The following is a 57,671-nucleotide window of genomic DNA, read 5'->3' on the forward strand; positions in this document are numbered from 1 at the left end:
CGAACCGGCCCGCGCTGCGAGCAGCGGCGAGGCATAAATATGGCTGATGCCGAGCCGGGCGAAGTACGGCACCAATGGCACCGCGTGTTCGAGGGTAAAACCTTTATGAAATTGCAGGCGCAATGTCGCACGCAGGGGCTGGATGAGCGTTTGGTTCATTGGTCACGCTCGGCAGCCTGCAGGCGCGCGCAAGCGAGCAGTTCCAGACGTCGCGCCGCATCCGCGCCATCGAGCAGCGCTTCACTGGTGCCGGGCAAACGCCGTGACCAGTTCGGATGGGTGTCGATGGTGCCGGGCAGATTCGCCTGTTCATTGATGCCCAGCGCATCTTCCAGCGGCAACAGCACCAACGGCGCGCGGGTGTGGCCGAGGAAACGCACAGCGGCATCGACCACTTGATCGGCCTCGTGGGATTCCTCGCGAAAGTTTTGCGGGTCCTGGCTCAACGCGTTGCGCAGGCCTTCGCGCTCACGCTGGCGGTGATGCCGCCATTCGATTTCACCGTTGGCATCGACAAAACCCAAGCGTGCGTTCCAGTCGATATCACGGCCATGCCACCAGCCGTTGAGCGTCGGCAGATCGTGGGTGCTGGTGGTTGCCAAGGCGTTGTCCGGCCAGTCGAGAATCGGTTTGAAAAAGGTGTTGTCCTGCTCGAACAGCAGCACGCGCATGCCGAGCATGGAACGGGCGATGAGCTTTTCACGCAGGCCATCGGGCACCGTGCCGAGGTCTTCACCGAGGACGATGGCCTGGTGGCGATGGGATTCGAGGGTCAGCAATCGCAGCAAGTCATCGACCGGGTAATACAGGTACGCGCCATCGGCCGGCGCCGCGCCGTTGGGGATCACCCACAAGCGTTGCAGGCCCATCACATGGTCAATGCGCAAGCCGCCGGCATGGGCGAAGTTGGCGCGCAGCATGTCGATGAAGGCACGAAAGCCATTGCGAATCAGACCTTCCGGCGAGAATGCGGAAATGCCCCAGCCCTGGCCCGAGCGATTGAGAATGTCCGGCGGCGCACCCACGGTCAGCGACGCGAGCAATTCATCCTGGAAACTCCAGGCCTGGCTCCCGGCGCCATCGGCACCCACCGCCAGATCGGCGATCAGGCCAATGCCCATGCCGGCGCTGCGTGCAGCGGTTTGCGCGCGCTCCAGGCAACGGTGGATCAGCCATTGGCAAAAAGCGAAGTAGCCGATGCGTTCGGCATATTCCTCGGCAAACGCTTCGAGCGCTGCGCCGCGTGGGTCGTGCCAGTGTTCCGGCCATTGCCGCCAGTCGAGGTTTTCACCACGGGCGGCGCGCATTTCCTGAATCGCTTCGAAACGGCAGTGGTTTTCCAGTGCTTCGCCACCGGCATGGCGGAAACCGCCGAAGTCCGGGTGCAGCGGGTGGTCACCGGCGATGAAACCTTCGTACAACGCTTGCAAGAGTTTTTGCTTGGCGTCGGCGGCGCTTGGCCAGTCGATCAGGGTCAGGTCTTCCAGTTGCGCAAACTGCTCGGCCAGGCCGGTTGCGTCGATCGCATCGCGCAAAGCGCGCTCACCGAGAATCGCGCCGGGGGCGGCGTACAGGGGATTGAGGAACAGACGACTGGACGGCGAATAAGGACTGTAGCGCCCGGTATCGGCGCTGAACATGGCGTGCAATGGGCTGATTGCCAGCGCATCGGCGCCGCGTTCACCGGCCACGCGGACCAGATCTTCCAACGCTTGGGTGTCACCGAAGCCGCCGTCGCCGGGGCGGCGCAGCGAATACAGTTGCGCACTCAGACCCCAAACACGCGGAATCGGATTATCCACCGCATCGCCGACACTGAAGCAACGCTCAGGCGCCACGGCCAAGGTGAAGTATTGATCGCCGATGTGCACCTGTTGATAGCCGACCGGAATCAGTCCCGGCAGTACCGCTTCAGAGTCCAGTTTCAGGTCCAGCCGCGAGCCGTCTTCAAGGTGGATTTCGCACGGGGTTTGCGGGGCGAAATACCGACCCAGATCAAGGCCGACGCCGACATCGCTGGTCAGCAGCGGCGGCAAGTGCCGGTCTTGTTGGGCAGCTTGCAGTTCCAGCAGGCTGGCGTCGATTTCCTGCGCGGTGCTGGCGGGGTGGCCGAGTCCGATCAGAACATTGCGCAGCACCGCCGGGGCGACTTTTTGCGGGCGGCCGTTGGCGTCGATCCAGTCGACGGCAAGGCCGGCGCGGCTTGCAAGTATTTCCAGTTGCGCATCGCTCATAGGCGCTCTCCATCCAGAGGTTGCAAAGGGGTTGCGGCCGTGAGGCTGACAAGCGCGCAATACGCGGGCAGTTCGCCCGATTCCGATAGATCGACGCTGGATGGCTGTTGAAACAACCACACGGCCTCGGTCTGTGGAGGGTTGACCACTGGCGTGTCGCTGAGGTTCAGGTCAATTCGCAGCTCGCTGCCATTGCCCAGACGCCAGCGCGCACTGACCGCGCCATAACCGAGCATATGGGCGCCGAGCGCTTGCGTGCCGGACAGATGTGGAATGATGTATTGATGGCGAAATTGCAGCAGCTTCTGGTACAGCGTGAGGGTTTCCTGCTGTTTCACGCTGCCATTGCCGATCAACCTGGGCTGTGAGGCGTGAAAGGTTTTTTCGGCGTTCGGGTCGGGAATCTGCTCGCGTTTGTGCGGATCGGTGAAGGCACTGAACGCGGCGAATTCATTGCGGCGGCCCTCGCGCACCAACTTGGCCAGTTCACCGTGATGACTGGTGAAAAACAGGAACGGCTGCTCGGCGGCGAACTCATCGCCCATGAACATCAGCGGAATCATCGGCGACAGCAGTAACAACACGGTCGCTGCCTGCACGGCACGCGGATCGGCCAGGTGATGCAGGCGCTCGCCGAACGCACGGTTGCCGATCTGATCGTGGTTTTGCAGGAACAGCACGAACGCCGTGGAGGGCAGGTGTTCGCTGGGTTCGCCGCGTGGTTCGCCATGGCGGGTGATGTGGCCCTGGAAAACAAAACCCTGACTGAGGCAGCGCACCAATTGTTCGGTGGGTTGTGCGGCGTAGTCGGCGTAGTACGCATCGGTTTCGCCAGTGAGCAGGACGTGCAGGGCGTTATGGCCGTCGTCGTTCCACTGCGCGTCGTAGTCGTATTCCAGCAGGCTCGACTGGTTGAGTTCGTTTTCCACGGTCAGCCAGACATGCCGACTGGGATCGATCTGCGCGCGGATGCGTCGGGCCATTTCGCTGAGAAAATCCGGATCCTCAATGGCATGCACGGCGTCGAGGCGCAGGCCGTCGAAACGGTATTCGAGCAGCCACATCAGCGCGTTTTCGATGAAGAACTCGCGCACTTCGCTGCGACGAAAATCGATCGCCGCGCCCCACGGCGTGTGCTTGTCTTCGCGAAAAAAGCCTTTGGCGTAACGGTGCAGGTAATTGCCGTCCGGCCCGAAGTGGTTGTAGACCACGTCGAGAATTACTGCCAGACCATGGCCGTGGGCGCTGTCGATCAGGTGTTTGAGTTGTTCCGGCGTACCGTAGGAGGCTTGCGGGGCGAAGGGCAAAACACCGTCGTAGCCCCAATTGCGCTCGCCGGGAAACTGCGCCAGCGGCATCAGTTCGATGGCGGTGACGCCCAGGCCTGCAAGGCGCGCCAGATGTTGTTCGACTTCCGCGAAACCACCGAGCGCACCGACGTGAAACTCGTAGATCACTGCTTCGCTCCATGGCCGACCGTGCCAGGCCGTGTGTCGCCATTGATAAGCCAGAGGATCGACCACCACACTCTGGCGGTCGAGGTCGCCATCCTGGGCTCTGGAGGCCGGGTCAGGCACCTCCAGTTCGCCGTCGATGTTGTAGCGGTAGCGGGTGCCCGCCGGACAGCGGGCCTTGATCACAAACCAGCCCTCTGCCTGAGGCAGCATCGGCAGCGACTGGCCGTTTTCAAGTTCGACACTCACGTAAAACGCATCCGGCGCCCATAGCGCAAATTGCGTGTGTTCGGCGTCCAGCATGATCGCGCCGTGGGGCCAGGTTTCAGTAGACCGTAACGGCATCGTGGTGAACCTCCCTGGTTATTTGTGGTGAGCTTTACCCAGCGCCTTGGCGACCAGTTGTTCGTAGAGTTCGGCGTACGGTTCAACCGCTTTGCACCAGTTGAACGGCGCAGCCATTGCGCGGCAACGCATGGCGTTGAGCAGTTCGGGGAAGGCGAATACCTTGAACGCGCGGCTCAGGGCCTCTTGATAGCTTTCAGCGGTGGACTCATCGAAGAGGAAACCGGTGACGCCGTTTTCAATGGTGTCGGCCAGACCGCCGGTATTGCGCGCCACCGGCAGCGAGCCGAAGCGCTGGGCGTACATCTGACTCAAACCGCAAGGCTCGTAACGCGAAGGCATCAGCAGGAAATCGCTGCCGGCGAACATGCGCCGGGCGTCGGTTTCATTGAAGCCGATGCGCACACCGATCTGCCCAGGAAAGCGCAGCGCCAGTTCGCGCATGGCTTGTTCTTCTTCCGGTTCGCCGCGACCGATGATTGCGATCTGGCCTCCGTTCTGCACGATGTATTCGGATACCGCTATCGTCAGGTCCAGACCTTTCTGGTAGACCAGTCGCGACACCACAGCGAACAGCGGTCCGGTGGAATCGTTGAGGCCGAACAGCTCACGCACGTGCGCGGCGTTGATCGCTTTGCCTTCCCAGTCGCCAATTGCAAACGGTGCAAACAGGTGCGGATCGGTCGCAGCGTCCCAGCTCTCATCGATGCCGTTGGGGATGCCGCTGAGCAAACCTTGCTGGGTCTTGGCGGCGAGAAAACCGTCGAGGCCACAGCCGAAATCCGGGGTGGTGATTTCCTGCGCATAAGTGGCGCTGACCGTGGTGATATGGCTCGAATACGCCATGCCGGCCTTGAGGAACGACATCTTGCCGTAGAACTCCATGCCTTCCTGTTGCAGGGCATGGGCTGGAATCCCCAGCTCCGGGCAGGAGCCGAGGCTGGTCACGCCTTGATAGGCGAGGTTGTGAATGGTGAACAGGGTGGGCGTACGCTGCCCGCGCCAGTGCATATAGGCAGGCGCGAGACCGGCCGGCCAGTCATGGGCGTGCACCAGATCCGGGCACCAGTGAATTTGCGCGAGGTTGGCGGCGATGTCGGCGGCGGCCAGACCGAGGCGGGCGAAACGAATGTGGTTATCCGGCCAGTCGCGGCCGTTGTTGGCGCCGTAGGGCGAACCTTCGCGCTCGTAGAGTTCGGGGCAGATCAGTACATAGATGACCAGACCGTCCGGCATGTCCATGCGCCCGATCTTGCATGGTGGCAGCGCTGCGTGGCCACCCAGTTCGCCGATGATATGGATCGGGTTTTCGCTGTGCATCACCTGCGGGTAACCGGGGATCAACACGCGCACGTCGTGCAGATGGGCCATGGCCCGGGGCAGTGCAGCGGAGACGTCACCCAGACCACCGGTCTTGACCAGATCGGCGATTTCCGAGGTGACGAACAACACTTTTTTCTTGTTGGGGTTCTGGCTCGCTACCGGAGTCAGCGTTTTTGTGCCGGGGATGTTGATCTGTCGGCTGCCAGGAACACTGATGGTGCTCGATTCACCAACCGCCTGCTGAGCACGCTCTCCCTGAATTTCCAATGCCGCACTGATCATATGAATCTCCCGTCTCGTTGATCTGATTCTTGTCTTGAACAAGCGATGTCCATGGCCAAGTCCTGTGGCCGGGCGCAAACGCGCCACGCATCGGTGAGCAAACGCTACCCAACACGCGCAAGCAGAATGGGTGAACGGGCCGTTGCAAGGATTGCACCAGTCGCTATGGCCCTGTCTTTCAGATGACCAGCCGCCGCGCGCAAAAGTTTCGACTTTTTTTTCGCGATGTGACCGGTCGGTTTTACCCCGCGAAAGTCAGTCTAGGCCAGATCCTAGAGCGGGGCGGAGCAAATGGGTAAATTGTTCGACAATCGGTTGGCAGGCCACGCCGACCGTGCTTTTGAGGGGGAACGCACCGACGAAGTGCAGGTTTTTCTGCGAGGGAGGGCTAAAGCGGTGACTGATCGGTCACGATTCTGTGCTAGCGAAAAGTGCGGTTGCACTGTTGTGGTGCGGGCAGTTAGTTGATCGGCTGACCACAGACAACACCTGTAGGAGCTGCCGAAGGCTGCGATCTTTTGATTTTGCATTTAAAAGCGAAGATCAAAAGATCGCAGCCTTCGGCAGCTCCTACAGTGGGGGTTAATTTAACGCACGGATTGGATGACCAGCCACCCAAGCCTGAATATCCTCGATCATCTGCGAAAAGAACTGCTCATAGTTCTGCCGGCTGACATACCCGACATGCGGCGTCGCCAGTACATTGTCCAGCGTTCGAAACGGGTGCATCGCGGGCAGCGGTTCCTGTTCGAACACGTCCAGCGCCGCCCCGGCGATCTGCTGTTTCTGCAACGCCTTGATCAGCGCCGCCTCATCGACAATCGGCCCGCGGGCGGTGTTGACCAGCAGGGCCGTCGGCTTCATCCAGCCCAGTGCCTGCGCATCGACCAGCCCGCGACTGCGCTCGCTGAGCACCAGATGCACCGATAACACATCGGACTGTTCGAACAATGCCTGTTTGCTCACGTACGTCACGCCAGCCTGTTCAGCGCGTTCGGCGGTGAGGTTTTCGCTCCAGGCAATCACCCGCATGCCGAACACCTGGCCAAACTGCGCGACGCGCTGGCCGATGCTGCCAAGACCCAAAATCCCGAGGGTCTTGCCATGCAGATCGCCGCCCAGCCCTTGCTGCCAGTGACCGTCGCGCAGGGCATTGGCTTCGTTCACCAGATTGCGCGTGGCCGCCATGATCAGCGCCCAGGTCAATTCCGGCGCGGCATGCTTGTAACTGTCGGTGCCGCAAACCTTGATCCCCAGCCTGGCGGCCGCTTGCATATCCAGCGCTGCGTTGCGCATGCCGCCGGTGACCAGCAACTTCAGATGAGGCAAACGCTTGAGCAAATCCTCATCGAAGCGCGTGCGCTCGCGCATCACGCAGATCACCTGATAGCGGCCCAGTCGCTCGGCCAGTGTGGCATTGTCCGCCGGGTAATCGTGCTCGAACGTCACCTCACCGAGGCTATCGAGCACCGACCAGTCGACCACGTCGCGGGCCACGTCCTGCCAGTCATCGATCACTGCAATCTGCACCGCCATCAGCCTTACCTCATCAACGAACGGGATTGGTTGTATTCAGCCAGCCGAGCAAGGCCTTGTGGAACTGTGCCGGTTCTTCCATTTGTGGCGCGTGGCCCATGCCGGGAAATTCCACCAGCGTCGACTGCGGGATCAGCTTGGCCACTTGTTTGCCGAGTACGTCGTAATGGCCGATTTTCGCTTTCACCTCAGGCGGCGCGAGGTCTTTGCCGATGGCCGTGGTGTCGGAGGTGCCGATCAGCAGCAGGGTCGGCATCTTCAGGTCCTTGAACTCGTAATACACCGGCTGGGTGAAAATCATGTCGTAGATCAGCGCTGAGTTCCACGCGACCTGAGTCTTGCCCGGGCCTTTGCTCAGCCCGGCGAGCATGTCTACCCAACGGTCGAATTCCGGTTTCCAGCGGCCGTCGTAGTAAGTGGTGCGTTCGTAATCACGGATGCCTTGGGCGCTGACTTTCAGCTCACGCTGATACCACTGATCCACGGTGCGATACGGCACGCCGAGGGCTTTCCAGTCTTCCAGGCCGATCGGGTTGACCAGCGCCAGTTGCTCGACCTGCTCGGGGAACAGCAAGGCATAACGCGTGGCGAGCATGCCGCCGGTGGAATGACCGAGCAGCGTGGCTTTTTGAATGCCCAGCGCTTTGAGCAACTGCTGAGTGTTGGTCGCCAGTTGCTGAAAGCTGTATTGATAGTTGTCGGGTTTGCTGGAGGTGCAAAAGCCGATCTGGTCCGGTGCGACCACCCGGTAACCGGCCTCGCTCAAGGCCTTGATCGAACTGTCCCAGGTGGCTGCGCAAAAGTTCTTGCCGTGCATCAGCACCACAGTGCGGCCGTTGGCCTTGCCGTGAGCGGCGACGTCCATGTAACCCATCTGCAGGGATTTGCCCTGTGACTGAAAGGCAAAGTGTTTAAGGGTGTAGGGATAATCGAAGCCTTGCAGTTCCGGGCCATAGGCCGGGCCTTCCGGCGTCGCTTCGCTTGACGTCGCAGCCTGCGCCGACAGGGGCAGGGCGGCGCAGAGGAGCAGTGAGGGAAGCCAACGGGAAAACATGACAGACATAAGGTCAAACTCCGTTTGAAATCGGCCGATGCTGGAACGAGCGGATTACGCCGACGTTAAACACAGGCAATGCCCGCGCCCGAACGTTCAACCCAGCCACCCCAGCGTCAGCAGGGCCAGCACGCCGTAACGTGCACCTTTGGCCAGGGTGACGATCAACAGAAAGCGCCCGAGTGGTTCGCGCATGACACCGGCAATCAGTGTCAGGGGGTCGCCAATGATCGGCAACCAGCTCAGCAGCAACGACCAGTGACCGTAGCGCTCATAGTGTTTGCGCGCCCTCGCCATGTGCGCGGCGCTGACCGGAAACCACCGCCGATCCTGAAAGCGCTCGATCCCGCGCCCCAGCCACCAGTTGACCAGCGAGCCGAGTACATTGCCCAGTGTCGCCACCGCCAGCAGCCCCCACAGCCAGTAACGCTCGCTGACGATCAGGCCGACCAGTAACGCCTCGGATTGCAGCGGCAACAAGGTCGCCGCGCCGAAAGCGGCGAGAAACAGGCCGCCGTACGCCGCGATGATCAATGGGCCGGGTAATCCGCCACGACCACGTCAGCTCCGTCCTTCTTCAGGCCGATAACCTGATAAGCATCACTCATGCCGTCCATTTCCATGCCCGGCGAGCCCATTGGCATGCCCGGTGCGGCGACGCCGAGCAGATCGTCACGCTTGCTCAGGGCCAGAACCTGTTCCGCGGGCACATGGCCTTCGACGAATTTGCCGTTGATGATCGCGGTGTGGCACGAGGCCAGACGCGGCGGTACGCCATGTTGCTGCTTGAAGCTGCTCATGTCGTTTTCGACGTGATCTTCGACTTTGAAGCCATTGGCTTCGAGGTGGCTGATCCATTTTTTGCAGCAGCCGCAATTGGCATCGCGATGGACTTCGATCGGAATCAGGTCGGCGGCCTGGGCCATTGCGGAGATGAACAGGGCGCTCAGGGCGAGCAGACGCAGGTGGGTTCGCATAACGGATTCTCGGCTCGGGTGACAATCGGAAAGCACGCATTTTGACCGGTTTTTGCCGCCGGGCATCAACGCAATGTTTCCAGTTGTTGCAAAACGCAGCACCAACCTGTGGGAGCGAGCCTGCTCGCGAATGCGGTAGTTCAAACACTGAAGCGGGGACTGAAAGATCGCTTTCGCGAGCAGGCTCGCTCCCATAAGGGTTATCTGTTGGGCAGAGAACCCTTATGGGAGCTTCGATCAGCGCACTTTGAAACGCCCCATGATCGCGCTCACCCGGCTGTTGGCTTCAAGCAACTGGTGAGTGTTGAGTTCGCTGGCTTTGCCACTCTGCACCAGCTCATCGACCATGTGGCGGATCTGCACCATGCTGCGGTTGATTTCTTCGGTCACGGCGCTTTGCTGCTCGGCGGCGGTGGCGATCTGGGTGCTGAGGCTGTTGATGTGGCTGACCGAACCGGCCATTTCATCCAGACCGGAGTTGACCCGTGCGGTCGCGTCGGCGGCGGACTGACAACTGGCCTGGGTGTTTTCCATGGCGCTGACCGACGAGCTAACGCCCTGAGTCAGACGCGTCAACATCTCGTTGATTTCCGAGGTGCTGGCCTGGGTGCGCGCGGCGAGGGCACGCACTTCATCGGCAACCACGGCAAAACCACGGCCCTGTTCACCGGCGCGTGCCGCTTCGATGGCCGCGTTGAGCGCCAACAGGTTGGTCTGCCCGGCAATCGCGCCGATCACCCCGAGAATTTCGGTGATGCGCTGGGCGTCCTGCTGCATGTTTTCAACTTTGTGTGTCGCACTGGCCACTTCATCGATCAACGCGACCACGCTGTTGGTCGCTTCGCCCACCACCACCCGCGAACGGTCGGCGTTTTCATTGGCGCGCTGGGTAAACGCGGCGGTTTCGGCGGCGTTCTGCGCAACGCTTTCTGCCGTCGAACTCATTTCGGTGATGGCGGTAACGGTCTGATCAGTTTCCGAAGCATGACGCAACAGAATCTGGCTGGTGTGTGCCGAGGTGCGTTGCAGGTTATCCAGGCTGGAGGCCATGGCGCCGGTAGCCTGGGTGACTTCACCGATCATGTTTTGCAGGTAGGCAATAAAGGTGTTCACCGAGTGACCGATGGCGCCAAGTTCATCTTCGGCGCGAATGGTGATGCGCCGGGTCAGGTCAGCATCGCCGCTGGACAGCAAATCGATGTTGGCTTTCAAGGCTTTCATGCGTTGCACCAACTGACGAATCGCGTAGACCTGCAACAGCACCAGCAGGATCACCAGTGGAATCTGCAACAGGCTCAAGGTGCTGAGGACGTCATCACGCTGGGCGGTGAGCATTTTCGTCGGCAGCGCCGTGGCGAGGAACCACGGCGTGCCTTCAATCGGCCGCATGAAGAACGTGCTGGCTTCGCCGTTGTTATCGAACTCGATGCGCTGCGCCTGATCGCGGCTTTGCAGCCCGGCTTTGACCTGGCTGGCGAAAGTCGACGTGCCGGCCAGTTCGCTGATGTTCTTCAGCACGATCGGGCCACTGATGCGCGAGCTGTTACTGATGATCTTGCCGTCGGCTTCAACGATCAGCATCTCGGCGTGGAGGTCTTTTTCCTTGCGCGCCACCAGATCGTTAAAGAAGCCGAGGGTGACGTCAATGGTCGACACGCCCCACGCATTGCCGTTTTTCTGGATGGCCATGGCGCAGTTGGTGCGCGGCTCGGCGCTGGCGTCGTCTTTATACGCCGCCGCCCAGGCGCATTGACCGCGTGGTGTGGCCATGCCGCCCTTGTACCAGCTCTGGTCGTAATAGTTGGGCGCCGCGTCGCTGTTCCAGAACGTGTTGACGGCGAGTTTGCCCGAGGCATCGCGGTGCCAGAACGTACTGAATTTGTTGCGCCCGGCTTCACGTTGCCCCGGCAGAGGCCAGATCCCGCCGCCGAATACTTTGAGCTCGCCGTATTGATCGACCAGACCTGGCAGCACCGCGTCGATGGCGGCGCTGTCGAGCAGCGGGATGGTCTGGGTGATGCTGCGCTGTTGCGCCTGCACTTTGTTCAACTCGCCCTGAATCTGCTCGGCGACTTCGGCGATGCGGTTGAGTACCACCTGTTCTTCGGTGTGACGCAACTTGGGGGCGACCAGTTGGCTGATGCCGACCACGGTCAACACCGACAACAGCAGGATGAACAGAACCAGAAACAGCGTGTAGCGAGCCTGAATAGTGCGGAATGCGGGCATGGAGACCGGTCCTTGAGCAGCGTTTCTTATTAGGGGGCGGGGATAGAACAGTGCGGGTATCTACAGCGTATCGTCGTGGTGCCTGGAAGCTTTAGGTACTCGCGTCCTAAAAAATATGCGTACCGATGACTGGTCAGTACCAAGGCCGATACATAGCGGCTGATCAGTGCCTATTAGCGCTCGAAAAAGCAAATTTCATTGCATTGCCATGACAGCTTCGGGGCAGTCGTTACGGGGTAATTGGCTTTTGTATCGAGAATGTACAAGAATTGTAAAAATGTGCAGAAATAGGTTGGTGCCATCAATTCGCCCGCCGATACTCGCGTCCATTATTGCCGTTCAATACGGATACTTTTTATGTTCATTTCACAGGGAGTCTTTTCATGACGATCGGTATTGTCGGCGGCTGGGAGAGCAAAGCAGGCGTTATGGTTCGTAACACCGGCGCGAAAAAACAAGTGGCCCAGAGCATCAAAGTGCAGCAGATGCTGACCAAGGTCGGTACCAATCCCACCGCGCTGAATACCGCTGAAATGGACAAGCAGGGCATGCGCAAGGCCATCAAGGGCTTTGATCCTGCGAATGTTTCGGTAAAGCAATTGGGAAATCTGAGCGAGATGCTGCGCAGCCGCGGCCTGATCTCCGAGATCACGTCGTTTACCTTGAAGAACGCCGGTGACAAGTTCGACCGTTTTGGCGTGACCAAAGATATCGATGCCAAATTCAACGCCCTGGAGTATTTCGCGACCCAGCTCGACGCCATTCAGAACAATGGTCTCAATGGCAACGCTTACGGCCAGAGTCTGATTCCCGAGTTCAAGAAAGCGATCTATGTCCTGCAGAACCTCAAGACCTACGGTGAAGGCAACGCTGCGAAACCGGTCGATGAAGGTGTCAAAGCCAAAGCTTGAGGCTGACCGTTTAGCCCGCTCAACGTTTGAACGGGCTGGTTGATGTGCAAGAACCCGGCAACGCCTCGCTTCAGCGTGCTGCGACGCGTTGTTGAGCCTGATCATGCAGTCGTTGCAGGTGTGGGCAGCGCAGCTCCAGCGATCGCGCGCGATAGCCTCGATGAAACAAAGCCAACCATCCAGCGCCCCGTTCATTCGGGGCAATCCCGGTGAAGACGAAGCCCATTGCCGACAGGCTATCCACGGCATTGGCGAAGCCTGTTGCCAGCCTTAGCCTGATCGAGATCATCCAGTGTTCGGGCAGTCGTCGTAGCTGTTGAAGCAAGCCGGCGTCGAGTTTTTTCAGCACCACGTCATAACGTCCTGAGCATTGTTCAACCTGCATCGGCTCTCCCACCCAACGCGCTTCTTTGTCTTGTGTTCCGTATACGCCGCACAAGTGGGCCATGAAATCGTGACAGCTTTGCGGCCAGGACAATGCCGGGAGCGGGCGGCGATAGCCTTCCACAGGGGTGTAGCCGATGACGATGGACTCCGGCAGTGGCTCGCCAAACGGTGAGGGTACGTAGTCAAGCAACAACCCGGTGCTGCAAAAACCGAGTCGGTCAGCCATGCGTTGGGTGTAGAGATGCTGCGTCACCTGTTTGATGGTCACGCCGTGGCAACCAAGTGCCTGAGCATGGATCAACAGCCGCATGCCCAACTGCGTCGCGATGTTCTGCCCGCGTGTTGACGGATGGACCACGCTCAACGCCAGTTCCGCCGTAGGCGATCCCGCGTTTCTGCACAACGTGGCGTGGCCGAGGATTTTTTTCCCGGATTCCGCCACCAGCGAATGCCAGCGACCCTCGCCATGGTTCTGATTGATCATCAATGGCAAATACACGTGCGGCTGCACGTAGTGGTCACCATAGATTTCCCGAAACAGATGGCTGATGGCCCTGGCGTCGGAACGGCGATAACTGCGCAGCGTCAAGTTGTCCATGGACGTTGCTCCGGTCCGGGCGTGGCGTAGACACGCAGATCGACGACGCGTTGGCGCTTGCCGGAACGCGGATGGCGAGCGAGTTCATCGGGTGTGCAATGGGTAATCTGCAACTCGATCAAGCGCTCAGCGCAGAGTTGCATGATCAGCGGGTATTGCTCGATCAGTGCACGCTGCAAGGTCGTGTTGGCGTCAGCGGTCTCGGCCGTCAGCGTGTCGGGTAGCCATTTCAGGCATACGATATCGACGTTGGCCGATTGGCTGATGACCAGTTGCCAGTCGTCGCTGGCGGTGATGCGTGCGACGATTGCGGCAATGTCTTCGATCAACAGAGTCAGGCTGCTCACGCGCACCCGCTGACTGCTGGCGCTGCGGCCCATCAAGGCGAACTTGCGCATCGACGCGGTAGCCGGCTCTCGCCAGCAAGCGAGATCACCCACGGGGTAGCGGATCAGCGGCATCAGTCGGCGGGTGAGGTTGGTGATCAGCAGTCGCCCGGTTCGGTCGCATTCTTCGATCACTTCACCGGTGTGTTCATCGACGATTTCCAGCACGCTGTGGCTGGCCAGCATCCGATGCTCGCCGAGTGCGCAATCGCGGCTTGCGGCACCGATGAAACCGGCGTCGACACTGGCGTAACCGATCGAGGCAATCCGCGCGTTGGGAAACACCCGGTGCAACGCCTGCAATTGTCCGGTGAACAGGCTTTCTCCGCCGTAAAGGATTGTCTCGACTTCGCCCAGGGTTCGCGCCTGACGCTCCAGCACGCCGGCGAATGTCAGCAATTGTGCGGGTACGCCCGCCAGCACATTGATCCGGTGTTGGCGGATCGAGTCGGCCAGCACCGCAGGGTCGACGTCGCCGGTAAACGGGTATTCGGTAACACCCGCCGGTTCGTGCGCCAGGGCGTCGTGGATAAAAATGAAACTGGCGTACAGGTCGCCGACGAAAAACAGGTTCGCCACCCGGTCGCCGGGATTGAGTTGACCGGCGAGATGGCTGCCGAAGTCCCGCACAAGTGTCTGCCATTCTTCGCGGGTAAATACTGAAAGTTTACCGGCGCTGGTTGTTCCACCGGTCTTGAATACCAGGGCGCGTTCGACCGTTGAGGTCAGTACCGGCCATTGTTCCAGGTTTTCGCTACTTGCCCAGTATTGTTGTGGATCAATTACCGGAAGTTCATCCAGGGTGTTTGTCTGCGGCGCAACGTTTTGCAAATGTCTGGCGTAATACGCTGAATGTTCGCGGGCAAAAGCGAAAAACTTGCCAAGTTCTGTTGTTGTATTCATGGTGCTCTCGTTAATTATTTTGGCCATGGCTGACGATCGCTGTTAACGGCGCGAATCGATTACTGGCGGTATCTTTCCGCTGTGTTTGTTTCTGTCGAAATGTTGCGGCTCACAGGTTTGCGCCTGCACGGTGAGAAGCCCGGTGCGCACGAGTGTCGCCAGCGTCGCGTAGCCCTCGAGTCGGCAGAGAATGTCTGCGGGTTCGCCCGGGCTGTGAATCAGCAGGCGCTCGAGGCCATCGGGGGCGTGATCGAGGTGTAACTGAAACGGCGCCTGCAAGTGCCGGGCGAGTTCGTTCAGACAGATGAAATCGCTGCCGATGCGCAGCAGCCGGCCGTGTCGTTGCAGCAATTCGAAACGCGGCGAACTCAGCCCGCACGGGCAGTCGCCGGGCAGCCAGCGGCCGGTGTCGCCGACTTCATAGCGCTGCACCTGTTGGCCTTCACGTGCTTTGGAGGTGAACAGCAAACGGCCGACTTCATCGCCAATGACCGGCTTGTCCTGCTCCAGTGCGACGATTTCCAGCTGCTGGATAGCGTCCATCAGATGAAACACGCCGTCGCCGGTGGCGGCGCAGGCATGCCCGAATGGCCCCGCATCGACACTGCCGTACACCGCCGAACGGATGCTGGCGACGCCGCAGCGATGCAGTAATTCGCGGCACTGATCGCTGATGTGCTCTCCGCCGAGGAAAACCTTTTCAATCACCCCATAACGACTCAGACGCGGCCCCTCGTTGAGGAACAATCGATGCAGGGTGCTGGGCATGCCGATCAGCACGGTCACGCGCTGCTCGATGATCACTTGCGCAATATCGCGGTAATCATCGTCGGCCGGCGCGCCCATGGGCAGGTGCGTCGCACCCAGCAACTCCAGGACTTTGGCAAAACTGAAGAAGCCGCCGTACAAGCCGCCACTGAAGAACAGGTTCATCACCTTGTCGCGGCGCGGATCAAGGCCCGCCGCGAACAACCCATCGGCCGTCGCGCGCATTTGCCGTTGAAAATCGCGGTAACTGAAGCCCGACAGCGCCGGTGTGCCGCTGCTGCCGCCGGAGCGGAAAAACAGCTGCGCCGCCGCTGTCGTCGGTTGCCCGATAAACGCTGCTTTGTCGGTGATCGGCAGACCTGTCAGTGTCAGTGCGCAAGGTGGCTCGTCGAGGTTCATGTGGGTGGGCAACTGCGTTGGCGCGAGGCTGACCGACACGCGGCGGCTCAGGCGTTGCAGTGCGTAAACGCCGTCGTGGGGCTCGCCGTCGTAGCCGTCATGGATCGCATTGATCGGCGTAATTCGGCTGACGCCCGCTGCAATCAATGTGCGTGCGAGTTCATTGATCTGCGCCTCACCGCAGACCAGCGCGCAACTCTGTAACACGTTGCGCCAAGGCAGCAGCGTTTGCGTCAGTCGCGCCCGTGGCAGTGGTTTGAGCAGCAATGTGCGAAACAGCGGCGAAGGCGCAAGCAACCGATCATGGCTCCAGATCAGCCGCCAGCCCGTCGCGCTCCAGACCTGCCCGGTGCTGCCGGAAAAGCTTTGGCCCAGACGCGCCATCAGGGTATGGCTGGTGATCTCGCTGGCTTCCTGAACCGTCGGAGTCAGCGCCGGCCATTGCCCGACGCGACGCTCGAATGCCTCGGCCAGTGCGCTGCCGATGCCTTGCACAACGGCGGGATCGTCGCTGTCGACCAGCAACCATTGCGGGCTGGAGCAAGCCTGTTGGTCCAGTCGGCAGACTTCATCGACAATCGCGTCCAGTGCTGGCGGCGAGGCCGCGTCTGGCGTCAGGTAGGCGAAACTGATGCGGTGCCCCCAGTCGATCCAGCGGCATCCGGGTGGCAACTGTTGGCGGATGGCTTGCAGCGCGGTTTCGCCTCCCCACGCCGATACGCCATTGGCCATTTTGCACAAGCGGCCGATCTGCTCCGTGGCTACGGGTAACACCGCGACGTAATGGCATAGTTGACCGCTGGGGTCGCATTGCACCAATGCGTGCAGCAGGCGCGCGGTCAGGCCTTGGTCGCTGCGGCTGGGGCGTAGCCAGCTGAGGTTACCGGCCAACAGGCTTTCGAGCATGGCGCAGCAGGCCAGCAGCGGCGCGTTGGCCGGGGTGATGTGAACCACCAGGCCCAAGGGGCTCCAGCGCTCAAAGCGCGATTGCTGATAATCAACACGCCGCAGTGAATCGGCCTGATCACCCAGTTCGCGTTCAAGTTTGGTTTGCAGGGCGTGAGGCTGACAGAAGTCAATGAGCGCCAGGCGTTGTTCGTCATCCAGCGGCAGTTCGGCGCTGTGCAGATGCCGCGCAAAGTTGCCTGCGGCGGTCAGAACGACGGCGCTATCCAGCGGTGTGCTGAGGTGGTGCGGCAAGGTCTGATGCAGTTGCGCCAATGCGTTGTCGAGGTCAATTTCAGCGAAAAGCTCTCCGTTAAGCAGGTACATGTCAGTGCCTCCCCAATAATTCGGAGGCGGCCATCGCGCAACTCCTGCCGGCGGTGGTACCCGCACGGCCATGCAGTTCGAACCAGTCGCTGGCGAGGCCACAGCCGCAACTTGAGCCCGGGTGCAGCGTCGCCAGATCGCTCATCACCACCGCATGCGCCGGGCTGGACGAAATGTAGGGCGAGACGAATCCCAGCAAGCCTTGCTGGCCGTAGGGCTGGATGGAAAAATCCTGCGCATTGCGCACGTACGCCTTGGCGTAAACCGGCACATGAAAATGATGCCGGTCACATTCGATGTACGGCACGGCGTGCTCGACTGCACCGTAACCGTCGCGGCACCGCGAGGTTTCGATGCCCAGTTGCCGGGCGATGCGTCCATACAATTGCTGTTTGGGGATTTCCTCGCTGGCTCGGGTTTTCCAGCCACCGCCAAAAAATGCCAGCGAACCTGCCGGCAGTTTCAGCTCAGGCACGCCGGTGGCCTGCATGTGTTGCAGGGTCTGCCAAAGGAACGCCGGGAAACCGAAAATGCGCACGGGCAGGCCTTCTGCGGCGAACGATTGCAGGGCCGTGATGACGCCGAACACATCGAATTGATGGCCGTCGCCGTTACTGCGTAACGCGTAGGCGACGCGGTTGACGGGAGCAAAGCGGCACAGGAACTGATCGGTATACGACGTTCCCAAGGTGATCGCACCTTGCGGTTCGTAGCTCAGCAGCAGGTAATTGCAAGGCGTATCTGGTGAGTACCAGCCGTAATGACTGAAGATCCGCTCGACCATGAACTGAGCGCCCGCGAGGCTGCGCGGGTCATAGCGCATACGGCTTTTCTGGCCGCTGGTGCCGGACGATGTCAGTTCCAGGGCGCGCTCTCCGGTCGGACTGAGCAGCAATTGCTGTTTGAAGAAGTTCGCCAGAATCGGCGGCAGACGGGCCCAGTCATCAAGACTGTCCAGGTCCTGTTCGTCGAGGCCGTTGGCGTTCAGCCAATGGGCGTAGCCGGGGGTGTGCCGGCAATGAAACCGACTGATCTCGGTCATGGCCTGATCGAACAGGCCCACCGGCACGGAATCCGGGCAATAGGGGTGTGGCAACGCGCAAAGCGCATCGCTGGCGGGGAAGTGATGCATTCAATATTCCTTTACTGAGCAGAGGCGGAGTCGGGAGGGGTGCGTTGCAACAAACCCTGCAACAGAGGGAGACACATTAAGCCGCTGAAAGCGGCGCAAAGCGCGAAAAGCTCGAGCCTTGCGCCACCGCCGATGGCAGCAATCAGCAAGCCGCCGAGGCCCATCACGGCAATCGAAATCATCCCGACCAGTGCCGATACCAGACCTTTGCTGTCATCACTGGCAAACAGCGCCAACCGATACAGCGCGGCATTGCTCATACCCAATCCGACTGCGTACAACGCCAGGCTGGCGACCACCGGACCGAGTCCGGCGCCAGCCAGTGCGCAGACGATCAGGGCCAGAAGCCCCAGGCAAAAAGGCCAGAGCGCCAAGCGGATCAGTTGCGGCAAGGCGTGAGTGATCAGCAACCGGTCAAGGATCAGATTGCCGACAATCACCGCAGAGAAAATCGGGATTTGCCAGACGCCATATTCAAGCGGCGTCAGCCCGAGCAACTCGATCAGCAGCAATGGCGCCAGGCCGATCCAGGCGATCAGCGGCAGGCTCATCAGCCCCAGCGCCAAACTGGCGGCGAGGAATCGGCGATTGCCGAACAGGGCGCGATAACGCTTGCAAGTCTGGCGCAAGGAGAAACGCACGGCCGGTTGCTTGTGTCCGTCTCGACGGGCGACGCCGACGGTTTCCGGCATCCAGGCAAAAAGCCCCAGCCAGACCATCGACGCGGCCAGACCCAGCCCCAGAAACAATTCGCGCCAAGACAACCATTGCAGCAGCAGAATGCCCAGTAGCGGCCCCATCAAGGGTGAAAGCAGGGCGATATTGCCGAGCAGAGCCATCAAACGCACCGCATCCGCTTCACAGAACACTTCCTGAAGGGCCGGATAACTGACCGCCACAACAAAACCCAGGCCCATGCCCTGCAGCAGTCGCAGTAGATTGAAGGCTTCAATGCTTTCGGTGCTGTAGGCCCCCGCGCAGGCGACCGCAAATAACGCGCAGCCGATCAACAATACCCGCCTTCGCCCCCATTGATCGGACAGCGGCCCAATCAGCCATTGCAGGCAGACACCGCCAAGCAGATAAAGATTGAAAGCGTTCGGTACATGCCGCACATCGGCATCAAGTTCGGTGGTAACGCTTAACATCGCAGGCATGATCAAGTCGCTGGCCATATACGTCAGAAGTTCAAACGCGCTGATCACCAAACAAAATCCGAGCGCTTTTTGCGGCCGGATCTGTATAAGAGTTCTCTGCATAAACGTTCCTGTTAGTGAGTGAAAGGAAGTTGCCAGAGATTAGTTGCAGATGTGCGTCCAGCCTATTGTTTTGCTGCGACATTAGATTTCAAATGCTTGCAACTTATTTAGTGATTTGATTTAGCGCGGCGCACAAGTTAGAGCGATTTATAGAAGCATTTGGCAAAAACAGAAAAGCCCGCAACGGGGCGGGCTTTGTTTGAAGTTAATCGGACTTGTTGATTTCCTGCCACGGTCTGTTCATTGGCAAGCGGGCAGGGCGAACAATCCTGTTCTAGCGATGTTGGTAATAACCAGGGCCACCCTGGTAGTAACGGTGGTGATCGTCATGCCAGCCGCCGTGGGGGAAGATGATGCAGCCACTCAGGGTCAGCAGGGCAAGAATGGGAATCAGCCAGGTGATTCGACGCAGCATTTTGAAAATTCCTCATGGTTACGCCGTCATGAAGCCAAAACTCTTCATCGGCTGTAACATGAGACCCCGATTGCAGCGGCGCATCCCCGTAGAACGGTAAGTGCATGGCATGCAAACGGATACAAACCGGATACATTTCAAAGTTTCAGGAAGCCGCAATGACCCACAAGCAACGCTTGATTTATTCGATTCTGATCGCCGTGTCGGTCCTGGCCATCATGCTCGGCCTGTCCTGGCTGCAAAATGCCGGCATGATTTCGGAGAAGACGTTTCAGTTCGTCGCCATCGGTGTGGCGGTGATCGTGGTGGTGATCAACGGCGTGATGCGCCGCAAGGTCAAGCCTTGACGGCGATGGCTGCACGCTTCAATCGTGGTTGAGGACAGCTGCGGCCTGTGGATGCAGGCTGTAGCTCTTATCTTCATTGAAGGTGATCACGCCTTCGGCGCACAGGCGCTTGAGCACCTCACGCACACTGAGGAAGGACAGCGGAATATCCAGGTCTAGCAATTGGCTGTGGACACCGCGCACGCCGAGGCGCCGCTCGCTTTGTGCGGCGACCAGCAAGGCGTCGATGACTTTCAGGCGAATCAGGCTGGTGCGCAGCCCGAAACTTTTCAGCAGCAAGCGGATGCGTTCGTTACCGTGACGCTCGACGCGTTGCCCGAAATCGCTCGCGTGAGGGCTCATGGAAACTCCTTTGGGTGCCTGGCTACCGTCCGTTGGTAGTTGCGAGTTGTACATGCGATTACTCCTTTTCAGAGTCTGATCGGGGTGGTTTTTTTGCGCTCTCTAGAACAAGACGTATCAGCACGACAAATCATGAAAGAAAAAATGTAGAAATTTTGTCGGGGATTTGTCTTTTCCTTGTGATTGCGGGTTGGCCTTGGCGGCCTTTGGGCCGACCAGGTTCTTTGGGTTTTGGGTGTATATCCGTTTTTTTGGGTGTTGCGGCTGGCGGTTTCGCTCTTACAGCGACTCACTTTTCCAGACGCCGAAAAGTAAGCAAAAGGCTGGGCCCCGGCGTTCGGCCCACTCGCTGGGGCTCGGGGTTCCTTCGCTCCGGGATCGATCCGGGCGCAGCGCCTACGGTTTGCTTCGCTGCACCTCCTCTCGCTGTGTTTGGCTTCGCCAAACGGTCGCTGCGCTCCCACCCCCGGATCAATCCCTCCACTCAGCCTGCCGAAGGGGCCAGCACGGCAAGATCAAGAGCTGCAGCCGAGCTAACGCTCATCCTGTGGAGTGGTGAGGGGCGGGGTGTGGTTGGGTTTGGTCACCTCAGATCAGTTCCTTCTCCCTCCGGGAGAGGGCCAGGGTGAGGGGCTTTTGATCTGCTTCTGGATTTGAGTTCGGCTCGGCATTTCACGTGGGCGTAACTCTGGCAATCACCTCGGTCAGTTCCTTCTCCCTCCGCGAGAGGGCTAGGGTGAGGGGCTTTTGATCTGCGTCTGAATTTCAGTCCAGCTCGGTATTTCAAGTCGGCGTAACTCTGGCAATCACCTCGGTCAGTTCCTTCTCCCTCCGCGAGAGGGCTAGGGTGAGGGGCTTTTGATCTGCGTCTGAATTTCAGTCCAGCTCGGTATTTCAAGTCGGCGTAACTCTGGCAATCACCTCGGACAGTTCCCTCTCCCTCCGGGAGAGGGCTAGGGTGAGGGGCTTTTGATCTGCGTCTGAATTTCAGTCCAGCTCGGTATTTCAAGTCGGCGTAACTCTGGCAATCACCTCGGTCAGTTCCCTCTCCCTCCGGGGAGAGGACTAGGGTGAGGGGCTTTTGATCTGCTTCTGGATTTGAGTTCGGCTCGGTATTTCACGTCGGCATGAATCTGGCAATCACCTCGGTCAGTTCCCTCTCCCTCCGGGAGAGGGCTAGGGTGAGGGGCTTTTGATCTGCTTCTGAATTTGAGTTCGGCTCGGTATTTCACGTCGGCGTAACTCTGGCAATCACCTCGGTCAGTTCCTTCTCCCTCCGCGAGAGGGCTAGGGTGAGGGGCTTTTGATCTGCGTCTGAATTTCAGTCCAGCTCGGTATTTCAAGTCTGCGTAACTCTCGCAATCACCTCGGACAGTTCCCTCTCCCTCCGGGAGAGGGCTAGGGTGAGGGGCTTTTGATCTGCTTCTGAATTTGAGTTCGGCTCGGTATTTCACGTCGGCGTAAGTCTGGCAATCACCTCGGTCAGTTCCTTCTCCCTCCGCGAGAGGGCTAGGGTGAGGGGCTTTTGATCTGCTTCTGAATTTGAGTTCGGCTCGGTATTTCACGTCGGCGTAACTCTGGCAATCACCTCGGTCAGTTCCTTCTCCCTCCGGGGAGAGGGCTAGGGTGAGGGGCTTTTGATTCTGCTTCGGGGATTACGTGGAGAGCCTAAATTTTTTCCTCTGACTTCGTTTCTTGGACAGGCTCATTGCGCGTGGACGCGTGGGTGTTTCCAGAGCGGATCCGTGCCAGCGCCGGGTTCGCTCTTTGGCATGTCGATCAGGAGCGAGCGTGATAATTTCCAGACAGTTAATGGGACTGACCTTGGCCGGCGTGGCTTTCGGGCTGAGTTGTTCGGCCTATGCGTTCAGCCCGGCCACGGATGTCAGCGCCGATATTCGCCGTACCGCTTTTGGTGTGCCGCATATTCGTGCGCAGGACGAGCGAGGGCTTGGTTTCGGCATCGGGTATGCCTATGCGCAGGACAACCTCTGTCTGCTGGCCAATGAGATCGTGACGGTCAATGGTCAGCGTTCACGCTACTTCGGCCCGGACCAGTTCACCGTCGAGCAGCGTGAAAACCGTGTCAGCGATGTGTTCTTTACCTGGCTCAACACACCGGAAGCGGTCAAGGCGTTCTGGCAGGCGCAACCTGCGCAGGTGCGTGATCTGGTCGAAGGCTATGCTGCGGGCTACAACCGCTATCTGGGCGAGCGTCGTCAGCAAGGCTTGCCGCCACAGTGTCAGGGCGAGTGGGTGCATGAGATTGCACCGCAAGATCTGGTGAAGCTGACCCGCCGTCTGCTGGTCGAGGGTGGTGTCGGGCAGTTTGCCGAGGCGCTGGCTGGGGCTACGCCGCCGCAGGCGAGCGCGGTGATCGAACACGATGTGCAGGCCTATCAGTTGGCCGATGCGCGTCAGCAGCGCTTCGCTCTGGACCGTGGCAGTAACGCTGTCGCGGTGGGTGGCGAGCGCTCGTTCAACGGGCGCGGGATGTTGCTCGCCAACCCGCATTTCCCGTGGGTCGGTGGCATGCGCTTCTATCAAATGCATCTGACCATCCCCGGCAAGCTCGACGTCATGGGCGCTGCCTTGCCAGGCTTGCCGATGATCAATATCGGCTTCAATCAGCATCTGGCGTGGACGCACACGGTCGATTCGTCGAAACACTTCACTTTGTATCGTCTGCAACTCGATCCAAAGGATTCCACACGCTATATGCTCGATGGCCAATCCTTGCCGCTGAACAAGCAGGCCGTGACCGTGCAGGTCAAACAGGCCGACGGCCAGGTGGTGCCGGTTTCGCGTGATGTCTACAGCTCGCAGTTTGGCCCGATCGTGCAGTGGCCGGGCAAGCTCGACTGGGACAATCAGTTCGCCTACAGCCTGCGCGATGCCAATATCGACAATGATCGCGTGCTGAACCAGTGGTACGCGATGAATCAGGCGTCCACGCTTCAGGAACTGCAGAATTCGGTACACAAGATTCAGGGCATTCCGTGGGTCAACACCCTGGCCGTGGATGACAAAGGCCAGACGCTGTACATGAACCTGTCGGTGGTGCCGAACGTCAACGCCGAGAAACTGGCCAAGTGCAGTGATCCGCGTATCGGCACGCAGATGATCGTGCTGGATGGCTCCAACAGCGCGTGCGCATGGGACATTGATCCGCAAGCGGCGCAGCAGGGTATTTATGCTTCCAGCCAATTGCCGCAACTGCTGCGCAAGGACTTCGTTCAGCACTCCAACGACTCGGCGTGGCTGGCCAACCCGGCGCAACCGCTGACCGGTTTCTCGCCGCTGATCAGTCAGGATGGCCAACCATTGGGCTTGCGCTCCCGGTTTGCTCTGGATCGCTTAAGCACGCTGAGTAAAAAAGGCCCGCTGGCGGTGAAGGATCTGCAGCAGATGGTGATGGACGATCAGGTGTACCTGGCGACTCAGGTGGTGCCGGATCTGTTGAAGTTCTGTGCTTCTGACCTCGGTGTCGATGCGCCAGCGCTGAAGCCGGTTTGCACCAGCCTTAAAGCTTGGGATGGCCGTGCCAATCTTGATTCGGGTATGGGCCTGATGCATTTCCACAACATCATGCAGGCCTTGCAGGCTTCGCCGGATGTCTGGCGTGTCGCGTTCGATCCCAAAGATGCGCAACACACGCCGCGCGGTCTGGCGGTCGAGCAGCCAACCGTGGCCAAGGCACTGCGTGAGGCCATGTTGGCATCGGTCGAGTCGAGCACAAAAATGGGCCTCAAGCCGCAGACCCGCTGGGGGGATATCCAGGTTGTCAGCAGCGGCGGGCAACAGACGCCAATTCACGGTGGGCCGGGCACGTTGGGCATCTACAACGCTATCCAGAGTGTGCCGCGTGAAGACGGCAAACTCGAAGTGGTCAGCGGCACCAGCTACCTGCAAGTCGTGACCTTCGACGAAAAGGGCCCGCACGCCCAGGGGCTACTGGCGTTCTCGCTGTCGAGCGATCCGGCGTCGAAGTATTCGCGGGATCAGACCGAGGCGTTCTCGAAGAAACAGTGGAGTGTCCTGCCGTTCACCGAACAGCAGATTCAGGCTGACCCGCAGTATCAGGTGCAGACTGTGCGCCAGACACTGGACAAAGTGGGGAAGGTCGCCACTCAGTAAACCCGAGCGTCAATTACGTTGAGCCAGAGGGCCGCATCCTGCAAGGGGTGCGGCCTTCAGTTTTTTGGCGGTTGTTGCGGTATCGAGTTGATCACCGGGTTACCTTCCTTGTTACGGGTCAGGTAGACCGGCAGCACTTTGGGCAGGCTGTTGGCGAGATTGTTCAGCTCTTTGATGTTGTAGATGCCACCCACGCGAATCGTACCGGTGCTGTTATCCGCCAGCTCCAATGGATTGCTCAGATAACGGTTGATCAGAGGCAGTGCTTCGCTCAGTGCCAGGTTATCAAGTACCAATTTGCCGTTGCGCCAGGCCAGCGAGGTATCACCAGGGTAGGTCTGGCTGATCTGGGGCATGTAATCGCCTTGTTTGTAGCGCGCCTGCATCGACGGGCCGAGGCGCAAACCATCGCCCGGCAACGAGCGATTGCTGGCGACCAGCACCGAACCTTCGATCAGGTTCACACGCACTTGGTCCTGATACATCCAGACATTGAAACGCGTCCCGGTGACGCGAATCCTGCCTTCGCCTGCGCGGACGACAAACGGGTGGGCCATGTCGTGGCTGACCGTAAAGAACGCTTCACCTTTTTTCAGGGTGACGCGGCGTTCGTCCTTGTAATTGCTGAAGGTCAGATTAGTGTTCAGGTTCAGTTCGAGTTGGCTACCGTCACTCAGCGTGACCTGGCGGACAGTATCGGTAGCGGCGAAATGCTGATAGCTGTTGGGCAGCCAGCCCAGATTCCAGCCGGTGTACGCCGCCAGCGGCAGGGCGAGCGCACAGACGCCGGCCGCTACAGCGAGTTGACGCCACGAGCGCGAAGCCTGACGGGCTGGCATAACCGGAACGGATTCAGGGCGCGGCAAATGTTCGGCCACCTCCCAGATTTCCAGCATGGCCTCGTACTCGAATGCATGCAGGGGATGAGCGTCGTGCCATTGCTTGAATGCACGACGTTCAGCGTCCGTGCAGTCATCGGCGTGCACCCGCATGCACCAATGCGCGGCGGCATCGGTGATCGCATCGTATTCGGCTTCCGAGAGAGTGTCTTGGGTCATTGACTCGTCCTGATTTCGCCCATTCTAACCTTGTCGGGAAGTGACCGAGAACAACCGTCATGGCATTTACCCATCAAAGTGGAACTTATTTTTCCCTCAGGCACCCAAAAAGCAGGACGACCAAGACCACTATCCACAAATGGAGAAAACAAATGATCAAGAAGACATTCGCAGCGTTGATTGCCACGGCCGGTTTGCTCAGTGCTGGCGCAGCATTGGCCGATCGGCCGGGCGCTGGCTGGGTCACCATCGAAAAAGCCATTGAGATCGTCAAGACCAAGGCCGGTTACGTCGAGGTTTACGAGATCGAAGCCGACAACGACGGCTACTGGAAAGGTGAAGGACGCAAGGCGGACGGCGTGGTTTACGAGTTCCGCATCGACGGCGCATCGGGCAATATTTTGCGCGATCAGAAGGATTGATCACGCGGTAAATACTCAGTGTGTTCTTAAAAAATGCGCCGGCCTTAGACCGGCGCATTTTTTTGTCCAGGTGGTCACGGTGACGCTTGCACTGAATCCGCCTGGCTTGAAGTCGGCGCCGGCAACGGTATCGGCGCCGTTGGCGGATCCAGTTGTCTGCCCATTTCGCTGATGAGTAAGGCGATCGAGTCAGCGTTGGCCATCAGCACTTCGATGCGTGCTTCATCAGCGAGCGGATTGCGAAAGGCTTTACGTGCCTCTGCAAGGTTTCTGGTTTTGGTCAGACTGAGGACTTTTTTGTAGACATCGGCCTGCTCCGGCAACTGATCCAGATCTACCCACAGCCCTTGCTCATTCCTGTTCGCGAATAACTGTTCGGGCGCAGCGGAGCGTGACAAGGATTTACGATAACGTTCCAGACCCGTTTTGAGCTGTTGCCCGTCCGCGGTGGTGGTATCGATAAGGTCGGGGTATGGACTCATCGCCTCTACGGAGACGAAATCTTCGCTATCGTTGATCAAGTGCGACAGTTCGTGCAGCAGCGTGATCGCGCGAGCATGGGAATCAACATTGAACCTGGGCGGCAAGAAAGCGGTGTAGACATCCAGTTTCGGATTGAAAAAATGCTCGGTGAAGTGCACGACTTTTCGCCGGTCTTCCTTGAAGACAAAGGCAACCGTGTCATCGTCGTAGCGCGCATTGAGGCCAGCGAAAAAACGCTCTGTGTAAAGCAAGTCATCCTTTGGGTCCGTCAGTTCGCGGCAAATCGGCAGGATCACCTTCTCGATTTTCTTCAGCAGCATCGGCGTGACCTGTCGCACGTCGAAAAAATCTTTGAGGACCGTTTCCACACGAGTGCCCCCGAGGTTGTCGCGATGTTCGACGAAGTTATACAGGCAATACAACGCGTAGTTTCTTGCCCGGGTAACCGCTTGCTGAATCACGAAGGCTCTGGCGGGATATCGGCGGTTGATCTCTGCCATCCCTCGCGCCTGGATCAGCATCAGAATTGAACAGTGCTGCTCCACTCTGGTTTGCAGAGCCAGGGGCCTCCTCGATCGACAGCGATGCACGGCCTGACTGGCGTGGGCAAGCACCAGTCGTGAGTTTTTCTGCTCAAGCGCCGGCCCACGGCCCCCGTCTTTTTTGCGCAAGTACCAGGCTTTTTCGGCCTGGATCACCGGATAAACCTTGCCGGCAATCGTTGCATATTTGTGCGTGCTGGATGAATCCCCGTAAACCAGCTTATTGCTATCAAGTGTGAGGCTGTCGAGTGCGGTGGTCGTTTCATAAGACTGCAAGTTCGCGCGGGAGGTGGTAATCGGTGGGACTTTTGACCAGCGAGCGGCGGTTTTTTCCGTGGTGTTCGCGCCGGTTTCGGCAACATTTGATCCAGTGGCCTGCGCCCCGGAGGCAAATTCGGCCGTTTGCGCCTCTGCCTCTGTTTCCCAGGACAGCCGACCCAGACTAAACAGGGATAACGCCCCGGCGATAAAGCCTTTCAGAGCGTTGGCCCAATGATGATCCTGAAGGTTTTCGGCGGACTCCTTGAAGTCGTTGTAGCTTTTCCAGAGAAAAAACAACGAGGCGATTTTCCCCGACAAGAGATGGGGAACCAGGCGCACACCGTGACTGAACAGGGACTTCGCGGTTTCCCAATCGGCTTGTGCGTTGATCTGCGGCTGGCAAGCGAGCAGTTGCGGTAGAAGGCTGAGCGTGTCCTTGTGCAAATGCTCCAGCAGATTGCCGGTGATGGGCATGCTGTGAAGTTTGATTTCACTGGTCTTGCCAATCGTCGTGTTCAGCAGATCCTTGAAGACGGCTTGTTGCCCGGAAGGCAAGCGCCGGATGACCAGGTCCTGAAAATGCCCCGGTGTATTCAAGGCCTCGATCAATTGCGCCTCGTCCTCGAATTCACGAAATACGAACCGCGAGTAGGATGCGTAGAGCACGCGTGGCCCTGTATGTCCCGCCCCGGGGCCAATGACATAAAGTCCGAGGGCGTCGACGAAATCGCTACCGGTGGTCTTGATCAATGACAGCGGGCAAGCACTGGCGTGAGCGCCCTCTACGGTGGCGCGCGCTACGCCGTCGGGCATGTCCAGAACCTGGCAAACGTAGTCGAAACCGCTTTGCGACAACTGTTGTTGCAACTTCAAGGCGTGCGCGTGCTGCATCAACTGCCACGGCAACTGACGGAGGAAACGTGCTTTGCTGGTGCGTGCCGGCTCAGTGTCGGATGAGAGCGCCTCGGTGACTTTTCGGGTGTAGGCGGTGGTGATGTCGAGGGATTGCAGCAGTTGCTGAACCGCAGACTGATCGAGCGTTGCCGGCAAAGCGCTGGCGATGGTCGAGGCGACCTTGAACCCGGTGTCCTGCACGATGTTGTAGTGATGCAAGGCAAAATCGAGCAGGTTGCAGGGCGGGCCTGCCAGCGTGAGATTCGGGGTGATCTGGATCTGCTTTGGTTTGAGATCAGTGCCAGGGAATCGGGCGTCGAGCAGTGTTTTCAGCGTCTGCTCCACATGGCTGGCTAAAGCGGGGACGTCGTGGAGAAAATCCTTGCCATCGATAACGCTGCGCCGCACTTCATCCAGCAGTGCCAGTTGTGTGCGTTGTTCTGTGACCGGCGCTATGCGTAACCAGTCAGGGAAGTCCTGCTGGCGGACGCAAGCCCGGGCCAGGTCGATGGCCCGGCGCAAGTTGGTATCGATGGCGGTGTTTGTTATTTGAGTAAGGAAACTGGCGAGTACGTCCTTGTCCGTGATGCAAACGCGTAATGCCTCACAATGGGCCAGGAAGTGTTCAATGGCCGATTGCATGCGATCGTTCAACACGTTGCCTTCAATCAACTGGAACGGGTCCAGTGTGTATTGTTGATCCAGCTGATAGTGCGCCGTTGGCAGATTTTCCAGCAGTGTCTGAGACTGGTTGTTGTTGTCCAGGCGCTGTTGCAGTTGCTTCTGCGCGATGGCGATGTCGTTGAACGATTCCAGACCCATGGCCGGCGTCCACAGGATCGCACGCCCGGAATGCTCGACGTCCATGCCTCCGCGCTCGGTCAATAGTACGCAATGCGCAAGCGACAGTGCATCGGCTTTGCCTGCGCAGGTAACGCTGAGCGACCAGGCATCCGGCCGGAAGCCATTGAGTGACTGACGATCCCTGCGTGTGGCGTATTTTGCATCGAACACGGCATCGATAATCTTTCGCTCGGCCGTCTGCCAGGAACCGCTGAGGTTCCTTATGTGTGCCTCAGCGCGCACGCCATCCTCAAAGGCCTGTGCCAGTTTCCATCGAATACCTTCGAGAAACACGCGTTGTTCGGCGTTGCTCGTGGTCGGCTGATCCTTGAAGTGACTGCCGAGATTCTCCTCGGCGCGTTCAAGCTTTATCGCCAGTTGCCTGGCCTTGTCGGTCTGCACCCGTGACGAGAGCGGCGCACTTGAAAACAACGGTCGGGTACTCCAGCGCTCGTTGACGTCGAGCTTGAGCAGACGTTCATGAATCATCGAACGGATATCCAGCGCTTTGTCGAAAAGCGCATGGATGTCGGTTGTGCGTTCACTCTGGCGGAAGAGCTGCAAGACGAATTCAATGTTTTGCCGTTGTTTGGTGAGGATCGCTTCAAACAGCGTGCTGATGATGTCGCCGCCGATGTTTTCCCCGGATACTTGCGCGTGGGCAAATCCGAGATAGCGATTGCGCTCCTCCAGGTTCATCAGTCCGTACAGCTCGTCTTCATGGCCGGCGGCATTGAGTTTGGCGGTCAGCGTCTGTTTGAGATCGGCGTAGTTGGTGAGGACTTGCAAGCCTTGGGTAGGGGTGTAGAGATAAGCCTTGTCATGGTTGATCATCAGCGACCCGGCCAGTTCGATGTAGGCGGTGTCCTCGCGCAAACACACGGTTTCGAAGTTGGGCCGCCGGGACGCCACATTCGGTTCGCGGATCACGCTGTGCAAGGCGTCGAATTCAGTGGCAGACAGGATTTCCGCTTCGCGCTTGAGCATCAGATCTGCACGCATTTGATCCTTTAACGCCTGGCTGAAGTATGTGCGCCTGGGCGAGCCCTCGAATGCCGCGGCATTCCAGTAGGCCTCTAGCTGTCGAAACAGCAGCATGGTCAGTCGTCCCGATGCGGACTTGATCGCATCGCCCCAGGCGGTCTGGTCAGCCGCCTGGCTTGCGCGGGCCGAGTGGGAGAATTCCGCTGTCTGGCCGCGCGGCCAGCCCTGACGGCGAAAGTGCAGCAGCAGCGCTTCACTCAATGACAGCGAACTGACCCATTGCCTCATCTCCGCGGACATCGGGGCGCTGTCGAGGTAAAAACCGACGCGGGTGCGCGACTGCGGTAAATCGCCAAAATGCGGTTCGAGCAGTTCGCCGAGAATGTTCTCCAGCAAAGTGGCGAGCGACGGCAGACGTTTCAGCTCATCCAGCACATCGCGGGCGCAGGTGTCCTGAGACTGGCTGATCGCCGCTTTTTGATCGTCAAACACATCACCTTCGATGGTTTCGCGGGTGAGGGTGATGCCGCGTTTCTCTACCAGTTCCTTGCGCAGCAAGACACTGAGAAAGGCCAACAGATCATCGGTTTCTTCAGCGTTATCGAGGCGTGTTTGCAGCGCGTCCATCAGCGTCTGGTAATCGCTGTATTTTTTCAGACCGTCGTAAGGTGTGTACAAAAACACGCCATGGTCGTCCGGCCCAGTGCCGAGAATAAAACTGCCGGGCAGGGGGATGGCGAGTTGCTTGTCGGCGTTTAGCAGAATGCGTTCGGCGAGCATGGGCGGGGTTTGTTCGCTGCGCAGGGCGTGGGTCGCCAGTTGCACATGTGCGAGCCAGCTGAAATCTTTGCTGTTGAGGCCGTGGGTCCGACCCAGGCTGGCATGCCGGCCCGGGGATTTGAGTATCTCGGGGAATAGCAGGAGGCTGGACATCATTGGAACTCTGAACGGGGCGCCGTGGGCGGGGAGTTCAAGAGTAGGTACGCAGGTCGCTGTGCAGGCGGTACATAGTTACCGCACACGTCGAGTTGAAATGTGCCATGAGCCAACGCCCGTCATCGCCAATCCAAGGGTTGACAGCCGACAGCTGTGGCATGGTTAATCGGCGGGCAAGTCGTCCGTACGCTGTTGTTCCCTCCAATAATCATTCTGGAGCTTCAGATGTCTGCGCCACACGATCATGTGTCCTCTGCTGTCTCGTCCTCGTTGTCTCTTGAAGCGCTGACGCAACTGCTTGAAACGATTTTTCTGCGCCACGGCACCTCCGCCGAAGTCGCCCGAGTGCTGGCCGCCAACTGCGCCGGCGCCGAGCGCGATGGTGCCCACAGCCATGGCGTGTTCCGCATGCCCGGGTATGTCTCGACCCTGAACAGCGGCTGGGTCAACGGCCAGGCGGTGCCGCAAGTCGAAGATGTCGCTTCCGGTTTTGTGCGTGTCGATGCTGGCAACGGTTTCGCCCAACCGGCACTGGCCGCCGCCCGGTCGTTGCTGGTGGAGAAGGCGCGTAGTGCCGGGATTGCCGTGTTGGCGATTCGCAACTCGCATCATTTCGCCGCGTTGTGGCCGGACGTCGAGCCATTTGCCGACGAAGGGCTGGTGGCGCTGAGCGTGGTCAACAGCATGACCTGCGTGGTGCCGCACGGCGCCGACCGGCCGCTGTTCGGCACCAATCCGATTGCGTTCGCCGCGCCACGGGCCGGCGCCGCGCCGATTGTCTTCGACCTGGCCACCAGCGCAATCGCCCATGGCGACGTGCAGATCGCTGCGCGCAAAGGCGAGCGGTTGCCCGCCGGAATGGGCGTGGACAGCCTCGGTCAGCCGACTCAGGATCCCAAGGCGATTCTCGAGGGCGGGGCGTTGCTGCCGTTCGGTGGGCATAAAGGTTCGGCGCTGTCGATGATGGTTGAGCTGCTGGCGGCCGCATTAACGGGAGGGAATTTTTCTTTCGAGTTCGATTGGGCCAATCATCCCGGGGCGAAGACGCCGTGGACCGGGCAATTGTTGATCGTCATCGACCCGAGCAAAGCCGCCGGGCAGAGTTTTGCCGAGCGCAGTGGTGAGCTGGTGCGGCAGATGCACAGTGTCGGCCTCAAGCGGTTGCCGGGCGATCGCAGGCATTGGCAGCGCAGCAAGTCGCTGGCTGAGGGCATTGTGCTGGATGCACAGACGCTGGCGCAGTTGCGTGAACTGGCGGGGGCGTGATCAAAGATCAAAAGCCCCTCACCCTAGCCCTCTCCCCGAGGGAGAGGGGACTGACCGCGGTGAATGGGGGATGTGCGCCGACGTGAAAGATCGAGTTGAGCTCAGGTTCTGAAAGCCCGGAACTGGTTCAAAGCCGGCAAAAATACGCAGGCATAAAAAAGGCGAACCCAGCGGGTTCGCCTTTTTTGTGTGCCTGACTCAGCGACGGCCGAGCAGCAAGCCAACCACCAGACCGAAACCGGCGGAGATCGCCACGGTCTGCCACGGATGACCGCCAATATAGCTCTCGGTGGCATCGACCGCCGGTTTGGTGCGATCACGTACGCTCGACACCGAATCCAGCGCCTGTTGCAGTTTCAGGGCGATTTGTCCGCGCAGCGTTTCCGCTTCCTCGCCGACCAGTGAGGCGCTGCTCTTGAGGAGTTTGTCGGACTCTTGGATCAGAGCCTGAAGTTCGCTGAAGGCCTGATCCTTGATTTGATCTTCGGCGGCTTGCACGGCGGATTTGCGGGCCATTGGGTGACTCCTTGCAGTTGAATGGACAGTGATCAATGGAGTGTGGCGCTTGCTGAAAAGTTGCACTGAATTTAGGTCAGAAATAAAAACCTGCGCGGGAGATTTCCGTCGAGCGTGTAAGATGTCGCCATTTTACGCAGCAGGATAATTCCCCATGAGTTTCAATCTGGCCGACAAGTCACTCGCAGAGCGCGCTGCGCTGGAAGACGAGAAATCCCGTCTGTTCGAACTCTGGCAGAACAATCTGGGCAAAGCCAAAGGCGAAGCCGCGCGTTTGTTCGGCGAGCGCGGCAAGCGCAAAGGCAAATGGGCCGAGTGGGTCCGCGCGGAACTGGACGGCATGTCGCCACCAGAATTCGCCAACATGGTGCGCAGTGAAGTCAATCGCCTGATGGCCGCGAACAAGTAACGCTTCAGGTGAACGTCGCGGCAATCGCTTCGCGGACTTTGACCACCACCGGATCGATCTGCGTGCTGGTACGCCAGCCCAGTTCGATCGGATAACGCGGCAGCTTCAGCGGGCAGGGCAGCAGCGCCAGGCCGCTGAGCTCAGCAATACTTTCGGCGGCATGCGTCGGAATTGTCGCCACCGCCCGACTGCCCTTAAGCAAATACGGCAGCGCGGCGAAATGCGTGGTCGACGCGCAGACCCGTCGAGTCAGGCCCAGCGTCGCCAAGCCCTCATCGGTGATGCCGATAAAGCCGCCGGACGACACCAGGATGTGCTCGCGGTCGACAAACTCCTCAAGATCGATCTGCTGCTGACCGGGCGCAAGGCTCGCCGGATCGACCAGACATGCATAACCGCCTTCGCCCAACACCTGACGGCTGAGCAAGCGCTCGGCAAAGCCTCCGGCCGTAATCGCCAGATCGATGCTGCGCTCCATCAGCGCGCGGGCGACGATCTGGCTATGAGTCTGACGAAAGATCAGGCGCAACTTCGGAGCGCTGCGGGCAATTTCCTCGATCAGGCGGCGACCGTAGGCAATTTCGAAATCATCCGACAGTCCTACGGTGACCGAGCGGCCATCGTACTGGTTGGCCGCCGGGTCGACCATCGCCAGGCTTTGCCGGCACTTGTTCAGCGCTTCGCTGACCACCGGTTTCAATTGATTGGCTTTGAGCGTTGGTGCCAGGCCGCGCCCGGTACGCACGAACAATTGATCGCCGTAGACCTCGCGCAAGCGGCGCAGCGCCGCACTGACCGCCGATTGTGTCACCCCCAGTCGCAATGCCGCGCGGCTGGCACTGGACTCTTCATGCAGGGCTTCCAAGACTTTCAGCAGGTTGAGGTCGACCGTGGCGATATTCATTTGGCTCATATCATTCAGCAGTGAATGGGGCTTTATTCATGATCGCGTGGCGCCGCAGAATCGGCAACCACTGAACCTCATGGAGTTATAGCGATGGCCAAATCAATTGTTGCTGCGCTGCAAATCGGCGCTTTGCCCGAAGGCAAAAGCGCGACCCTGGAGCAGATTCTGAGTTGGGAGGGCGCGATCATCGAGGCTGGCGCGGCATTGGTGGTGATGCCGGAAGCGCTGTTGGGTGGTTATCCGAAAGGCGAGGGCTTCGGCACGCAATTGGGTTATCGCCTGCCCGAGGGGCGCGAAGCCTATGCCCGATATTTTGCCAATGCGATCGATGTGCCGGGTGCCGAAACGCAAGCGCTCGCCGGTCTGTCGGCGCGCACCGGGGCCAATCTGGTGATCGGCGTGATTGAACGGGCTGGCAGCACGTTGTATTGCACGGCGCTGTATTTCGATCCGCAGGCTGGTCTCGTCGGCAAACATCGCAAACTGATGCCCACCGGCACCGAACGGTTGATCTGGGGCAAGGGCGACGGCTCGACCTTGCCGGTGTTCGACAGTCAGGTTGGCAAGCTCGGCGCGGTGGTGTGCTGGGAAAACATGATGCCTCTGCTGCGCACGGCGATGTACGCCAAAGGCATCGAATTCTGGTGCGCACCGACCGTCGACGAGCGCGAGATGTGGCAGGTCAGCATGCGCCACATCGCTCATGAAGGCCGTTGCTTTGTGGTCAGCGCCTGTCAGGTGCAAGCGTCACCGAATGAACTGGGCGTGGAGATTGCCAACTGGCCGGCGGATCGCCCGTTGATTGCCGGGGGGAGCGTGATTGTCGGGCCGATGGGCGATGTGCTGGCAGGGCCGTTGCGGGGTGAGGCGGGGTTGCTCACGGCGCAAATTGACACCGATGAACTGGTGCGTGCGCGCTATGACTACGATGTGGTCGGGCACTACGCGCGGCCGGATGTGTTTGAGCTGTCAGTGGATGAACGGGCCAAACCTGGGGTGCGTTTCAACACATAACCCACTGGCTGACACAAAAACTGTAGGAGTGAGCCTGCTCGCGATAGCAATCTGTCAGTCAACGATTATGGTGTCTGGCAGCCCGCCATCGCGAGCAGGCTCACTCCCACAATGGATTTTTTGTCTGCGGGGGCAGTGGCGCGCCAGCCATTCTTCCCGGGAAATTTCCCAGATTTCTCGTGGAAAACGCCCACCGACGAAATCATCTTCATCGGTCCGGATCAAGCGCATCCCGGCGCGCTCCGAGAGTCTGCGCGAGCCGGTATTCGGCGCCGCTTTCGGCACACGCATCAGCGGGCGTTGAAGTACGTTGAACCAGTAATCGGTCACCGCTGCGCTCGCTTCGGTCATAAAGCCCTGACCTTGCCACGCCGGTGTCAGCCAGAATCCACGGTGGTTGTCAGTTTGATCCATCAGGCTGATGTTGCCGATCAACTGTTCGGGAGCGGACTTGCGGCGAATCGACCAGTGCCATTCCTTGCCCGACGCCACGGCCGGCAAGGCAACATCGCGCAAATAGGTGAGGGCGCCGTCCTCGGGATACGGCCATGGCACCGCCGCGTTCAGATAACGCACCACATCCCAGTGGGGAAACAGTTGCTGCACGGCGTCGGCATCGGCCAGTTGCAACGGGCGCAGGATCAGTCGTTCGGTGTACAGCGTCGGTGTGTCTTCCATAAACCTGCAGCCTCCCTGAATGCCTTTAATGAACGGAGCAGGCTAACGCATTTTTACCAGGTCGCGGCAGTGGCCTTGGGCAGGCTGAGCTTGCCGCTGTCGACAAAGCGCATGGTGCCAAACAGACCTCCGGCAAGCTTGCCGCGCAGCACGTAGGGCAGGTTGTCGAGGGTTTGTGTCTGGCTCAGGCCCAAGGTCTGGCGCAGTACCGAGAACGCCGAGATGCTGACCGGCACGCTGACAATGGTTTCGGAGAAGCGTGGGATCGAACCGCTCTGATCGCTGACACCCGAGGCCAGTGAATGACCGTTGACCTCCAGATCCAGCGCGATGCCGTTGTAGTCGATGGCCGTCTCATTGGGGTTCTGTACGCGAATCTTGATGGCGAAGCGCACTTCCAGATCCTGGCTTGGCAACGGTTCGAGGCCGACTACGTTGATGTTCACCGGATCACGGTTGGGGAATAGCGCACAGGCGCTGAGGGACAGCAGAAGCAGTGACAGAATGACGGCTTGAAAACGGCGCATAAACGGTCTCTCAACAAAAAAGGGCTGAACCGTCGCCGGCTCAGCCCTTTCTATTGAAGGCCAGACGTTAGCGGTTCAACTGTGCGACAGCCGCCGCTGGGGCAGGTTCACCTTTGGCCGGCATGTCCGGGTTTTCCATGACCTGAAGAATAGAAGCTTCCGGGTCGAAATCGTCTTCTTCCAGCTCAATGAATTCTTCCGGCAGGAAGATGTTCAGCACGATAGCGCACAACGCGCCGACGGTGATCGGCGATTCGAAGATGTTGCGCAGCGCTTGCGGCAGTTCGCGCAACACTTCCGGCACTGCCGCGATGCCCAGGCCCATGCCCAGCGAAATCGCCACGATCAGCATGTTGCGCCGGTGCAGGCCGGCTTCGGCGAGGATCTTGATCCCGGCCACCGCCACAGTGCCAAACATCACCAGTTCGGCGCCGCCGAGTACCGGTTTCGGCATCAGTTGCAACACCGCGCCGATCATCGGGAACAGCCCCAGCAGCACCAGCAGACCGGCAATGAAGAAGGCCACGTAACGGCTGGCCACGCCGGTGAGCTGAATCACGCCGTTGTTCTGCGCGAAGGTCACCATTGGCATGCTGTTGAACACGGCGGCCATGGCCGAGTTGAGGCCGTCGGCGAGCAGGCCGGACTTGATCCGCCGGATGTAGAGCGGGCCTTTGACCGGTTGCCGGGAAATCATCGAGTTGGCGGTCAGGTCACCCGCGGCCTCCAGCGGCGACACGAGGAAAATCACCGCCACTGGCACGAACGCCACCCAGTCGAAGTTGAAACCGTACTTGAACGGCACTGGCACGCTGACCAGCGGCACCTCTGGCATCGAGGCGAAATCCACGGTGCCCATCAGCCATGCGACTACGTAGCCAAGGGTCAGGCCGATAACGATCGCGCCCAAGCGCAGAAACGGCACGTCGACGCGGTTCAACACGACGATGGTGCCGATCACCAGCGCCGCCAGAAACACATGGCTGGCTGCGCCCAAGTCAGGCGCGCCGAAACCGCCGGCGATGTCGGTCATCGCCACTTTGATCAGCGACAGCCCCATCAGCGTGATGATGGTGCCGGTGACCACCGGGGTGATCAACATGCGCAGTTTGCCGATGAACTGGCTCAGCACCACCTCGATGAACGCGGCAAAAAAGCACACACCGAAGATCGTCGAGAGGATTTCATCGGTGCCGCCACCGCGCGCCTTGACCATGAACCCGGCGCTGAGAATCACGCTGATAAAGGAAAAACTGGTGCCTTGCAGACACAACAACCCCGAACCGACCGGGCCAAAACGCTTGGCCTGGACGAAAGTGCCGAGCCCGGAGACGAACAGCGCCATGCTGATCAGGTAAGGGATTTCACTTTGCAGACCGAGGGCGCCGCCCATGATCAGGGTTGGGGTGATGATGCCGACGAAGCTGGCCAGCACGTGTTGCAGCGCGGCAAACACTGTGGCGGTCAGGTGCGGACGATCGTTGAGGCCGTAAATCAGGTCGTTGTTGCGCGGGGCTTTTTCAGAGGCGGTCATGGTGTTTTGCGCGCCGCGAGGCGGGGCCGGGTCAGAAAATGGAGGCGCAGAATGCCGGAAGAGGGCGGTAAGGGCAACGAGCAATAACTGCCTGAAAGGTCAGGTTTTATGGGTCGCTATCAGCAAACTCCCCTGTAGGAGCTGTCGAGTGAAACGAGGCTGCGATCTTTTAAGATCAAAGGATCGTCCGATCGCGGCCCGAGCCTGCGGCAGCTCCTACACGAGATTGAATGCGCCCAGTAAATCCTCTTCAAAAGCTTTTTGCGCATCCCCCGGCACCTGCGCCCGATGCCGGGCCAGATGAAAGGCTACTTCGAAACTCAACTCGCCCTCACGAATTGGCCGCAGCAGGCCCTTTTCTTGCCAGCTCCGCGCATAGTGATCCGGCAGATAACCCACATGTTTGCCGGACAGAATAAACGTCAGCGTACCCTCAACCTGCTCCGAGCGCGCCGAGCAGACCTTGCCCTGAAACGGCTCGTCACTGCGAAAAAATCGATAGGGGTGATCGACCCGGTCGCAGGCCTGCAACGCGGCATCGCTGGGTGCGTCATCAGTGAACAATGGATGGCCGGCAGCGCAGTACAAATGCTGGGTTTCGCTGAACAACTGGCGATAGTCGAAGGCACTTTGCACCTGCGAAAAATAGCCGATCGCCAAGTCCAGCCGCTGTTGCAACAGCAGCCGTTCCATTTCGCCGGGCATGGCGCTGATCAGTTCGATGCGCACCGACTCATCACGCTCGCGAAAACGCCGGATCGCCGCCGCCACCCGTTGCAGCACCGACTGATCGACCGACTCGGAAATCCCCAGGCGCACTTCACCGATCAAGCGCCCGGCGACGCCGTTGGATTGATGGCGGAACGTTTCAATCGATTCAAACAGCGTGCGCACCGCGATCAGCAACTGCTCGCCCTTGGGCGTGACACTGAAACCGCCCTTGCCACGGCTGCACAGACGATAGCCGAGGCGAGTTTCGAGTTTAGCCATTTGCTGGCTGATGCTCGACTGGCTCAGGCCCAGATCACCCTGGGCTGCGCTGAAGCCACCGCACTCGACCACCCGCACAAACAGGCGCAACAGTTGCAAGTCCACATCGTGGAGTTGACCCAACATCACATTACTCCTGGATAAAGTCAGGATAATTATTCGACAATTTTTCTAATGTATCCGACGGCGCATCCTGCAACCACTTCCTCTGGTCAGGTGTTCGTCATGGCTCCCGTGTTCAAGCTGTGTTTCCCCGCGCTTTTGTTGTCGGTGGCTGTTCAGGCTCAGGCCGAGGACAAGACACTCAATCTCTACAGCTGGGCCGATTACGTGCCGCCGCCAACTCTGCAACGGTTTGAGCAGGAAACCGGTATTCATGTGCGTTACGACACCTTTGATACTTCCGAGGTGCTGGAGACCAAGTTGCTCACCGGCGGCAGTGGTTATGACGTGGTGGTGCCGTCGTCCAGCGTTCTGGCCCGTGGACTTGCGGCGGGTGCCTTGAAAGAAATTCCTCATGAGGGCCTCAAGGGCTACGCCAATCTTGATCCGGATTTGCTGGAGAAAATGGCCGCTGTCGACCCCGGCAATCGCTATGGCGTGCCGTACACCTGGGGCACGCTGGGTCTGGGCATGAACGTCGAGGCCGTGAAGCAGCGTCTGCCTGACGTACCGCTGAACAGCCTCGACCTGCTGTTCAAACCGGAGAACGCCAGCAAGCTCAAGGACTGCGGCATCGCGATCCTCGATTCGCCGCAGGAGGTCATCGGTCTGGCCCTGCATTATTTGGGCAAGGATCCCTACAGCACCGACAAAAACGACCTGGCCGCCGCCGAGGCGTTGTTGCAGAAACTCCAGCCGTCGGTGCTATATGTCGCCAGCGGCCGGCAGATCAATGACTTGGCCAGCGGAAACGTGTGCCTCGCGCTGACCTACAACGGCGACGCGAGCATGGCCGCTGATCAGGCACACAAGGCTAATAAACCGTACGAAGTGGCCTACCGCATTCCCAAGGAAGGCACGCTGGTGTGGCAGGACAATCTGGCCATTCCCAAAGACGCGCCGCACCCCGAAGCCGCACGGGCGTTCATCGAATTCATGCTGCGCCCCGATTCCGTGGCCGAACTGACCAACACACTGTTTTTTGCCACCGCCAACCAAGCCGCCACGCCGTTGGTGGATGAGGCCGTGCGTAACGATCCCGACATCTATCCGCCGAGCGAAGTGCGCGCGCGGCTGTATGCCGATCGCAGCATGAGCCTCAAAGACATGCGTCAGCGTACGCGTCTGTGGACCACTTTCCGTAGCCACCAATAACCACAGGAGCCCCACGATGGATGTGCCTATGCAAAACGATCAGGCCATGACCCGCGACAGCCTCTACGGCACCGCCGCCGAAAGTACTTACGCCGGCATTACCAGTTTCATGCGTCGGCGCTACAGCCGTGACTTGCGCGGCGTCGATGTCGCGGTCAGCGGCGTGCCGTTCGACACCGCCACCAGCAACCGTCCCGGCGCCCGCTTCGGACCACGCGGGATTCGCGCCGCTTCCACCGGGATTGCCTGGGAACGCCACTGGCCGTGGACGTTTGACCCGTTCGATCATCTGGCGGTCATCGATTATGGCGACTGCGATTTCGATTTCGGCGCGCCACACAGCATTCCGCAAAGCATCGAAGCTCACGCCGAGCACATTCTGACCGCTGGCAGCGCGATGCTGACGTTTGGCGGTGACCACTTCATCAGCTACCCGCTGCTCAAGGCCCACGCGCGCAAACATGGGACGTTGTCGCTGATTCACTTCGATGCGCACAGCGACACCTGGCCGGACGAAGAGGGCAAGCGGGTCGATCATGGCACCATGTTCTGGCACGCCGCTCGGGAAGGGCTGGTGGATCCGGCAAGCTCGGTGCAGATCGGCTTGCGCACGACCAATGACGATCATATGGGGTTTCAGGTACTCGATGCCCGGCAGGTGCATCGGCGTGGTTGCGACGCCATTGTCGAAGCCATCCGCGCGCGGGTTGGCGATAACCCGGTGTACCTGACGTTCGATATTGATTGCCTCGATCCGGCGTTTGCACCGGGCACCGGCACGCCGGTGTGCGGCGGCTTGAGCACCGCGCAAGCGCTGGAGATTCTTGGCGGTTTACGCGGCATCAATCTGGTCGGGATGGACGTGGTGGAAGTCGCCCCGGCTTACGACCACGCCGACGTTACCTCACTGGCCGCTGCCACACTGGCGATGGAAATGCTCTGCCTCTACGCCGCCCGCCACAAGGTTGATATTTAACCCGCGCACCATAACCCCTGTGGGAGCGAGCCTGCTCGCGAAGGCGTCAGTTCAGCCAACATCTTTGTTGACTGACCCGCCGCTTTCGCGAGCAGGCTCGCTCCCACAATGGGATTTTATTCCCTCTCGATATTCCGCTACCCCCAAAAGAGCAGGCTTGATCAACCTGCCTTCTCACATTGCTCCTGCCAGTTTCTGACACCAGCCTCTGCTAAGCTCGAACATCTTTGCCCTCCAGAGCCTGCCCAACGTGTCGCGTACCACTCGTCTTTTGACTTTGCTGCAAGTGCTGCGCGGCAAGAAGCGCCCGGTGACGGCGGCAACCCTGGCTGCCGAGCTGGAAGTGTCCGAGCGCACGCTCTATCGCGATATCGCGGAACTGACCGCCCTCGGCGCGCCGATCCATGGCGAGTCGGGGATTGGTTATGTGTTGCGCAGCGGCCTGTTTCTGCCGCCGCTGATGCTCAATGCCGACGAAACCGAAGCCATCGTCCTCGGTTTGCGTTACGTCGATCAGCGCGGTGACGAAGTCCTGGGCAAAGCCGCGGCGGATGCGCTGGCGAAAATTGCTGCCGTGCTCGATCCGCAGGCTCAGGAAGCGCTGCGCAATCCCACCGTGATGCCGGGCCCGCCGGGTTATGGTTTTCCGCAAAACGCCGTGCCGTTGAACGTGTTTCGCCATGCCATCCGCGACCAGGCCAAACTGCACATCGATTACGCCGACGCGCAACAGGTGCCCAGCCAGCGGTTGATCTGGCCCTTGGCGCTGGGCTTCCTCAACGAGGTGCGAATCATCGTTGCGTGGTGCGAATTGCGCAGCGCCTATCGTACGTTTCGTACCGATCGGATCAGCGCGGCCAGCCGCCAGGGCGAGGGTTATCCGGGACGGCGCAGCGACCTGTTGCGCACATGGCGCGAGCAGATGCAACTGGATGAAAGCGGGCGTTTCACTCCTGACAAAAACTGACGCAACGCTGTTTTAGGATGGTCGCAGAACCAAACAAAAAGGAGCTGCAACCATGTCTCATCCCGTCTCTGCACTGGCCCCGGCGATTGCTGCGTATATCGATGCGGCCAACGCACGCGATACTTCCAGGGTCGCCAGTTTTTTTGCCGAGGATGCCAACGTGTTCGACGAGGGCCAACATCAGGTCGGCCCGCAAGCCATCGCGCAATGGATGCACGACACCGGGCAACGCTATCAGCCAAGGGTCGAAGTGCTGGACGTGCAGCAGCGCACCGGCAAAGTGCTGGTACACGGGCTGATTTCCGGAACCTTCCCCGGCAGTCCGGCGCAGCTGCGCTACACATTTCGCTTGAACGAGCAGGGGAAAATCGCCCGACTGGACATTTCCCTGTAACCATCGTGGCATACTGCCGCGCATGACTTTCGACTCTCCTCTCAGCGCCTGGCAACACGCCGTCCAACACAAGGGCTTCGTCCAGGATGAAGCCCAGGAACACGCGGTCTGGGCGTTGCAAAAATGCCATGAAGCGCTGCACGCCGGGGCCGGTTCGGTCAGCGGCGTTTATCTGTGGGGGCCGGTCGGGCGCGGCAAGACCTGGTTGATGGATCAGTTCTATCAGAGCCTGCGGGTGCCGGCGCGACGCCAACACTTTCATCACTTCATGGGCTGGGTGCATCAGCGTTCATTCCAGTTGACCGGGATTGCCGATCCGTTGCGCGCGCTGGCCAGGGAGCTGGCGGCCGAGGTGCGGGTGCTGTGCTTCGATGAGTTGTTCGTCAACGACATCGGGGACGCGATCATTCTCGGTCGGTTGTTTCAGGTGATGTTCGACGAAGGCGTGGTGATCGTCTGTACGTCCAATCTGCCGCCGGATGATCTTTACGCCGATGGCTTCAATCGCGACCGGTTTGTGCCGGCGATTGCCGCGATCAAGGCGCATATGCAGGTGGTTGCGGTGAATGGCGCCGAGGATCATCGCTTGCATCCGGGGACGGGCCTGCAACGCTACTTTGTCGCCACATCTGCAGTCAGTGCGCTGAACGAAGTCTTTCAGGCATTGACCGCCGGCCAAGCAGCCAGCGCCGAACCGGTGGCGGTCGGGCATCGCCAGTTGAACGTGGTGCAGGCCAGTGAAACGGTGTTGTGGTGCCGCTACGCCGATCTCTGCGAGCAACCGTTTGCCGCCATGGATTTCATCGCGCTGTGCGACCGCTACACGGCTATTCTGTTGAGCGAAGTACCCAATCTCAGTGCGCAGAAACGCGAAGGGCGGATCGCGCGTGGCACTGAAGATGGCGCGCAGCGGGTAGTTGCGGGCGACCGTGAGTTGCCGCAATTGTCGGTTCACGACGACGGCGTGCGGCGTTTCATTGCGCTGGTCGACGAGTGCTACGACCGCAAGGTGCCGCTGTACATCGAAGCGCAAGTACCCATGGATGCGCTGTACACCGAGGGTTATCTGGAATTTCCGTTCCGCCGCACCCTCAGTCGCTTGCAGGAGATGCAGCTGCAGCGTTTTGCCGAAGCTTGAATGGAAGAGGGCGCCGACATGAGCCAAGCGTTATCCCATCATTTGCTGACCATGGCATACCAGAATGCCTGGGCCAATCATCGCCTGGCCAAGGCCTGGACGCAGCTGAGTGCGACGGATCTGGCGGCGCCTCGGGTGAGTTTTTTTCCGAGCATTCGTCTGACCCTCAATCACATCCTCACCTGCGACTGGTTCTACGTCGATGCACTGGAGCGCGAGCTGCGCGGAGCTGAACCGCACCCCGATTGCTACGTGTTTTTCAACGTGGACGAGCCGTTTGCCGACGGCCCGCAACTGCGCGAAGAGCAGGCCCACGTTGATCGACGTCTGATCGCCTATTGCGAGCAACTGCGCGATGCCGATCTGACGCGCATCGTCACCATTGCCCGTGATACGCCGCAGCACGACAGCCGTTTGCGCATGCTTTCGCACCTGTTCGAACATCAGATTCATCACCGTGGACAGGTGCACGCGATGCTCAGTGATACTTCGGTGAAGCCGCCGCAACTGGATGAGTTTTTCTGTGTCGGCGAGAGTGGACTGCGCGCTGAGGATTTTGCCGAACTGGGCTGGACTGAAGAGTTGATCTGGGGCCACTGAAAAAGCAAAAGATCGTCCGATCTTTTGCATTTGTCGGTTGCCCGCCCGATCACCCCCGCGCTAATGTCAGACAGCCTTTCAGTACGCACTTTGCGCGCCGGGGCTTTTGTGTTCGGGGATGGAAATGGATTCCGCAGAAATTCTTGTACTTCAGGCCAGCTACAGTAATCCAACGCACGCCGAGGCCATCGGTATCGTGCTCAACCACTATGCAGAAGACCCAATGGGCGGCGGTCATTCGCTCGACCCTGAGCTGCTGCGCCGACTGCCCGAAGAACTGGCCCGGCGCCCGCATGCGTTCAGCGTGCTGGCCTTCGTCGGTGGTGAACCGGCGGGACTGGTGAACTGCTTTGAAGGGTTTTCCACGTTTGCCTGCAAGCCGCTGGTCAACGTCCATGACGTGGCGGTGGTGGGCCGGTTTCGCGGTCTCGGCCTGAGCCAGAAGATGCTGCAGAAAGTCGAGGAAATTTCTCGCCAGCGCGGTTGCTGCAAAATCACCCTCGAAGTGCTGGAAGGCAACGCCGTGGCGCAGAATGCCTACAGCAAGTTCGGCTTTGCGCCGGGCATGTTCGACCCGGATCACGGGCGTATGCTGTTCTGGATCAAGAATCTGCAAGCCTGAAAGCCTGAAAAGCCCCTCACCCTAACCCTCTCCCAGAGGGAGAGGGGACTGACCGAGGTGTTTGGGCGAGATACGTCGACCTGAAACATCAAGCCGAACTCAGGTTTTGAATAGCATGAAAATCGGCTCCCTTTCCCCCTCGCCCCTTTGGGGAGAGGGCTGGGGTGAGGGGGTTGGATCTTGCTGACCCAACCCCATCTGCGAACTCGCGACAGCATAAGGTCGAACACCCCGCTCATTGCCCATAAAAAAGGCGCCCCAATCAGGGCGCCAAACTGTCTTCTTCCAGGCCAGAGCGGAGCCACGGAAGGTCCATCGGTTGCTCGATCAATCTCAGTCGCGATACGACTCGGTCACTTGCGCCGTCTGATCGGCGGGAACGCGAATTTCCTTCGCGTTGGCGTCACTCTTCTGCTCGCTCTGGGCTTGGTGAACCGGGAAGTTGTCGTAGTAATAACGCATACGCTCAGCGCCGCCCTCGGCAAAAACGCTGGCAGAACCCAGGGCAAACAGCCCGGCAAGGATTGCGGTAGTGATTTTCATGGTGCCTCCTACTGAACAAGTGGGAGCCGTTCGTCCATGAAGCAGATCTCGGAAGAGAGTCTGGGAGGCCTGAATTAACTCGGGGTTAACGCCCGTTCAGTGGAGTTTTTGCAGCATGTTGCAGAACATTTGATAGTCGGGATCGGGGGGGGGCACCTGTCAGAGCTGACCGTGGCGACGCATTGGACGGGGCAGAGGTAACAAGCGAAATTCGAGGCAGGCTGGATGAGTTTTCTGCGGACATGAAAAAGGGGCCGGTTCCGGCCCCTTCTGGTGTTACTTCTGCGCGACATCCGCCGGCGCGGCGTCGGTTTTCTTCGGCTTCATCAAACTGAAGTCGATCAGCGCACGCTGCTCGGTCTGGTACGGGTCGCCGATCAGCAGGGGGCGAGCCTTGAAGCTGTCGCTGACCAGGCTCTTGCTGTGGTCGAGTTCATCGAAGCTCAAACCGGCCAGGTCAGCCCAAGTATGGATCAGATGCGAGCTGCTATACGGGCGATCGAGGTCGGCGGCGAAGTTCCAGTCGTGATTGGCTTTCCACTTTGGCGACGCCCAGGCCATGAACGGGATGGTGTACATCGGCGCTGTCGGTTTGTTTTCGTTGCGGCCCAGTGTCTTGTGGCCCACCGAGTCGAACACGTCTTCACCGTGGTCCGAGAGGTACAGCAGGAAGCCATTCGGATCGGATTTGGCGTAATCCTTGATCAGGCTCGACACCACGAAGTCGTTATACAGCACGGCATTGTCGTAGCTGTTGTAGGTCGGGACTTGGTCGTCACGCACGCCGGCTGGTACGCCGGTGCGGTCCTGGAACTTGTCGAACGTCGGCGGATAGCGGTACTGATAGCTCATGTGCGTGCCGAGCAAATGCACAACGATCAGCTTGCGTGGCGCCGCGTCAGCCAGGGCCTTGTTGAACGGCTCGATCACATCACCATCGTACTGCGCGGCGTTCTGGTTGCGGTTGTTGTTCAGGTACACCTGCTCGTCGGCCTGTTCGGAGAACGTGGTGAGCATGGTGTTGCGCTTGGTCATGGTCTGCTGGTTGGTGATCCAGAAGGTCTTGTAGCCGGCCTGTTTCATCATGCTGACCAGCGACGGTGTCGACAGGTACAGGTCGGGGTGCTCTTCGTCAGCGAAGGTCAGCACCTGCTGCAACGCCTCAATGGTGTACGGACGCGGAGTGACGACATTGTCGAAAACCGCCAGTTGATCCTTGAGCTTGTCCAGTTCCGGCGTGGTGTTGCGCTGATAGCCATAAAGGCTCATGCGCTGACGGTTGGTCGATTCGCCGATCACCAGCACCAGGGTCTTCGGCTGGTCGGCTGAGGCGTCCTTGAGGTTTTTCAGCGGCGGGATCTTGCTCACGTTGTGCAGCATGCCCTGCATGTCGGCGAGGGTTTCCTGGTAGCGGTGATAGGCCACGACCATCTGCCATGGCACCGCCGGCTCGATGCGGGTTTCGAATTTCTCGAAGCCTTGGGCGAAGGTGCCCATGCGCATTGTCTGTTTGACCAGCGGATAACCGATCACCGCAATGAGGATTGCCATCGCCGCGACGAATGCGCGGCCACGGGGCATGTATACCGGACGCAGACGCGTCCACAGGAAGTAAGCGAAGGCGGTGTGTGCGAGGAACGCTGGCACCATCCACCAGGCAAAGTACTGGGTCATGTACTCGCCGGCTTCAGAGATGTTCGACTCGAACATGATGAAGATGACGCTCTGCGAGAACTCCTGCTCATAGATGAAAAAGTAGCCCAGGCTGGCCATCGAGCAGGCCCACAGCACCACGCCAATGATGGCAGCGAGCAGTTTGGTGCGTTTGGGGAACAGCAACATCGGTGCTAGCCAGATCGCGCTCATGACGAACGCCTGACGGAACCCGGTGAAGCCGGAGGTGCCGGTCAGCTGGATCAGCAGTTGGGTGATACCCGAGAAGTACCAGAAGAATACAAACAGCCAGAGAAATCCGGCCCAATCGAAACCTGTCGCAGTCGTTTTGCTGCGTTTGAACAATGCCATTCGGCGCTCCAGCTCACTCGTTACAACCACCGCCGGAACATCCATGAAGCCGACGAACGGAGGCCGTACACGCAGGTACGGCCAGAATGGGGCGGAGTATTACGAAGAGAATGTGAAAAGTTTGTGAGTTGCCGCTTTGCTCTATAGAGAGGCGGGCAGCGATGGATCATGTCGGGAACAGCGGCGGCCGTTCCCGAAACAGGCGGGGATCAGGCGTGGGGGTGACGCTGAACGACCGGCAAAGGTTGCGGCTGCACACCTTGGGTCAACAGGCGCAGCTGCGCCAGCTCCTGTTTCAACTGGTCGCGTTCGTCTTTCAACTGGCGCAATTCATCGCGACGGATTGTCACGTACAGGGTTTGTGGCGGCATTGCTGTGTGTACTGTGCCCATTGCTCACCTCGCAAATGGCGTGCATCAACTGTAGGTCGTCCCCGCTTTGGGGTACTGACTTACTATCGGCGCCGATTTTGATTTCTTTTGCCTGTGAATGGAACTTTTTTATTTTTCATGGTCGGTGTGTCTTCGGCAGGATTCGGGGCGTTATCAGTCTGGATCGGGCACAATGCCCGGAAACTTCATCGCAACGCTCTGGACTAACCTCCATCAGTCGCGTTGGGCTATAACCAATGACACACATTTATTTGTAGTAAGGAGCATCAGCACATGCAACTCGGGATTATTGGACTGGGCCGCATGGGCGGCAATATTGCGCGACGTCTGATGCTCAACGGTCACACCACCGTTGTTTACGACCGCAATACCGCTTTCATCGAGAACCTGGTCGCCGAGGGCTCCACCGGCGTCGCCGACTTGCCGGCAATGGTTGCCGGCCTGGCCAAACCGCGTGCGGTCTGGGTCATGTTGCCGGCCGGCGCGCCGACCGAAGACACCATCAACACCCTGAGCACTTTGCTCGAAGCCGGCGATACCATCATCGACGGCGGCAACACCAACTATAAGGATGACATCCGCCGGGCCAAAACTCTGGCCGAGAAAGGCCTGCACTACATCGACGTCGGTACCTCCGGCGGCGTCTGGGGCCTGGAACGTGGCTATTGCATGATGATTGGCGGTGACGCTGAAACCGTGCAGCGCCTCGACCCGCTGTTCGCTGCTCTGGCGCCGGGCATGGGTGATATCCCGCGCACCAAGGATCGCAAGTCCGACGACCACCGCGCCGAACATGGCTACATCCACGCCGGTCCCGCCGGTGCCGGGCACTTCGTGAAGATGATTCACAACGGTATCGAGTACGGCATGATGGCCGCGTTCGCCGAGGGCTTCGACATCCTCAAGACCAAGTCCAGTGAGCGCCTGCCGGAAGATCAGCGTTTCGACCTCAATGTGGCCGACATCGCTGAAGTGTGGCGCCGTGGCAGCGTGGTGTCGTCGTGGTTGCTCGACCTGACCGCCGATGCACTGGCCAGCGATCCGAAGCTCGACGGCTTCTCCGGTTCGGTTGCCGACAGCGGTGAAGGTCAATGGACCATCGAAGCGGCCATGGAACAAGCGGTGCCGGTACCGGTGCTGTCGAACTCGCTGTTCTCGCGCTACCGCTCGCGCGGTCAGGGCACCTTTGGCGACAAGATTCTTTCGGCCCAGCGCTTCGGCTTCGGCGGCCACGTGGAGACACCGAAGAAATGACCCATACGATCCGCAGAAAATCCAAGGCAGAACCCGCACCACCGACCACGCTGTTTTTGTTCGGTGCCCACGGCGACCTGGTCAAGCGCTTGCTGATGCCGGCGCTGTACAACCTCAGTCGCGACGGCTTGCTTGACGACAATCTGCGGATCGTCGGCGTTGACCACAACGCCATTACCGATGAAGCCTTCGCGCAGAAGCTCGAAGATTTCATCCGCACCGAAGTGGCGGCGAAGGTCGGCAAGGGCGATCAGATGCTTGATCCGGCCTTGTGGGCCAAGCTCGCCAAAGGTATCAGCTACGTCCAGGGCGACTTCCTGGACGACAGCACTTATTCCGCGCTGGCGGCGAAAATCGCCGACAGCGGCACCGGCAATGCGGTGTTCTACCTGGCCACCGCGCCGCGTTTCTTCAGTGAAGTGGTGCGCCGACTGGGCGCGGCCAAATTGCTGGAGGAAACTCCCGAAGCGTTCAGAAGGGTGGTGATCGAGAAGCCGTTCGGCTCCGATCTGCAAACCGCCGAAGCGTTGAACGCCTGTTTGCTCAAGGTGATGTCCGAGAAGCAGATCTATCGGATCGACCATTATCTGGGCAAGGAAACCGTGCAGAACATTCTCGTCAGCCGGTTCTCCAACAGCCTGTTCGAAGCCTTCTGGAACAATCACTACATCGACCACGTGCAGATTACCGCAGCCGAAACCGTCGGCGTCGAAACCCGTGGCAGTTTTTACGAACACACCGGCGCCCTGCGTGACATGGTGCCCAATCACCTGTTCCAGTTGCTGGCCATGGTTGCCATGGAACCGCCGGCCGCGTTTGGCGCCGATGCGGTGCGCGGCGAGAAGGCCAAGGTTGTGGGGGCAATTCGTCCGTGGACCACTGAAGAGGCGCGGGCCAACTCGGTGCGCGGTCAGTACAGCGCCGGTGAGGTCGACGGCAAGCCGCTGAGCGGTTATCGCCAGGAGCCCAACGTCTCGCCTGACAGCAACACCGAAACCTACGTGGCACTGAAGGTGATGATCGACAACTGGCGCTGGGTCGGCGTGCCTTTCTACCTGCGCACCGGCAAGCGCATGAGCGTGCGCGACACCGAGATCGTCATCTGCTTCAAACCGGCGCCGTACGCGCAGTTCCGTGACACTGAAGTCGACGAATTGCAGCCGACTTACTTGCGCATCCAGATCCAGCCCAACGAAGGCATGTGGTTCGACCTGCTGGCCAAACGGCCGGGGCCGGCGTTGAACATGGCCAACATCGAGCTGGGTTTTGCTTACAAAGACTTTTTCGAGATGCAGCCGTCGACCGGGTACGAAACCCTGATCTATGACTGCCTGACCGGCGATCAGACGCTGTTCCAGCGCGCCGACAATATCGAGAACGGCTGGCGCGCGGTACAGCCGTTCCTTGATGCCTGGCAGCAGGATGCAAGTGTGCAGACCTACGCCGCCGGTGAAGACGGCCCGCAAGCCGCCGAAGATTTGCTGACTCGCGATGGTCGCGTCTGGCATGGCCTCGGATGAGTGACTTTCCGCAACAACCTATCCGTTTTCTGCTCAGTGACATGGACGGCACGCTGCTGCTGCCCGACCACACGCTGAGCCAGCGCACCATCGAAGCAGTGCGTTCGCTGCGTGAGGCGGGCGTGCTGTTCAGCCTCGCCACCGGTCGACCGCCGAAAGCCATGTTGCAGCAGATCGAAGCCTTGGGTGTTGATCTGCCGACGGCGGCGTTCAACGGTGGCACCATCGTCAATCCGGATGGCAGTTTGCTGGTTGCGCATTACCTGCCGGCGAGCACCGCGTTGATCGCGCTGGCAACGTTCGCCGATCAACCGGATGTGGAAATCTGGGTGTTCAGCGGCGGCGACTGGCTGCTCAAGGATCCTCACGGGCCGATGGTACCGCGCGAGCAGCATGGCCTCGGTTATCCGCCGGTGGTGGTGGAGAGTTTCGAGCCGTATCTTGAGCGCATCGACAAGATCGTCGCGACCAGTAACAACACTGAGCTGCTGATCGAACTGGAGGCGCGCCTGTTGCCCAAGGTCAATGGAATGGCGCAAGTGTCGCGTTCGCAACCGGTGTATCTCGACGTCACGGCGCTGGAAGCCAACAAAGGCACCGCGCTGGCGACGCTGGCCGAACATCTCGGTATTCCATTAGAGCAGACAGCTGCCATCGGCGATGGCGGCAACGACCCGGCGATGTTCCATTGTGCAGGCTTTTCGATAGCCATGGCCCAGGCGGAGGACGCGGTAAAGCGCCAAGCCGACGTGGTCACTGCGCCGAACACTGAAGACGGCGTGGCGCAAGCGATCGAGAAATACATCCTCCCTCGCTGACCCCACCCCAAAACCAATGTGGGAGCGAGCCTGCTCGCGAAAGCGGAGTGTCATTCAACGAATCCGTTGTCTGACATTCCCTCTTCGCGAGCAGGCTCGCTCCCACAGGTTTATTCAGTGTTGGTTAGAGCCAGTAGCTCACCGCGTACCAGCCCAGCAGCCCCATCACAAAGGTGTATGGCAACGCCATCCACACCATCCGCCCGTACGACAGGCGTACCAGCGGTGCAATCGCCGAGGTCAGCAGAAACAGGAATGCAGCCTGACCATTCGGCGTCGCCACGCTCGGCAGATTGGTACCGGTATTGATCGCGATCGCCAATGTCTCGAAATGTTCGCGGCTCATGTGGCCGGCGAGGAACGCCTGTTTCACTTCGGTGATGTAGATCGTGGCGACAAACACGTTGTCACTGATCGCCGACAGCAGACCGTTGGCAATGAACAGCATGCCCGGTTGTTGCTCGACCGGCAGGGCCAGTACCCACTCGATCAACGGCGCAAACAGCTGTTGATCGTGAATCACCGCAACCACCGCAAAAAACACCACCAGCAACGCCGTGAACGGCATGGCGTCCTTGAATGCGCTGCCCAGACGATGTTCGTCGGTGATGCCGGTAAACGCGGTGATCAACACAATCACCATCAAGCCGATCAGGCCGACTTCAGCGATATGAAAGGCCAGGCAGCCGATCAGGATCAGTGCCGCCGCGCCTTGCACCAGCAGGGCTGCGCGTTGGCGCGCCGTGCGCTCGGCGTTGTCTTCGGCGGCGTAATTGGCCAGCACGGCGCGAACATTGTCCGGCAGCAGGGTGCCGTAGCCGAACCAGCGCAGTTTCTCCAGCAACACGCAGGTGACCAGACCCGCGGCCAGCACCGGTATCGACACCGGCGCGACTTTCAGGAAGAACTCGGCGAAGTGCCAGCCCATTTCGTGGCCGATCAGCAGATTTTGTGGTTCGCCCACCAGTGTGCAGACACCGCCCAGCGCCGTACCGACCGCGCCGTGCATCAACAGGCTGCGCAAGAACGCGCGGAATTGTTCCAGATCGTCATGGTGAAGTTTTGGCAGGTTCCGGTCGTCAGCAAACTCACTGTCCTGGCGCGGATCGTTGCCCGACGCGACACGGTGATAAACGGAATAGAAACCGACCGCCGCACTGATGATCACTGCGGTCACCGTCAAGGCATCGAGAAACGCCGACAGAAACGCGGAAAGAAAGCAGAACAGCAAGGCCAGTATCGCTTTTGAACGCACGCCCAACAGCAGGCGCGAGAACAGAAACAGCAACAGATCTTTCATGAAGTAGATACCGGCCACCATGAACATCAGCAGCAGGATCACCGGGAAGTTGTGCACCAGTTCATCGTAAAGCGCTTGCGGGGTGGTCATCTTCAGCAGCAGCGCTTCGATCAACAACAAACCGCCGGGCATCAGCGGATAGCACTTGAGCGCCATCGCCAGGGTGAAGATGAATTCGATCACCAGCAACCAGCCGGCCGCGACCGGGCCGACGCTGAACAGCACGACGGCGTTGAGGATGAGGAAACCGACGATGGTCGCCTTGTACCAGCGTGGCGAGTGCCCGAGAAAATTTTGCGCGAACGCCTGGGCCATTGAACCGGACATCGGCTGCTCCTTGTCTTTAGAAGCGCGCAAGTTGCCGGATGCGTTGCGGAAGATCAAGTACAGTGCGTGTTTTTCAATGGTTCAGGTAACGCGCCACCATGGCTCGGTAGTTGCCATCCAATGAATAACCGCCGACGAGGATGGCATTGTCCGCTTGCACGGCCAGCGAGTTGGCCGTGTCGAGACTGCGCCCCAGACGTGTGCGCAGCCAGCCTTTGCCGTCACCGAAGCTGTGATCCAGGCCGCCGTCCCGCTGGTAACGAGCAACAATAAAATCTGCTTCGAATCCGCCAATGGTTGCACCGACCGCGATGATGCGGCCGTCCGCCATGCGCTGGGCGGCGCTCCATTGGCAGCCGCTCGGGCCGATTTCCAGCAACTGTGGTTGCACGCCGTGATGGTGCAGGTTCGGTCGACCGTTGGTGTGCAGGCTGTACGCCATGCACCGGATCGGGTCGCGACTGCTGCCGAAACAATGCAGTGCATCGGCCGATTCCAGGACCTGACTGACCTGAGCGCTTTGCCCGTGAGCCTTGAACGCCATGAATCCGTCCACGGCAAAACGCTCGTCGAGGCGACCATCAGGCAGGTAGCGCGCCAACAGACCCTCCTGTGGAAAGTCGATGGAGCCGGCCACTACAATTCGCCCATCCTCTTGCAACAGCAGGCTGCTGAGCCAGGTGTTGAGCAGCAAGTGGCGAATCATCACGAAGCCGCGGCCGTTGAAGGTTTCATCGAGGCTGCCGTCGGGCTTGAGGCGAATCAGCATGCCGGCATGGTCGGCGAGTTCGAAATGGTGATTGGCGATCAGCAGAATATGGCCGTCGTCCTGGACTACAAAGTCGCAGGCTTCAGCACCCGGGACGCCCGGCGGTAGCCAGGCATCACGGCTGCCCATGGACAAGTCGCCGGGCAGGCGCACTACCTGACGACCGTTGTCACCGAAGCGCAGATCCGGCTTGCCCTGTGCGTCAAACATGGCCAGAGCCGGCAAGGTGCGATGAGCGTTTTCATAATGCAGGCCGGCGAGCAGGATGCGTCCGTCGGGGAGTACCCGGACTTTACCGGCCGTGGCTTCAAAGCCCGGGGCAAAGGTTTCGATCACGCTGCCTTGATCGCCAAAGGTCAGATCGGCCGAGCCATCGGCAAGCATCCGTGCCAGGCCGAATCGGCTACCGGTGGCGACGCCGACCTTAGCTGCGACCAGCACCCGCCCGTGCGAATCGAGGGCGATGTCCTCGGTCAGGCTGGACACACTGCCCGCGAAATACACTTGAGCGACGCCGGTAGCGGCAAATGTTCTGTCGAGTTGACCGGCTCGACTCAATAACGAAGTCGATAGCGCCGGCAGCGCAAAAGTGTTCAGAGTGGACATGCACGCATCTCCTTGCGAGTTGACCTGGTACCGGGAACCGGGCGGGTAACTGCATGAGCGAAACATTCAATCCCTGAACCGGGAGAAGTACAACTGTAAGAACTAACAGGTGGACGGTCGCACTGTGCCAGAACAGTGTCTTTTTGAACCAATAGCAAGCCGGCCAAGCAGTTACGCCTGAATAAGTTGCAAATAGTTGTGTAAAAGTACGGAGAGTTAAAAAGATTAGAACTAACAGAGTAGGGCGGATGACCTGAGCGTCATCCGCATCGCCCGGCTGTTAGTGTGGCATCGACCAGGATTGCAGGCTGTAACCTTCTTCGCTGAGTTCAGCGCGAGCCTGCTCCAACAGTTGCTCGAGTTGCGCCGGATCAGAGTAGGCGCTGCTCGGGATCTGTTTGCGACCGATGTGCGAGTTGGTCCGGTCGATCACGGTCAGGCTGAGCTCGCCATTGCCGTCTTGTGGCGCCCAGGCCACGCACTGGAAAGGTTTGAACGCGTGGTTGGCAATCAAAAGAGCTTCGTTGATACGGAGCGGGGCGGTCATGGGGGTTTTCTCTCTGTCGTGCCCAATCAAATGTTGTGCCGTCGGTTGGGCTTACCGTTCGGCTGGTACTTGTACTGATGCACCGAACCGGTAGGCAGGTCACACATGAAACAAAGAAATTTCAACTTTCTTTCATGGTGTTGCTTTGTGGGCAGCTTTTGAAAGCTCACTGAAAGGTTGAAACAGCAATTTAGTCGATAGCTAACTAACAACCTGGTTTCTTATAACGCGTTTGCTTGTACACCTATAAGCAATCGATACAAGGCGCTGTCAAAATCTTGCTAATGTTACAGTCGGGTCTGCCAAATGACTGTTTTTACAATCATTTCTAATAATTTGGCGCCAAGGAACAGTCATGAGCGAAGCGCCTGCGTTACGACGTTTATTGGTGGTCGATCCGTGCGACGACTGCCACCGCTTATTGCCCGGATTACGCGCCGTAGGTTGGGATGTTGACAGTTGCACCCTGGAAAATGCCGCCGACCGCAGTTGTGATGTCGGCTTGTTGCGATTACAGCCGTTTCATCTTGAACGCCCCGAGGCGGTCAAGGAGCTGATCAGTCGCAGCGGCACTGAATGGATCGCCGTGCTCAATCAGGAAGTCCTGCGTTTACAGAACGTCGGTGACTTCGTCTGTGAATGGTTTTTCGATTTCCACACCTTGCCGTTCGACGTGTCGCGGGTGCAGGTCACCCTTGGCCGGGCATTCGGCATGGCGCGCTTGCGCGGGCAGGGCACGATTCACGTCGATCAACCCGAACATGAACTGCTCGGTGACAGCAAGCCGATCCGCGAATTGCGCAAATTGCTCAGCAAACTGGCACCGACCGAATCGCCGGTGCTGATCCGCGGCGAAAGCGGTACCGGCAAAGAACTGGTCGCGCGCACGCTTCATCGGCAATCCCAGCGTCACAGCAAACCATTTGTGGCGATCAATTGCGGGGCGATTCCCGAGCATTTGATTCAGTCCGAGCTGTTCGGCCACGAGAAAGGCGCGTTTACCGGCGCGCATCAGCGCAAGGTCGGGCGTATTGAGGCGGCCAATGGCGGTACGCTGTTTCTCGATGAGATCGGTGATTTGCCCCTTGAACTGCAGGCCAATCTGCTGCGCTTCTTGCAGGAAAAACACATCGAACGCGTCGGCGGCAGCCAGCCGATCCCGGTGGATGTGCGTGTGCTGGCGGCGACTCACGTCGACCTTGAAGCGGCCATCGAGAAGAAACGTTTTCGCGAAGACCTGTATTACCGGCTCAACGTGCTGCAGGTGGTCACCGCGCCGTTGCGTGAACGCCATGGTGATCTCTCGATGCTGGCCAACCACTTTTCCCACTTCTACAGTCATGAAACCGGCCGCCGTCCACGCAGCTTTAGCGAAGACGCGCTGATTGCCATGGGCAAACATGACTGGCCGGGCAACGTCCGTGAGTTGGCCAACCGTGTGCGTCGTGGTTTGGTGTTGGCTGAAGGGCGGCAGATCGAGGCCCGGGACCTGGGCTTGATCAGTCAGCACTCGATCGCCACACCGATGGGCACGCTGGAAGATTACAAGACCCGCGCCGAACGCCAGGCGTTGTGTGACGTGTTGAACCGGCACAGCGATAATCTCAGTGTGGCGGCCAAAGTGCTCGGCGTGTCACGGCCGACGTTCTACCGTTTGCTGCACAAACATCAGATTCGTTAGATCACTGAAGATCAAAAGATCGCAGCCTGCGGCAGCTCCTACATTGGGTTTGTGTAATCCCTGTAGGAGCTGCCGCAGGCTGCGATCTTTTGCGTTTGCTTAAAAGTAGTACGGGAATTTCAGGCTGAAGGAAAAGTCCGGGGCATCATCCGTCATGCCGATGGACAGGTTGGGTACGATGGTCAGGTTGTCAGTGGCAGCAATGGTCATGCCGACGTTGAAGTAACCGGCGTTGGCGTCGCTGGACACCACCGATTCCCAATCTCCGCCATCCTGTTTCAGCTTGCTCTTGCGTTGCACCAGATCAGACACCGAGAACGACATACTCATCTTTTCGTTCAGCGCAAAGGCAATACCGGCGCCGATCTGGAAGCTGTCGCCGATCTTTACCTTGCCCGGGTTTTTCTGGTTGACCGTAGAGCTGATATCGTCAAACGACTCCTCCAGGTTGTGGGTGTAGGACAAGCTGCCGAACAGCACCGCCGGGTCGAACGTCTTGACCAGCGAGATGCCCGGCGTGATCGACCAGACGCCGTTGCCGGTGGGCAGGGTGTCAGGTACAAACAGATTGGAGTTGGCATCGGTCTGGCGAAGTTTGATGCCGAACGGATCCTTGCCCGTTGGCGCCTTGACCCGCAGGGTGACCACCGCGTCCGGTGTATTGACCGACTCGTCGAGGAACTTGTAAGCAATGCCGAAGTTGACGTCGCCAATGGTTGGATCCTTGGTGACGGTTTCTTCTGTGGTGACTCCCGCCGCGCCCTCATTGCCGCCGCCCGACTGATAAGTCGATTCGCGATACACCACGGGCACGTTCAGGTCGAACTGCCAGCGATTATCGAAGTTGTAGCGGCCCGTCAGGTCGAGAGTCCAGGTGTCGGCCTTGATCCGGTCGAGGTTGATGTTGCCGAGAAAAATCGA

Annotated in this window: 48 protein-coding genes and 2 pseudogenes (2 of these 50 only partly in view); 18 read left to right on the forward strand and 32 right to left on the reverse strand. The window is 59.4% G+C overall.

Features of this window, described 5'->3' with window-relative positions:
* The 10 genes and pseudogenes from LOY43_RS13370 to LOY43_RS28855 form a co-directional block, all read right to left on the reverse strand.
* On the reverse strand, positions 1-159 hold the beginning of the coding sequence (locus LOY43_RS13370; RefSeq protein ID WP_258709826.1) for a malto-oligosyltrehalose synthase. 2,610 nt of this gene lie to the left of the window's left edge; the window shows 159 of its 2,769 coding nt (coding positions 1-159); its start codon is at positions 157-159; the stop codon falls past the left edge of the window.
* Positions 156-2,234, reverse strand: coding sequence for a 4-alpha-glucanotransferase (gene malQ, locus LOY43_RS13375; RefSeq protein ID WP_258709827.1), 2,079 nt, complete (start codon positions 2,232-2,234; stop codon positions 156-158). The genes LOY43_RS13370 and malQ overlap by 4 nt, the downstream gene beginning before the upstream one ends.
* Positions 2,231-4,033: a malto-oligosyltrehalose trehalohydrolase gene (treZ, locus tag LOY43_RS13380; RefSeq protein ID WP_258709828.1), complete on the reverse strand. Its 1,803-nt coding sequence runs from the start codon at positions 4,031-4,033 to the stop codon at positions 2,231-2,233. Before treZ ends, malQ begins: the two co-directional genes overlap by 4 nt.
* Before the next feature lie 18 nt (positions 4,034-4,051).
* Entirely contained in the window at positions 4,052-5,638 is a 1,587-nt protein-coding gene (gene glgA, locus LOY43_RS13385) for a glycogen synthase GlgA (RefSeq protein WP_095050737.1), read from the reverse strand.
* 582 nt (positions 5,639-6,220) lie between these two features.
* The gene (locus LOY43_RS13390; RefSeq protein ID WP_095050738.1) at positions 6,221-7,174 is read right to left on the reverse strand and encodes a D-2-hydroxyacid dehydrogenase family protein; all 954 of its coding nucleotides are present in this window, start codon (positions 7,172-7,174) and stop codon (positions 6,221-6,223) included.
* Between the two features lie 13 nt (positions 7,175-7,187).
* Positions 7,188-8,237 carry an alpha/beta fold hydrolase gene (locus LOY43_RS13395; protein ID WP_258709829.1) on the reverse strand — a complete coding sequence of 350 codons (1,050 nt, stop codon included), beginning with the start codon at positions 8,235-8,237 and terminating at the stop codon, positions 7,188-7,190.
* An 87-nt stretch (positions 8,238-8,324) separates the two neighbouring features.
* Entirely contained in the window at positions 8,325-8,759 is a 435-nt protein-coding gene (locus tag LOY43_RS13400; protein WP_258709931.1) for a YqaA family protein, read from the reverse strand.
* Positions 8,759-9,205, reverse strand: coding sequence for a DUF411 domain-containing protein (locus tag LOY43_RS13405; protein ID WP_258709830.1), 447 nt, complete (start codon positions 9,203-9,205; stop codon positions 8,759-8,761). Before LOY43_RS13405 ends, LOY43_RS13400 begins: the two co-directional genes overlap by 1 nt.
* Before the next feature lie 237 nt (positions 9,206-9,442).
* Positions 9,443-9,970, reverse strand: a pseudogene (locus LOY43_RS28850) (methyl-accepting chemotaxis protein); the annotation flags it as partial.
* A gap of 333 nt (positions 9,971-10,303) precedes the next feature.
* A pseudogene (locus LOY43_RS28855) lies at positions 10,304-11,434 on the reverse strand (cache domain-containing protein); the annotation flags it as partial.
* Positions 11,435-11,817: 383 nt separating this feature from the next.
* Between LOY43_RS28855 and LOY43_RS13415 the strand changes: the two are divergent.
* Positions 11,818-12,345 (forward strand): hypothetical protein, encoded by a 528-nt coding sequence (locus LOY43_RS13415; RefSeq protein ID WP_007918129.1) that lies wholly within the window; start codon positions 11,818-11,820, stop codon positions 12,343-12,345.
* A 70-nt stretch (positions 12,346-12,415) separates the two neighbouring features.
* On the opposite strand, the gene LOY43_RS13420 is transcribed toward LOY43_RS13415, so the two are convergent.
* The 6 genes from LOY43_RS13420 to LOY43_RS13445 all read right to left on the reverse strand — a co-directional run bounded on the left by LOY43_RS13420 (position 12,416) and on the right by LOY43_RS13445 (position 19,864).
* On the reverse strand, positions 12,416-13,330 hold the full coding sequence (locus LOY43_RS13420) for a GNAT family N-acetyltransferase (RefSeq protein WP_220556119.1): 915 nt from the start codon (positions 13,328-13,330) through the stop codon (positions 12,416-12,418).
* Positions 13,318-14,619 (reverse strand): phenylacetate--CoA ligase family protein, encoded by a 1,302-nt coding sequence (locus tag LOY43_RS13425; protein WP_258709832.1) that lies wholly within the window; start codon positions 14,617-14,619, stop codon positions 13,318-13,320. The genes LOY43_RS13420 and LOY43_RS13425 overlap by 13 nt, the downstream gene beginning before the upstream one ends.
* A gap of 42 nt (positions 14,620-14,661) precedes the next feature.
* Entirely contained in the window at positions 14,662-17,058 is a 2,397-nt protein-coding gene (locus tag LOY43_RS13430) for an aldehyde dehydrogenase family protein (RefSeq protein ID WP_258709833.1), read from the reverse strand.
* A 1-nt stretch (position 17,059) separates the two neighbouring features.
* On the reverse strand, positions 17,060-18,190 hold the full coding sequence (locus tag LOY43_RS13435; protein WP_095050745.1) for an acyl-protein synthase: 1,131 nt from the start codon (positions 18,188-18,190) through the stop codon (positions 17,060-17,062).
* Positions 18,191-18,201: 11 nt separating this feature from the next.
* Positions 18,202-19,449, reverse strand: a complete 1,248-nt coding sequence (locus LOY43_RS13440; protein ID WP_095050746.1) for an MdfA family multidrug efflux MFS transporter — start codon at positions 19,447-19,449, stop codon at positions 18,202-18,204.
* A 274-nt stretch (positions 19,450-19,723) separates the two neighbouring features.
* Positions 19,724-19,864, reverse strand: a complete 141-nt coding sequence (locus tag LOY43_RS13445) for a hypothetical protein (RefSeq protein WP_176471331.1) — start codon at positions 19,862-19,864, stop codon at positions 19,724-19,726.
* 158 nt (positions 19,865-20,022) lie between these two features.
* Here LOY43_RS13445 and LOY43_RS13450 point away from each other — a divergent pair, with 158 nt between their 5' ends.
* Positions 20,023-20,211, forward strand: a complete 189-nt coding sequence (locus tag LOY43_RS13450; RefSeq protein WP_038363103.1) for a hypothetical protein — start codon at positions 20,023-20,025, stop codon at positions 20,209-20,211.
* A gap of 18 nt (positions 20,212-20,229) precedes the next feature.
* Here LOY43_RS13450 and LOY43_RS13455 read toward each other — a convergent pair whose 3' ends face one another.
* Positions 20,230-20,607 (reverse strand): fe2+ zn2+ uptake regulation protein, encoded by a 378-nt coding sequence (locus LOY43_RS13455; protein ID WP_095050747.1) that lies wholly within the window; start codon positions 20,605-20,607, stop codon positions 20,230-20,232.
* A gap of 1,737 nt (positions 20,608-22,344) precedes the next feature.
* On the opposite strand from LOY43_RS13455, the gene LOY43_RS13460 reads away from it, so the two are divergent.
* Positions 22,345-24,690: an acylase gene (locus tag LOY43_RS13460; RefSeq protein ID WP_258709834.1), complete on the forward strand. Its 2,346-nt coding sequence runs from the start codon at positions 22,345-22,347 to the stop codon at positions 24,688-24,690.
* Between the two features lie 56 nt (positions 24,691-24,746).
* Here LOY43_RS13460 and LOY43_RS13465 read toward each other — a convergent pair whose 3' ends face one another.
* Complete coding sequence (locus LOY43_RS13465; RefSeq protein ID WP_258709835.1) at positions 24,747-25,748, reverse strand: FecR family protein; 1,002 nt, start codon at positions 25,746-25,748, stop codon at positions 24,747-24,749.
* Between the two features lie 152 nt (positions 25,749-25,900).
* Between LOY43_RS13465 and LOY43_RS13470 the strand changes: the two genes are divergently transcribed.
* Positions 25,901-26,170: a PepSY domain-containing protein gene (locus tag LOY43_RS13470; protein WP_093432877.1), complete on the forward strand. Its 270-nt coding sequence runs from the start codon at positions 25,901-25,903 to the stop codon at positions 26,168-26,170.
* Between the two features lie 74 nt (positions 26,171-26,244).
* On the opposite strand, the gene LOY43_RS13475 is transcribed toward LOY43_RS13470, so the two are convergent.
* The gene (locus tag LOY43_RS13475; RefSeq protein ID WP_258709836.1) at positions 26,245-31,110 is read right to left on the reverse strand and encodes a dermonecrotic toxin domain-containing protein; all 4,866 of its coding nucleotides are present in this window, start codon (positions 31,108-31,110) and stop codon (positions 26,245-26,247) included.
* A gap of 228 nt (positions 31,111-31,338) precedes the next feature.
* On the opposite strand from LOY43_RS13475, the gene LOY43_RS13480 reads away from it, so the two are divergent.
* Entirely contained in the window at positions 31,339-32,379 is a 1,041-nt protein-coding gene (locus LOY43_RS13480) for an Ldh family oxidoreductase (RefSeq protein WP_095050750.1), read from the forward strand.
* Between the two features lie 198 nt (positions 32,380-32,577).
* Here the strand turns inward: LOY43_RS13480 and LOY43_RS13485 are convergent, their stop codons facing one another.
* The gene (locus LOY43_RS13485; RefSeq protein WP_007917413.1) at positions 32,578-32,895 is read right to left on the reverse strand and encodes a YqjD family protein; all 318 of its coding nucleotides are present in this window, start codon (positions 32,893-32,895) and stop codon (positions 32,578-32,580) included.
* A 154-nt stretch (positions 32,896-33,049) separates the two neighbouring features.
* Here LOY43_RS13485 and LOY43_RS13490 point away from each other — a divergent pair, with 154 nt between their 5' ends.
* Entirely contained in the window at positions 33,050-33,304 is a 255-nt protein-coding gene (locus LOY43_RS13490) for a hypothetical protein (protein ID WP_007917411.1), read from the forward strand.
* A gap of 4 nt (positions 33,305-33,308) precedes the next feature.
* Here the strand turns inward: LOY43_RS13490 and LOY43_RS13495 are convergent, their stop codons facing one another.
* Positions 33,309-34,217, reverse strand: coding sequence for a LysR family transcriptional regulator (locus LOY43_RS13495; protein ID WP_095050751.1), 909 nt, complete (start codon positions 34,215-34,217; stop codon positions 33,309-33,311).
* 84 nt (positions 34,218-34,301) lie between these two features.
* Here LOY43_RS13495 and LOY43_RS13500 point away from each other — a divergent pair, with 84 nt between their 5' ends.
* Positions 34,302-35,225, forward strand: a complete 924-nt coding sequence (locus tag LOY43_RS13500) for a carbon-nitrogen hydrolase family protein (protein ID WP_258709837.1) — start codon at positions 34,302-34,304, stop codon at positions 35,223-35,225.
* A gap of 54 nt (positions 35,226-35,279) precedes the next feature.
* Here LOY43_RS13500 and LOY43_RS13505 read toward each other — a convergent pair whose 3' ends face one another.
* The 4 genes from LOY43_RS13505 to LOY43_RS13520 form a co-directional block, all read right to left on the reverse strand.
* The gene (locus LOY43_RS13505) at positions 35,280-35,903 is read right to left on the reverse strand and encodes a GNAT family N-acetyltransferase (protein ID WP_258709838.1); all 624 of its coding nucleotides are present in this window, start codon (positions 35,901-35,903) and stop codon (positions 35,280-35,282) included.
* Between the two features lie 53 nt (positions 35,904-35,956).
* A complete protein-coding gene (locus tag LOY43_RS13510; protein WP_093432857.1) occupies positions 35,957-36,430 on the reverse strand; it encodes an LEA type 2 family protein in 474 nt (157 codons plus the stop codon).
* Between the two features lie 67 nt (positions 36,431-36,497).
* Positions 36,498-37,964 (reverse strand): nucleobase:cation symporter-2 family protein, encoded by a 1,467-nt coding sequence (locus LOY43_RS13515; RefSeq protein WP_034156004.1) that lies wholly within the window; start codon positions 37,962-37,964, stop codon positions 36,498-36,500.
* Positions 37,965-38,180: 216 nt separating this feature from the next.
* Positions 38,181-39,080, reverse strand: coding sequence for a LysR family transcriptional regulator (locus LOY43_RS13520; protein WP_258709839.1), 900 nt, complete (start codon positions 39,078-39,080; stop codon positions 38,181-38,183).
* A 99-nt stretch (positions 39,081-39,179) separates the two neighbouring features.
* Between LOY43_RS13520 and LOY43_RS13525 the strand changes: the two genes are divergently transcribed.
* The 7 genes from LOY43_RS13525 (at position 39,180) to LOY43_RS13555 (ending at position 44,968) form a co-directional block, all read left to right on the forward strand.
* On the forward strand, positions 39,180-40,271 hold the full coding sequence (locus LOY43_RS13525) for a polyamine ABC transporter substrate-binding protein (protein ID WP_258709840.1): 1,092 nt from the start codon (positions 39,180-39,182) through the stop codon (positions 40,269-40,271).
* 16 nt (positions 40,272-40,287) lie between these two features.
* Entirely contained in the window at positions 40,288-41,247 is a 960-nt protein-coding gene (gene speB, locus LOY43_RS13530) for an agmatinase (protein ID WP_095126277.1), read from the forward strand.
* A 250-nt stretch (positions 41,248-41,497) separates the two neighbouring features.
* Positions 41,498-42,214 (forward strand): YafY family protein, encoded by a 717-nt coding sequence (locus tag LOY43_RS13535; RefSeq protein WP_258709841.1) that lies wholly within the window; start codon positions 41,498-41,500, stop codon positions 42,212-42,214.
* A 52-nt stretch (positions 42,215-42,266) separates the two neighbouring features.
* Positions 42,267-42,608, forward strand: coding sequence for a nuclear transport factor 2 family protein (locus tag LOY43_RS13540; protein WP_095126279.1), 342 nt, complete (start codon positions 42,267-42,269; stop codon positions 42,606-42,608).
* A 22-nt stretch (positions 42,609-42,630) separates the two neighbouring features.
* Positions 42,631-43,746, forward strand: a complete 1,116-nt coding sequence (gene zapE, locus LOY43_RS13545; protein WP_095048850.1) for a cell division protein ZapE — start codon at positions 42,631-42,633, stop codon at positions 43,744-43,746.
* A gap of 18 nt (positions 43,747-43,764) precedes the next feature.
* Entirely contained in the window at positions 43,765-44,346 is a 582-nt protein-coding gene (locus tag LOY43_RS13550; protein WP_095049087.1) for a DinB family protein, read from the forward strand.
* Between the two features lie 124 nt (positions 44,347-44,470).
* Positions 44,471-44,968 (forward strand): GNAT family N-acetyltransferase, encoded by a 498-nt coding sequence (locus LOY43_RS13555; protein WP_093432839.1) that lies wholly within the window; start codon positions 44,471-44,473, stop codon positions 44,966-44,968.
* A 333-nt stretch (positions 44,969-45,301) separates the two neighbouring features.
* Here the strand turns inward: LOY43_RS13555 and LOY43_RS13560 are convergent, their stop codons facing one another.
* The 3 genes from LOY43_RS13560 to LOY43_RS13570 all read right to left on the reverse strand — a co-directional run bounded on the left by LOY43_RS13560 (position 45,302) and on the right by LOY43_RS13570 (position 47,928).
* A complete protein-coding gene (locus LOY43_RS13560; RefSeq protein WP_093432836.1) occupies positions 45,302-45,511 on the reverse strand; it encodes a hypothetical protein in 210 nt (69 codons plus the stop codon).
* 276 nt (positions 45,512-45,787) lie between these two features.
* Positions 45,788-47,536, reverse strand: a complete 1,749-nt coding sequence (locus tag LOY43_RS13565; protein WP_095048852.1) for a phosphoethanolamine transferase CptA — start codon at positions 47,534-47,536, stop codon at positions 45,788-45,790.
* 209 nt (positions 47,537-47,745) lie between these two features.
* A complete protein-coding gene (locus LOY43_RS13570; RefSeq protein ID WP_007914840.1) occupies positions 47,746-47,928 on the reverse strand; it encodes a DUF6026 family protein in 183 nt (60 codons plus the stop codon).
* A gap of 273 nt (positions 47,929-48,201) precedes the next feature.
* Between LOY43_RS13570 and gnd the strand changes: the two genes are divergently transcribed.
* Genes gnd through LOY43_RS13585 form a run of 3 tightly spaced genes read left to right on the forward strand, consistent with a single transcriptional unit; the run spans position 48,202 to position 51,520 of the window.
* Positions 48,202-49,182, forward strand: a complete 981-nt coding sequence (gene gnd / locus LOY43_RS13575) for a phosphogluconate dehydrogenase (NAD(+)-dependent, decarboxylating) (protein ID WP_095048853.1) — start codon at positions 48,202-48,204, stop codon at positions 49,180-49,182.
* The gene (zwf, locus tag LOY43_RS13580; protein ID WP_093432830.1) at positions 49,179-50,702 is read left to right on the forward strand and encodes a glucose-6-phosphate dehydrogenase; all 1,524 of its coding nucleotides are present in this window, start codon (positions 49,179-49,181) and stop codon (positions 50,700-50,702) included. Before gnd ends, zwf begins: the two co-directional genes overlap by 4 nt.
* On the forward strand, positions 50,699-51,520 hold the full coding sequence (locus tag LOY43_RS13585; protein ID WP_258709842.1) for an HAD family hydrolase: 822 nt from the start codon (positions 50,699-50,701) through the stop codon (positions 51,518-51,520). Before zwf ends, LOY43_RS13585 begins: the two co-directional genes overlap by 4 nt.
* Positions 51,521-51,644: 124 nt before the next feature.
* Here the strand turns inward: LOY43_RS13585 and nhaB are convergent, their stop codons facing one another.
* The 3 genes from nhaB to LOY43_RS13600 all read right to left on the reverse strand — a co-directional run bounded on the left by nhaB (position 51,645) and on the right by LOY43_RS13600 (position 55,069).
* Positions 51,645-53,147 carry a sodium/proton antiporter NhaB gene (gene nhaB, locus LOY43_RS13590; protein ID WP_093432826.1) on the reverse strand — a complete coding sequence of 501 codons (1,503 nt, stop codon included), beginning with the start codon at positions 53,145-53,147 and terminating at the stop codon, positions 51,645-51,647.
* A 73-nt stretch (positions 53,148-53,220) separates the two neighbouring features.
* Positions 53,221-54,522, reverse strand: a complete 1,302-nt coding sequence (locus LOY43_RS13595) for a hypothetical protein (protein ID WP_095126281.1) — start codon at positions 54,520-54,522, stop codon at positions 53,221-53,223.
* A gap of 280 nt (positions 54,523-54,802) precedes the next feature.
* Complete coding sequence (locus LOY43_RS13600) at positions 54,803-55,069, reverse strand: hypothetical protein (protein ID WP_095048857.1); 267 nt, start codon at positions 55,067-55,069, stop codon at positions 54,803-54,805.
* Positions 55,070-55,424: 355 nt separating this feature from the next.
* On the opposite strand from LOY43_RS13600, the gene LOY43_RS13605 reads away from it, so the two are divergent.
* Positions 55,425-56,750 carry a sigma-54 dependent transcriptional regulator gene (locus LOY43_RS13605; protein ID WP_016983762.1) on the forward strand — a complete coding sequence of 442 codons (1,326 nt, stop codon included), beginning with the start codon at positions 55,425-55,427 and terminating at the stop codon, positions 56,748-56,750.
* A 99-nt stretch (positions 56,751-56,849) separates the two neighbouring features.
* Here the strand turns inward: LOY43_RS13605 and LOY43_RS13610 are convergent, their stop codons facing one another.
* Positions 56,850-57,671, reverse strand: the 3' portion of a protein-coding gene (locus LOY43_RS13610) for a hypothetical protein (protein WP_095048858.1). Its footprint extends 483 nt past the window's final position; the window shows 822 of its 1,305 coding nt (coding positions 484-1,305); its start codon lies beyond the right edge, outside the window; the stop codon is at positions 56,850-56,852.

The sequence above is a fragment of the Pseudomonas sp. B21-041 genome (assembly GCF_024748675.1).
Classification (GTDB): Bacteria; Pseudomonadota; Gammaproteobacteria; order Pseudomonadales; family Pseudomonadaceae; genus Aquipseudomonas; species Aquipseudomonas neuropathica.

Coding starts and splice junctions, on each gene's coding strand:
- LOY43_RS13540 (WP_095126279.1), top strand. CDS start 42,267: ATGTCTCATCCCGTCTCTGCACTGGCCCCGGCGATTGCTGCGTATATC.
- LOY43_RS13500 (WP_258709837.1), top strand. CDS start 34,302: ATGGCCAAATCAATTGTTGCTGCGCTGCAAATCGGCGCTTTGCCCGAA.
- LOY43_RS13395 (WP_258709829.1), bottom strand. CDS start 8,237: ATGTCTGTCATGTTTTCCCGTTGGCTTCCCTCACTGCTCCTCTGCGCC.
- malQ (WP_258709827.1), bottom strand. CDS start 2,234: ATGAGCGATGCGCAACTGGAAATACTTGCAAGCCGCGCCGGCCTTGCC.
- gnd (WP_095048853.1), top strand. CDS start 48,202: ATGCAACTCGGGATTATTGGACTGGGCCGCATGGGCGGCAATATTGCG.
- LOY43_RS13390 (WP_095050738.1), bottom strand. CDS start 7,174: ATGGCGGTGCAGATTGCAGTGATCGATGACTGGCAGGACGTGGCCCGC.
- LOY43_RS13495 (WP_095050751.1), bottom strand. CDS start 34,217: ATGAGCCAAATGAATATCGCCACGGTCGACCTCAACCTGCTGAAAGTC.
- LOY43_RS13440 (WP_095050746.1), bottom strand. CDS start 19,449: ATGCAGAGAACTCTTATACAGATCCGGCCGCAAAAAGCGCTCGGATTT.
- LOY43_RS13480 (WP_095050750.1), top strand. CDS start 31,339: ATGTCTGCGCCACACGATCATGTGTCCTCTGCTGTCTCGTCCTCGTTG.
- LOY43_RS13565 (WP_095048852.1), bottom strand. CDS start 47,536: ATGGCATTGTTCAAACGCAGCAAAACGACTGCGACAGGTTTCGATTGG.
- nhaB (WP_093432826.1), bottom strand. CDS start 53,147: ATGTCCGGTTCAATGGCCCAGGCGTTCGCGCAAAATTTTCTCGGGCAC.
- LOY43_RS13570 (WP_007914840.1), bottom strand. CDS start 47,928: ATGGGCACAGTACACACAGCAATGCCGCCACAAACCCTGTACGTGACA.
- LOY43_RS13425 (WP_258709832.1), bottom strand. CDS start 14,619: ATGAATACAACAACAGAACTTGGCAAGTTTTTCGCTTTTGCCCGCGAA.
- zwf (WP_093432830.1), top strand. CDS start 49,179: ATGACCCATACGATCCGCAGAAAATCCAAGGCAGAACCCGCACCACCG.
- treZ (WP_258709828.1), bottom strand. CDS start 4,033: ATGCCGTTACGGTCTACTGAAACCTGGCCCCACGGCGCGATCATGCTG.
- LOY43_RS13450 (WP_038363103.1), top strand. CDS start 20,023: ATGACCCACAAGCAACGCTTGATTTATTCGATTCTGATCGCCGTGTCG.
- LOY43_RS13505 (WP_258709838.1), bottom strand. CDS start 35,903: ATGGAAGACACACCGACGCTGTACACCGAACGACTGATCCTGCGCCCG.
- LOY43_RS13600 (WP_095048857.1), bottom strand. CDS start 55,069: ATGACCGCCCCGCTCCGTATCAACGAAGCTCTTTTGATTGCCAACCAC.
- LOY43_RS13465 (WP_258709835.1), bottom strand. CDS start 25,748: ATGACCCAAGACACTCTCTCGGAAGCCGAATACGATGCGATCACCGAT.
- LOY43_RS13490 (WP_007917411.1), top strand. CDS start 33,050: ATGAGTTTCAATCTGGCCGACAAGTCACTCGCAGAGCGCGCTGCGCTG.
- LOY43_RS13585 (WP_258709842.1), top strand. CDS start 50,699: ATGAGTGACTTTCCGCAACAACCTATCCGTTTTCTGCTCAGTGACATG.
- LOY43_RS13435 (WP_095050745.1), bottom strand. CDS start 18,190: ATGCATCACTTCCCCGCCAGCGATGCGCTTTGCGCGTTGCCACACCCC.
- LOY43_RS13475 (WP_258709836.1), bottom strand. CDS start 31,110: ATGTCCAGCCTCCTGCTATTCCCCGAGATACTCAAATCCCCGGGCCGG.
- zapE (WP_095048850.1), top strand. CDS start 42,631: ATGACTTTCGACTCTCCTCTCAGCGCCTGGCAACACGCCGTCCAACAC.
- LOY43_RS13415 (WP_007918129.1), top strand. CDS start 11,818: ATGACGATCGGTATTGTCGGCGGCTGGGAGAGCAAAGCAGGCGTTATG.
- LOY43_RS13455 (WP_095050747.1), bottom strand. CDS start 20,607: ATGTACAACTCGCAACTACCAACGGACGGTAGCCAGGCACCCAAAGGA.
- LOY43_RS13470 (WP_093432877.1), top strand. CDS start 25,901: ATGATCAAGAAGACATTCGCAGCGTTGATTGCCACGGCCGGTTTGCTC.
- LOY43_RS13525 (WP_258709840.1), top strand. CDS start 39,180: ATGGCTCCCGTGTTCAAGCTGTGTTTCCCCGCGCTTTTGTTGTCGGTG.
- LOY43_RS13520 (WP_258709839.1), bottom strand. CDS start 39,080: ATGTTGGGTCAACTCCACGATGTGGACTTGCAACTGTTGCGCCTGTTT.
- LOY43_RS13405 (WP_258709830.1), bottom strand. CDS start 9,205: ATGCGAACCCACCTGCGTCTGCTCGCCCTGAGCGCCCTGTTCATCTCC.
- LOY43_RS13485 (WP_007917413.1), bottom strand. CDS start 32,895: ATGGCCCGCAAATCCGCCGTGCAAGCCGCCGAAGATCAAATCAAGGAT.
- LOY43_RS13555 (WP_093432839.1), top strand. CDS start 44,471: ATGGATTCCGCAGAAATTCTTGTACTTCAGGCCAGCTACAGTAATCCA.
- speB (WP_095126277.1), top strand. CDS start 40,288: ATGGATGTGCCTATGCAAAACGATCAGGCCATGACCCGCGACAGCCTC.
- LOY43_RS13560 (WP_093432836.1), bottom strand. CDS start 45,511: ATGAAAATCACTACCGCAATCCTTGCCGGGCTGTTTGCCCTGGGTTCT.
- LOY43_RS13430 (WP_258709833.1), bottom strand. CDS start 17,058: ATGTACCTGCTTAACGGAGAGCTTTTCGCTGAAATTGACCTCGACAAC.
- LOY43_RS13510 (WP_093432857.1), bottom strand. CDS start 36,430: ATGCGCCGTTTTCAAGCCGTCATTCTGTCACTGCTTCTGCTGTCCCTC.
- LOY43_RS13550 (WP_095049087.1), top strand. CDS start 43,765: ATGAGCCAAGCGTTATCCCATCATTTGCTGACCATGGCATACCAGAAT.
- glgA (WP_095050737.1), bottom strand. CDS start 5,638: ATGATCAGTGCGGCATTGGAAATTCAGGGAGAGCGTGCTCAGCAGGCG.
- LOY43_RS13595 (WP_095126281.1), bottom strand. CDS start 54,522: ATGTCCACTCTGAACACTTTTGCGCTGCCGGCGCTATCGACTTCGTTA.
- LOY43_RS13420 (WP_220556119.1), bottom strand. CDS start 13,330: ATGGACAACTTGACGCTGCGCAGTTATCGCCGTTCCGACGCCAGGGCC.
- LOY43_RS13445 (WP_176471331.1), bottom strand. CDS start 19,864: ATGCTGCGTCGAATCACCTGGCTGATTCCCATTCTTGCCCTGCTGACC.
- LOY43_RS13605 (WP_016983762.1), top strand. CDS start 55,425: ATGAGCGAAGCGCCTGCGTTACGACGTTTATTGGTGGTCGATCCGTGC.
- LOY43_RS13515 (WP_034156004.1), bottom strand. CDS start 37,964: ATGACCGCCTCTGAAAAAGCCCCGCGCAACAACGACCTGATTTACGGC.